At 61.5% G+C, this 55,481-nt stretch carries 49 protein-coding genes and 4 pseudogenes; 24 read left to right on the top strand and 29 right to left on the bottom strand.

Going from position 1 to position 55,481, the window contains the following annotated elements:
- Positions 1-104 precede the first annotated feature (104 nt).
- Complete coding sequence (locus tag GSQ88_RS23260; RefSeq protein WP_159010098.1) at positions 105-395, bottom strand: hypothetical protein; 291 nt, start codon at positions 393-395, stop codon at positions 105-107.
- 117 nt (positions 396-512) lie between these two features.
- Positions 513-1,136, bottom strand: a complete 624-nt coding sequence (locus GSQ88_RS23255) for a S24 family peptidase (protein WP_159010097.1) — start codon at positions 1,134-1,136, stop codon at positions 513-515.
- A 129-nt stretch (positions 1,137-1,265) separates the two neighbouring features.
- On the opposite strand from GSQ88_RS23255, the gene GSQ88_RS23250 reads away from it, so the two are divergent.
- The 4 genes from GSQ88_RS23250 to GSQ88_RS23235 all read left to right on the top strand — a co-directional run bounded on the left by GSQ88_RS23250 (position 1,266) and on the right by GSQ88_RS23235 (position 2,958).
- Positions 1,266-1,796 (top strand): GcrA family cell cycle regulator, encoded by a 531-nt coding sequence (locus GSQ88_RS23250; RefSeq protein WP_159010096.1) that lies wholly within the window; start codon positions 1,266-1,268, stop codon positions 1,794-1,796.
- A gap of 78 nt (positions 1,797-1,874) precedes the next feature.
- On the top strand, positions 1,875-2,429 hold the full coding sequence (locus GSQ88_RS23245) for a hypothetical protein (protein ID WP_159010095.1): 555 nt from the start codon (positions 1,875-1,877) through the stop codon (positions 2,427-2,429).
- A gap of 68 nt (positions 2,430-2,497) precedes the next feature.
- Complete coding sequence (locus GSQ88_RS23240) at positions 2,498-2,638, top strand: hypothetical protein (RefSeq protein WP_159010094.1); 141 nt, start codon at positions 2,498-2,500, stop codon at positions 2,636-2,638.
- A gap of 155 nt (positions 2,639-2,793) precedes the next feature.
- Positions 2,794-2,958, top strand: a complete 165-nt coding sequence (locus GSQ88_RS23235; protein WP_159010093.1) for a Flp family type IVb pilin — start codon at positions 2,794-2,796, stop codon at positions 2,956-2,958.
- A 106-nt stretch (positions 2,959-3,064) separates the two neighbouring features.
- Here the strand turns inward: GSQ88_RS23235 and GSQ88_RS23230 are convergent, their stop codons facing one another.
- The 4 genes from GSQ88_RS23230 to GSQ88_RS23215 form a co-directional block, all read right to left on the bottom strand.
- Entirely contained in the window at positions 3,065-4,120 is a 1,056-nt protein-coding gene (locus GSQ88_RS23230; RefSeq protein ID WP_159010092.1) for a HoxN/HupN/NixA family nickel/cobalt transporter, read from the bottom strand.
- A gap of 172 nt (positions 4,121-4,292) precedes the next feature.
- The gene (locus tag GSQ88_RS23225; RefSeq protein WP_159010091.1) at positions 4,293-5,297 is read right to left on the bottom strand and encodes a DUF3592 domain-containing protein; all 1,005 of its coding nucleotides are present in this window, start codon (positions 5,295-5,297) and stop codon (positions 4,293-4,295) included.
- Between the two features lie 48 nt (positions 5,298-5,345).
- Positions 5,346-5,705 carry a hypothetical protein gene (locus tag GSQ88_RS23220; RefSeq protein WP_159010090.1) on the bottom strand — a complete coding sequence of 120 codons (360 nt, stop codon included), beginning with the start codon at positions 5,703-5,705 and terminating at the stop codon, positions 5,346-5,348.
- A gap of 210 nt (positions 5,706-5,915) precedes the next feature.
- Entirely contained in the window at positions 5,916-6,266 is a 351-nt protein-coding gene (locus GSQ88_RS23215; RefSeq protein ID WP_159010089.1) for a hypothetical protein, read from the bottom strand.
- Positions 6,267-6,810: 544 nt separating this feature from the next.
- Between GSQ88_RS23215 and GSQ88_RS23210 the strand changes: the two genes are divergently transcribed.
- From GSQ88_RS23210 to GSQ88_RS23200, 3 genes are all read left to right on the top strand, one after another.
- Entirely contained in the window at positions 6,811-8,154 is a 1,344-nt protein-coding gene (locus GSQ88_RS23210; protein WP_159010088.1) for a TAXI family TRAP transporter solute-binding subunit, read from the top strand.
- A gap of 12 nt (positions 8,155-8,166) precedes the next feature.
- On the top strand, positions 8,167-8,688 hold the full coding sequence (locus GSQ88_RS23205; protein ID WP_159010087.1) for a hypothetical protein: 522 nt from the start codon (positions 8,167-8,169) through the stop codon (positions 8,686-8,688).
- A gap of 136 nt (positions 8,689-8,824) precedes the next feature.
- Positions 8,825-9,220 (top strand): hypothetical protein, encoded by a 396-nt coding sequence (locus GSQ88_RS23200; RefSeq protein ID WP_159010086.1) that lies wholly within the window; start codon positions 8,825-8,827, stop codon positions 9,218-9,220.
- On the opposite strand, the gene GSQ88_RS23195 is transcribed toward GSQ88_RS23200, so the two are convergent.
- From GSQ88_RS23195 to GSQ88_RS23185, 3 genes are read right to left on the bottom strand one after another with little or no spacing between them, the layout of a single operon-like run.
- Positions 9,217-10,485: an arabinose transporter gene (locus GSQ88_RS23195; protein ID WP_159010085.1), complete on the bottom strand. Its 1,269-nt coding sequence runs from the start codon at positions 10,483-10,485 to the stop codon at positions 9,217-9,219. The genes GSQ88_RS23200 and GSQ88_RS23195 overlap by 4 nt on opposite strands.
- Positions 10,486-10,523: 38 nt before the next feature.
- Positions 10,524-11,240, bottom strand: a complete 717-nt coding sequence (locus GSQ88_RS23190) for a class II aldolase/adducin family protein (RefSeq protein WP_159010084.1) — start codon at positions 11,238-11,240, stop codon at positions 10,524-10,526.
- A 20-nt stretch (positions 11,241-11,260) separates the two neighbouring features.
- On the bottom strand, positions 11,261-11,710 hold the full coding sequence (locus GSQ88_RS23185) for a PadR family transcriptional regulator (RefSeq protein ID WP_159010083.1): 450 nt from the start codon (positions 11,708-11,710) through the stop codon (positions 11,261-11,263).
- Positions 11,711-12,128: 418 nt separating this feature from the next.
- Between GSQ88_RS23185 and GSQ88_RS23180 the strand changes: the two genes are divergently transcribed.
- The 5 genes from GSQ88_RS23180 to GSQ88_RS23160 all read left to right on the top strand — a co-directional run bounded on the left by GSQ88_RS23180 (position 12,129) and on the right by GSQ88_RS23160 (position 17,233).
- Positions 12,129-13,244, top strand: a complete 1,116-nt coding sequence (locus GSQ88_RS23180; RefSeq protein WP_159010082.1) for a Fic family protein — start codon at positions 12,129-12,131, stop codon at positions 13,242-13,244.
- Between the two features lie 110 nt (positions 13,245-13,354).
- Positions 13,355-14,617: a CaiB/BaiF CoA transferase family protein gene (locus tag GSQ88_RS23175; RefSeq protein ID WP_159010081.1), complete on the top strand. Its 1,263-nt coding sequence runs from the start codon at positions 13,355-13,357 to the stop codon at positions 14,615-14,617.
- 128 nt (positions 14,618-14,745) lie between these two features.
- A complete protein-coding gene (locus GSQ88_RS23170; RefSeq protein ID WP_159010080.1) occupies positions 14,746-15,510 on the top strand; it encodes an SPFH domain-containing protein in 765 nt (254 codons plus the stop codon).
- Between the two features lie 305 nt (positions 15,511-15,815).
- Positions 15,816-16,664 carry a metal-dependent phosphohydrolase gene (locus GSQ88_RS23165; protein WP_159010373.1) on the top strand — a complete coding sequence of 283 codons (849 nt, stop codon included), beginning with the start codon at positions 15,816-15,818 and terminating at the stop codon, positions 16,662-16,664.
- Positions 16,665-16,960: 296 nt separating this feature from the next.
- Positions 16,961-17,233, top strand: a complete 273-nt coding sequence (locus tag GSQ88_RS23160; protein ID WP_159010079.1) for a hypothetical protein — start codon at positions 16,961-16,963, stop codon at positions 17,231-17,233.
- A gap of 183 nt (positions 17,234-17,416) precedes the next feature.
- Here GSQ88_RS23160 and GSQ88_RS23155 read toward each other — a convergent pair whose 3' ends face one another.
- The gene (locus tag GSQ88_RS23155) at positions 17,417-19,072 is read right to left on the bottom strand and encodes a tetratricopeptide repeat protein (RefSeq protein WP_159010078.1); all 1,656 of its coding nucleotides are present in this window, start codon (positions 19,070-19,072) and stop codon (positions 17,417-17,419) included.
- A 234-nt stretch (positions 19,073-19,306) separates the two neighbouring features.
- Between GSQ88_RS23155 and GSQ88_RS23150 the strand changes: the two genes are divergently transcribed.
- Positions 19,307-20,797, top strand: coding sequence for a tetratricopeptide repeat protein (locus GSQ88_RS23150; protein ID WP_159010077.1), 1,491 nt, complete (start codon positions 19,307-19,309; stop codon positions 20,795-20,797).
- Between the two features lie 117 nt (positions 20,798-20,914).
- Here GSQ88_RS23150 and GSQ88_RS23145 read toward each other — a convergent pair whose 3' ends face one another.
- From GSQ88_RS23145 to GSQ88_RS23130, 4 genes are all read right to left on the bottom strand, one after another.
- A complete protein-coding gene (locus tag GSQ88_RS23145; RefSeq protein WP_159010076.1) occupies positions 20,915-21,181 on the bottom strand; it encodes a hypothetical protein in 267 nt (88 codons plus the stop codon).
- Between the two features lie 275 nt (positions 21,182-21,456).
- Entirely contained in the window at positions 21,457-23,208 is a 1,752-nt protein-coding gene (locus GSQ88_RS23140) for a SulP family inorganic anion transporter (protein WP_159010075.1), read from the bottom strand.
- Between the two features lie 116 nt (positions 23,209-23,324).
- Positions 23,325-24,740: a TAXI family TRAP transporter solute-binding subunit gene (locus tag GSQ88_RS23135; RefSeq protein WP_159010074.1), complete on the bottom strand. Its 1,416-nt coding sequence runs from the start codon at positions 24,738-24,740 to the stop codon at positions 23,325-23,327.
- A 160-nt stretch (positions 24,741-24,900) separates the two neighbouring features.
- A complete protein-coding gene (locus tag GSQ88_RS23130) occupies positions 24,901-25,716 on the bottom strand; it encodes an RMD1 family protein (RefSeq protein ID WP_159010073.1) in 816 nt (271 codons plus the stop codon).
- Between the two features lie 195 nt (positions 25,717-25,911).
- Between GSQ88_RS23130 and GSQ88_RS23125 the strand changes: the two genes are divergently transcribed.
- Both GSQ88_RS23125 and GSQ88_RS23120 read left to right on the top strand, forming a co-directional pair.
- Complete coding sequence (locus tag GSQ88_RS23125) at positions 25,912-26,265, top strand: phasin (protein WP_159010072.1); 354 nt, start codon at positions 25,912-25,914, stop codon at positions 26,263-26,265.
- Between the two features lie 105 nt (positions 26,266-26,370).
- Positions 26,371-26,580, top strand: coding sequence for a hypothetical protein (locus tag GSQ88_RS23120; protein ID WP_159010071.1), 210 nt, complete (start codon positions 26,371-26,373; stop codon positions 26,578-26,580).
- Between the two features lie 407 nt (positions 26,581-26,987).
- Here the strand turns inward: GSQ88_RS23120 and GSQ88_RS23115 are convergent, their stop codons facing one another.
- Positions 26,988-27,974, bottom strand: coding sequence for a Bug family tripartite tricarboxylate transporter substrate binding protein (locus GSQ88_RS23115; protein ID WP_159010070.1), 987 nt, complete (start codon positions 27,972-27,974; stop codon positions 26,988-26,990).
- A 564-nt stretch (positions 27,975-28,538) separates the two neighbouring features.
- Here GSQ88_RS23115 and GSQ88_RS23110 point away from each other — a divergent pair.
- Positions 28,539-30,245, top strand: a complete 1,707-nt coding sequence (locus tag GSQ88_RS23110; RefSeq protein ID WP_159010069.1) for a methyl-accepting chemotaxis protein — start codon at positions 28,539-28,541, stop codon at positions 30,243-30,245.
- A gap of 18 nt (positions 30,246-30,263) precedes the next feature.
- Here the strand turns inward: GSQ88_RS23110 and GSQ88_RS23105 are convergent, their stop codons facing one another.
- Positions 30,264-31,241 carry a Bug family tripartite tricarboxylate transporter substrate binding protein gene (locus GSQ88_RS23105; RefSeq protein WP_159010068.1) on the bottom strand — a complete coding sequence of 326 codons (978 nt, stop codon included), beginning with the start codon at positions 31,239-31,241 and terminating at the stop codon, positions 30,264-30,266.
- Between the two features lie 105 nt (positions 31,242-31,346).
- Entirely contained in the window at positions 31,347-32,270 is a 924-nt protein-coding gene (locus GSQ88_RS23100) for a glycerophosphodiester phosphodiesterase (RefSeq protein WP_159010067.1), read from the bottom strand.
- Between the two features lie 272 nt (positions 32,271-32,542).
- Here GSQ88_RS23100 and GSQ88_RS23095 point away from each other — a divergent pair, with 272 nt between their 5' ends.
- Together GSQ88_RS23095 and GSQ88_RS23090 are read left to right on the top strand one after the other, a co-directional pair.
- Positions 32,543-33,763, top strand: coding sequence for an MFS transporter (locus GSQ88_RS23095; protein WP_246784989.1), 1,221 nt, complete (start codon positions 32,543-32,545; stop codon positions 33,761-33,763).
- Between the two features lie 187 nt (positions 33,764-33,950).
- Complete coding sequence (locus tag GSQ88_RS23090) at positions 33,951-36,608, top strand: T6SS phospholipase effector Tle1-like catalytic domain-containing protein (protein WP_159010065.1); 2,658 nt, start codon at positions 33,951-33,953, stop codon at positions 36,606-36,608.
- A gap of 91 nt (positions 36,609-36,699) precedes the next feature.
- On the opposite strand, the gene GSQ88_RS23085 is transcribed toward GSQ88_RS23090, so the two are convergent.
- Positions 36,700-39,018, bottom strand: coding sequence for a xanthine dehydrogenase family protein molybdopterin-binding subunit (locus GSQ88_RS23085; RefSeq protein WP_159010064.1), 2,319 nt, complete (start codon positions 39,016-39,018; stop codon positions 36,700-36,702).
- A gap of 2 nt (positions 39,019-39,020) precedes the next feature.
- Positions 39,021-39,473 (bottom strand): (2Fe-2S)-binding protein, encoded by a 453-nt coding sequence (locus tag GSQ88_RS23080; RefSeq protein WP_159010063.1) that lies wholly within the window; start codon positions 39,471-39,473, stop codon positions 39,021-39,023.
- Between the two features lie 452 nt (positions 39,474-39,925).
- On the opposite strand from GSQ88_RS23080, the gene GSQ88_RS23075 reads away from it, so the two are divergent.
- Positions 39,926-41,767 carry a long-chain-acyl-CoA synthetase gene (locus GSQ88_RS23075; protein WP_159010062.1) on the top strand — a complete coding sequence of 614 codons (1,842 nt, stop codon included), beginning with the start codon at positions 39,926-39,928 and terminating at the stop codon, positions 41,765-41,767.
- A gap of 116 nt (positions 41,768-41,883) precedes the next feature.
- Here the strand turns inward: GSQ88_RS23075 and GSQ88_RS23070 are convergent, their stop codons facing one another.
- Complete coding sequence (locus tag GSQ88_RS23070) at positions 41,884-42,270, bottom strand: ester cyclase (protein ID WP_159010061.1); 387 nt, start codon at positions 42,268-42,270, stop codon at positions 41,884-41,886.
- A 433-nt stretch (positions 42,271-42,703) separates the two neighbouring features.
- On the opposite strand from GSQ88_RS23070, the gene GSQ88_RS23065 reads away from it, so the two are divergent.
- Both GSQ88_RS23065 and GSQ88_RS23060 read left to right on the top strand, forming a co-directional pair.
- Entirely contained in the window at positions 42,704-42,877 is a 174-nt protein-coding gene (locus GSQ88_RS23065) for a hypothetical protein (RefSeq protein ID WP_159010060.1), read from the top strand.
- 102 nt (positions 42,878-42,979) lie between these two features.
- Positions 42,980-43,171, top strand: a complete 192-nt coding sequence (locus GSQ88_RS23060; protein ID WP_246784944.1) for a hypothetical protein — start codon at positions 42,980-42,982, stop codon at positions 43,169-43,171.
- Between the two features lie 252 nt (positions 43,172-43,423).
- Here GSQ88_RS23060 and GSQ88_RS23055 read toward each other — a convergent pair whose 3' ends face one another.
- Entirely contained in the window at positions 43,424-44,305 is an 882-nt protein-coding gene (locus GSQ88_RS23055) for an alpha/beta fold hydrolase (RefSeq protein WP_159010058.1), read from the bottom strand.
- A gap of 89 nt (positions 44,306-44,394) precedes the next feature.
- Here GSQ88_RS23055 and GSQ88_RS23050 point away from each other — a divergent pair, with 89 nt between their 5' ends.
- Positions 44,395-44,940: a MarR family winged helix-turn-helix transcriptional regulator gene (locus GSQ88_RS23050; protein ID WP_210253869.1), complete on the top strand. Its 546-nt coding sequence runs from the start codon at positions 44,395-44,397 to the stop codon at positions 44,938-44,940.
- 30 nt (positions 44,941-44,970) lie between these two features.
- Here GSQ88_RS23050 and GSQ88_RS23045 read toward each other — a convergent pair whose 3' ends face one another.
- The gene (locus tag GSQ88_RS23045; protein ID WP_159010057.1) at positions 44,971-45,969 is read right to left on the bottom strand and encodes a quinone oxidoreductase family protein; all 999 of its coding nucleotides are present in this window, start codon (positions 45,967-45,969) and stop codon (positions 44,971-44,973) included.
- Between the two features lie 1,036 nt (positions 45,970-47,005).
- Entirely contained in the window at positions 47,006-47,287 is a 282-nt protein-coding gene (locus tag GSQ88_RS23040; RefSeq protein WP_159010056.1) for a hypothetical protein, read from the bottom strand.
- A 364-nt stretch (positions 47,288-47,651) separates the two neighbouring features.
- On the opposite strand from GSQ88_RS23040, the pseudogene GSQ88_RS23035 reads away from it, so the two are divergent.
- Together GSQ88_RS23035 and GSQ88_RS23030 are read left to right on the top strand one after the other, a co-directional pair.
- Positions 47,652-48,040 (top strand): annotated as a pseudogene (locus GSQ88_RS23035) (DUF1236 domain-containing protein).
- 104 nt (positions 48,041-48,144) lie between these two features.
- Positions 48,145-50,134, top strand: a pseudogene (locus tag GSQ88_RS23030) (AI-2E family transporter).
- Positions 50,135-50,190: 56 nt separating this feature from the next.
- Here GSQ88_RS23030 and GSQ88_RS23025 read toward each other — a convergent pair.
- The 6 genes and pseudogenes from GSQ88_RS23025 to GSQ88_RS23000 form a co-directional block, all read right to left on the bottom strand.
- Positions 50,191-51,069 (bottom strand): MFS transporter, encoded by an 879-nt coding sequence (locus GSQ88_RS23025; protein ID WP_159010055.1) that lies wholly within the window; start codon positions 51,067-51,069, stop codon positions 50,191-50,193.
- 6 nt (positions 51,070-51,075) lie between these two features.
- Positions 51,076-51,939: an IS21-like element helper ATPase IstB gene (gene istB / locus GSQ88_RS23020; protein ID WP_159010054.1), complete on the bottom strand. Its 864-nt coding sequence runs from the start codon at positions 51,937-51,939 to the stop codon at positions 51,076-51,078.
- Positions 51,940-51,947: 8 nt separating this feature from the next.
- Positions 51,948-53,438: pseudogene (gene istA / locus GSQ88_RS23015) on the bottom strand (IS21 family transposase); the annotation flags it as partial.
- A 114-nt stretch (positions 53,439-53,552) separates the two neighbouring features.
- Positions 53,553-54,004 (bottom strand): annotated as a pseudogene (locus tag GSQ88_RS36215) (MFS transporter); the annotation flags it as partial.
- Between the two features lie 77 nt (positions 54,005-54,081).
- Complete coding sequence (locus GSQ88_RS23005) at positions 54,082-54,330, bottom strand: hypothetical protein (protein WP_159010052.1); 249 nt, start codon at positions 54,328-54,330, stop codon at positions 54,082-54,084.
- A 153-nt stretch (positions 54,331-54,483) separates the two neighbouring features.
- Positions 54,484-55,272 carry an EcsC family protein gene (locus GSQ88_RS23000; protein ID WP_159010371.1) on the bottom strand — a complete coding sequence of 263 codons (789 nt, stop codon included), beginning with the start codon at positions 55,270-55,272 and terminating at the stop codon, positions 54,484-54,486.
- Positions 55,273-55,481: the final 209 nt, after the last annotated feature.

The raw sequence follows: 55,481 nt of genomic DNA, 5'->3' as shown, positions 1-55,481 counted from the left end.
TGGACTCTCGTTCAGGTGCGGCATTGCAACGCTATCTTAAAATACTGATGCTAGGGGTTATGGGTCCCGGCGCAAGGCCGGGACGACGAAAGGGTAACCCCCCGTCACACGCTCTCATGCTTCCGCAGATCTCGCTCGTGATCGAACCGGTCGGCCTGCAAATCGGCGCCCGTGGCGGGGATCTCGGCAAGCGGGATCTCCGGTAGCGCGGCCTCGGCCAGGATATCGGCGGTGATGTTCTCGACCGCGCCATCGACGATCTCGTGAATGAAGCTGATGTTCTTGTATTCGCCGGAGGCCACGCGCGAGACCACTTCGCGGCGGGTGACTTCCGGATCGACGATGGCCTCGCGTCCGCGCCGGCCATAATCGATCATCACGACGAAATATTGCATGGCGGCAATATTTCTGAAAATCAGAAGTTTGTCAAGCGTTATTTTCTGAAAAACAGAAATTATCGGTTTTCAGGTTGCTCGCCGCGGCCCGCGCCGCGAATCACCCCCGGCGCGCGGTCATGACGGGCTGCTTTTGGCGGCCTTGCGGCTGCGGGCCGTGGCCTTGCTGCGCAGCCGTTCGATCTGTCCCCTGGGCAGGGTGACGCAGATCTCCCCGATCCATTCCAGCTTGACGCCCGTGATCGGCTTGGCGTTGAAACTCGTCAGGTTGACGACGGTGGCGGACTTGCCCCGCTCGATGGTCTTCAGGTAGCGCTCGCCGGTCTTCAGCCGGACCGCGGCCTCCTCGCCATAGAAGCTCGAGATCGGGTGGCGCTGCTCGCGATAGACCACGATGATGTCGCCATTCTCGTATTTCGGCAGCATCGAGTCGCCGGAGACCTCGAAAGCGATGGTTTCCTCGGCGATCGGGAACGGCAGTTCGACCTCGCCGAGGCCCTCCGGCGGCACCTGCTCGTGTTCCGGCTCGATCGCAGCGCCGGCGCCGACCCGGCCCATGATCGGTACCGAATTCAGGTCGAGATAAGCGATGATCAGGGCGATTTCGGAGGCCTTGATCAGGCGAATCCCGGACAGGATTTCGGACACCGCGCCGGCACGAACGCCCATCGCCGTCGCCAGACCGCCCTTGGTCTTGCCCGATTTCTGCAGCCCCCGCTCGATCAGTTTGATGTCCAGCATGTGCCATCCTTTCCGAATTTCAGAAATTAAATCAATTCCGATTATCAGAAATCGTACTTGACTTTGTTTTCGGAATATCAGAAATTAACCGAGGCGCCAAGGCCGGCGCACAGCAACAGGGATCAATTCATGGAACCGTCCAACTGGGCGCCCGAGCATTCGGGCGCGCTGCGGGAATACCTTGCCCTTGGCATGACATATTCGGCGATCGCGCGCGCCATCAACGCGAAGTTCAACACCCATTATACCCGCAACGCCGCGCTCAGCCGTGCCAGGCGCATCGGTCTGGTGAGCAACGAACGGCCAGCCGATTTGATCCCGCCGGCGCCGCAGTACCAGCCGCCAAGCCTGAGCCAGCTGCGCAAAGCCCAGGCCGCCACCGCGCGATGGTTGGTGCCGAATTTCGAGCGCGAGGAGCTACCAAAACTTCGCTGTGTCGATGTCGAGCCGCGTCATTTGTCGCTGCTTGACCTCGAAGCCTGCGATTGCCGCTATCCGTATGGGGGCGATGAGGAGGGCGAAGCGATCACCTTCTGCGGGCATCCGCGGCGCGAGGACTCCCGCTACTGCACGGCGCATTTTCATCTGACGCGCGGCCCTGGCGCTGCGCCGGATCGCACGGTCAGCGCTGCCTCGCTGCGAATCGTGGAGGCAGCATGAGTGTTCGCGGCACGATGTGAAGCCGCGAACGGCAGGAGGCAAAACATTTTTCTTAACCTTGCAAGGGAGTATTGCAAATTGGTACGGTTAAAACGTCATAAGCCATATAACCCCGCAAAAGTTCATGACCGGCGGTCGCGCGATTTGCCGCGCAACGCCGATGTCGCGGCTGTCGAGGTCGATGATCCGCTCGGGCTCGAGCCGGGCGACAAGATCGTCACGCTGCGCTCGCTGCGCAACGATCCCTTGGGCAAATTGCATTCGCATCGGCAGATCGACGAGGCCCAATTCCAAGGTGGGCGCGCGTTCCAGGACGATTGGGAGAAGGCGGAGCGCGGCCCGCAGGCGGTCGATCCGAGCAGGGAATATGTCGATGGCGGGCAGTTTCGCGAACCGATCACGGAAGGCCAGCGCAAGGCCGTGCTGCGCCTCAACCGCGTCGAGCGCGAACTCGGCGCCGATGGCTCGGCGTTGGTGCACGAGGTGTTGATTCTGGGGGCGACGATGGAGCAGATCAGCCAGCGGCGCGGACTGGGCGGTCAGCGCTGGCTGGATTATTTCGCGCGGCGGCTTCGCGAATGCCTGGACCGGCTGGCGCTGATTTACGGGTTTGCGACGCAGCAGCGGCCGTGATTCGCGCGACCCGTTGGCGTCGAAAACGCGCTAGCCATGATACGCTCGACAGGAAACGGGAGATCGACATGAAGCTACGGCTGGGATTTAGCGTCGCGCTGGTCGCGGTGCTGTTCGGAGTCTGGGTGCTGTTGTCGAAACCGTCTTGCCTCACCGGATACAAGGCCTCGTTTGTGCCGCCTGCCACATGGACTTGCGTTGCCGAATAGGACACCGATTTGGCGAGCAACATGCGCGATGTGGTATCTATAGCTGTATCTTCGGAAAAATCGCTTAAACTTAACATGGCCGCTTCATGCAACCTTAGATAACCCGGTGTATTTACGGGGTGCGACTTAGCCAACACAGAATCCGGAGGATAGGCGTGAAGCGTTTTTTTTTGAAGTTTTTGTCTGATCAATCGGGTGCGACCGCGATCGAATACGGTCTGATTGCAGCCGGGATCGCGCTAGCGATCGTCACAACCGTCAACACACTGGGTACCAATCTTAACGGTCAGTTTACCAGCATCAACACTGGGCTGAAATAGATCATTCGCCAGCGTCGTTTTCAATTCGAAGCGTTACCAGGAATCAACCAAACCGGAGCCCGCGCGAGAACTATCTCGCGCGGGCTTTTCGTGGAGATGCGTTCAATCAGCCGGCGGGCTCCCCGATCTTGTCGTACCCGCGCAGGCGGTAAACGGCGACCGAGACCAGCCAACTCAGGGCGAATATGCCGACGATCAAATAGCCCAGTGCGCCGAAATTATCGTTCAGCGCGGCGATGACATCCCAGAAGGTGCCGGCGAGGCCAAATTTGTCGCCAAGCAGGCCCAGTGCTTCGACGCTGCCGATAAGAAGTGCGACGACAATCGATACCAGCGTGATGGTCAAATTATAATACAGCTTGCGGATCGGCTTGATGAAGGCCCAGCCATAGGCGTTGACCATCAACACCCCATCGGTGGTATCGACCAGGGACATTCCGGCGGTGAACAGCGCCGGAAAAACCAGAATCGACCAAACCGGCAGTCCCGCCGACCCTTGCGCCGCGGAAATGCCGAGCAGCCCGACCTCGCTGGCCGTATCGAAGCCAAGGCCAAACAACAGCCCCAGCGGATACATGTGCCAACTCCTGGTTATGATAGCGAACAGCGATCGCAGCATGCGCCCGAGCAGGCCGCGCTGGGCAAGCATGTCATGCAAATCGTCCTCGATCAGCCGATCGCCGCGCTTGACCGCCGCGAACACCCGATACACCGAAACCAGGATCGCGATGTTCGCAAGCGAGATGCCGAGCAGGAACAGCGCGGACACGCTGGTGCCGATTACGCTGCCGATCTCCTTGAAGCCTTCGAACTTGGCCTGCAGCGCCGCCATCGACAGGGCAACGAAAGCCGATGCGATCACCACCACGGTGGAATGCCCCAGCGCGAAGAAAAAGCCGGCATAGAGCGGTCGCTTTCCCTCCTGCATCAATTTGCGCGTGACATTGTCGATCGCCGCGATGTGATCGGGATCGACGCCATGGCGCAGCCCGAATGTGTAGGCCAACGACGCGGTGCCGAGCAGAACCGGATAATCCCGGAATTCGACCAGCGCCCAGATCCACGCCAGCACATTGATTGCGATCAGGACGGCGTAGATGGCGACGGTCTTGCCGCGCAGGCCGACCGGTTCGTCGTCAAGGAAATCGGCGATGCCGCTCATGTGGCCTGTCTTCGTGGGGGCGTCGCGCGCCGATGTCATGCGTTGGCGTGCGGCCAGACTCCCACGGTGAGTATGATGCTGTCAATAATATATCATACCAGGAGGGCGTAGACGCCTCGGCTGGCGATCACGATCCATGAAGATCGCAACAGGAGCGGTTGTGCGTCACGCCCTAATGGTCGAAGCCGACCTTGACCAGGAACGCCAGTATGCCGCCGCCGGCGACGGCGAAAATGGCGCTGAAGATCAGCGGCGCGAACGAAACTTGCCGGTTGTCCGGCTCCAGCACCGCGGTCGCCGGGTGATCCGGATCATAATAGACGGGCACGCTGTCGCCCGGCGCGTACCGGCCCGCGGCCGTCTCGGCCTGCTCGCGTGTACCGTAGATCGCCGTCCAGCCGAAGCCGGCTGATGTGCCGACATAATCGCGCGCGTTGATCCGGTAGGCGTAGCGCAGATCGACCTGATAACGATAGACCATCCGCCGCACCGAACTGTCGTTGTCGCCGTCGTCCTCGATCTGCTCCTCGACCACGGAAGATGTCGTGATGGTGCCGGAAACGCTCGGCCATCGCCTGCTGGCGTTGGCGAGCCACCGTGTCCGCGCAAAGGAAACGACACCCAGGATCGCGACGAGAATGGCCGCACCCGGCAGCGCGAATGCGAACATCGGCACGCCATTATCAACGTAAAGCACGTGGCCCGCGATCGAATGCGCGGTCAGGACCAGCGCGATCACGCCGAAAACGACGGCGAAAACGATTGTCCCCGCGATATCGTTCTGCGCCCGGGGCTCGAGCAAGGCGCGCTTGGGATTGTTCGGGTTTACATAGACATCGACATGGGCGCCGAGCGGATATCGGGCGGCCTGCTGCATCGCCAGCATGCGCGTCGTCATCGGCACCTCGCCGATCCCGATACGATCGCCTTCGAGATCGTTGCCGTCGATGCGGTAGCGATAGCGAATGACGGGCGTGGCATCGGTCTCATCATCCGACAAATGCGATTGCGGCTGATCAACCTCGGAGGCGACGATGACGCCGTCGACCTTGCTCCATTTGCTGGCGGAACGTGTCTCACCGCGCAGCCGAACAAGCCTGAACAGCAGGCAAGCGAAATTCAGCAGGCATACGCCCGCGGCGATTTGCGTCCACAGCAATTGATGGGCGTCGAGCATGGGATCCAATGATTTTCAAGAAGCAGATCTTTAAGCGGAAAGCCGCGTCTATTGATGCGGCACGATGGTGTAGGGCGTCGAATAGGGTTCCACGCGCAGCGACGCATTGGCGAGCAAGCCGATTTTCGCGGTCGGGGCTTGCTGCAATTCGCCGTTCGGGCCGCGATGCACGTTATATTGCCACACCGTCATGTCGCCCTTTTGCGCCAGCGTGTGCGCGACCGCGCTGGCGTCGGACCCGCCAAGCGCCTTCATCTCATCGTCGGAGAGCCCAATCACGATTTCGTCCTTGACGGTCACGACCTTGAACAGGCTGACCTTGTTGTCCTGCGCTTGCGAAGCCGAGGCGCCGGCCACAAGGCAAGCCGCCAGAGCGGCGCGTTTCAAGTTGCCGGCACGATGAGGCATTGCATTGTCCCTTGATCCGGATGATGTGAAAGGCGCCTTCGGCGGGGCGCCGAAAGCGTGGAAAGCAACGCGGACCTGGTCGGTAGCGTCGATCCCGCCGGTATTTGGTCGCGGCGTAAAGCATCCGGGTTCACGCCGACCCGAGCCGCAACGGATAAAAAGAAAGGGGCCGAAGCCCCTTTCTCCATATCCCTTCTCTCTCGTGTTCGATCACCACTGATTCCACGCGTGCCAATGATGCCAGTGGTGCCAGCCGCCGTACCCCCAGCCGCCGTAGTACTGCGGGTGCCAGTGGTGCCAGCCGCCATATCCCCAGCCGCCGTAATAACGCGGATGCCAGTGATGCCAACCGCCATAATAAGACGATTGGTAGGTGCCGCCGCGATAATAGTGCTGGTGCCAGCAATGGCCCCATTCGTTGCAGACGTAATTGACCTGTTCAACGTTTGAAGCTTGCGACATTTGACCGGGAACGGCGATGGGCATCGCGGCTGCCGGAGCGGTAGCGAGAGCTATGCCGCCAAGTGCAGTAAGACCCACAAGTGCAGAAATAAGTTTCATGATGTTCTCCTCCTAACATCGGTTGGAGGCGGCCAACTGGAATTTGGTTCGGCGCATTACTGAGGTTTAATGCCGATGAACATTCGTGAACTTCCGGCAATGAATCGGGCACGTGCGTTTACGCCCATCGCGCGTGCGGCCGCACTTTCCAATTTGTAATCGGGCCGTTTCGAACGGCGATCGCGTTGCCTCTTACCAATCATCGCAAGGACGATCGAGAGGATGATGGAGGCTTCAATGAAGACGATGTCATGGTCGCGGTATCACGCTTTGTCGTGGGCGCGAATCCGCCCCCATCTGCGTGGCCGCCGTGCCAAGCGGGTACGGCGCATGGCCAAGGCCGCCGCTATCGCCGCCTCCACGGCCCCCGCAACCCCGGCGGTTCGGCCGGGCGCAGAAGACCCGCCACGCCGGGGCCGAGCGGATTTCGGATTCCTGGCCGGAGTTTCTCGTGCCTTAAGCCGGATTTTTCGAACCAAGGCGCTGCCAGGCGAGACCGATATCTGACACACTCCCCCTCGGAATCGATCGCATAACGGATGCCATGACAAACCTGCAGATCACGCTGCCATTCTGGGTTCGTGCCATTCTTCTCGCCGGCGTGTTTTGCATCGTCGCGGGTGCGGGGCTGATCTCGTACCGCTACTACATGCAGCCGAAGACGCTGACCATCGCGGTCGGATCGCTCGACGGCCAGGCCAAGCTGCTCGCATCGGCGATCGCCGGCCGGCTTGCCACCACCGACTCGCCGATCAGGCTCAAGGTCGAGAATGCCGGCAGCGTGCTCGATGCGGCCAAGGCGTTCGACGCCGGCACCGCCGATCTCGCCGTGGTCCGGGCCGATGTCGGCGATCTCCAACAGGCCCGCGCCGTGGCGCTGACCGGGCACGGCGTGGTGATGATCGTGGCGCCGCCGGGCTCGCCGATCACCAGCATTGCGAAATTGCGCGACCACACCGTTGGCGTGGTGGGCGGCGAAATCAACCACGGCGTCGTCGAGGTCTTGAAGAAGGAATATGACCTCGGCCATGCCAACGTCACCTTCAAGGACGTCGTGCCTTCGGATGCGCGCCGCGCGATCCAGGCCAAGGAGGTCAGCGTATTGCTGATGGTGCTACCGCTGACCGAGCGATACCTGACGCTGGTCAAGAGCCTGTTTCGTGAAAGCCCCAATTCGGCGCCGGTCTTGATCCCGATCGATTCCGCCGGCGCCATCACCGACGTCAAGGGTCCCTATGAGAGTTTCGACATTCCAAAAGGCACGCTGCGCGGTGCGCCGCCGGTGCCGGACGACGACGTCACCACCTTGCGGGTTGGCTTTTACCTGATTGCCAACCGCCATTTGAGCGCCAGTTTGGTCGGCGAACTCGCCAAGAAGCTGATGAGTGTCCGCCGCGACCTGATCGGCGAGCAACCGCTGCTGGCAGGGATTGCCGCGCCCGACACCGATTCCGATGCTTTCCTCGCGGTGCATCCGGGTGCGGCAGCCTTCTACAACGGCACCCAGGAAAGTTTCATGGATCGCTACGGCAACGCGATCTATCTGACGCCGATGGTGCTCGGCGCGATGGCCTCGGTGTTCGCCGCCGCCTGGCGTTTTCTCGGGGTGCGTCCGCTAGACCCTTCGCAAACGACGCTGGGCGCGCTGTGCAGCCTGCCGGGGCGGGTGCGGAAAACCGACGATGAGGCCGAGCTTGCCGCGATCGAAGAGGAAATCGATCATATCCTTCACGCCCAGCTGGCGAGATCGGCCGACAGCGACGCGAGCGCGTCGGAAACCCACGCCTTGATCGCGGCGGCGCATCGGCTGGATAATCTGATCCATCGCCGCCGCATGGCGCTGGCGGCGCAGGCGCAGCCGCGCGCCGAGCCCAGTTCGCCGAGCTGAGGAAACATCGCGATGACGAGTCGTTTTTGCCGAAGATGGCTATGCGCTGGGCTGCTGACGGCAACCGTCGCCATGCTTGCTCCGGCTTCCGCCGAGCAAGGCTATCGTCCGTATCGCAATTGGCGTTTTGGCGTCAGCGCGGAGGTGCCGTCGGACTGGAAAGCCGGCCGGGAGCCGGACAACAACGATGGATTGGCGTTCACTTCACCCGATGGCGCCGCGACCATCACGGTATCCGGGATACTCAATGCGGACGACGCGCCGGCGGCGGAGCTGATCGCGGACGAGCAGCGCGCGCGCGACGGCGAGACCGTGACGTATCGAAAGGCGAGCGCGCGCCAAGTGGTGATTTCCGGCACAAGCGGCGACATGATTTTCTATCGGAAAGCCATTCTGTCGTGCAACGACCAGATCGTGAATCACCTGTTGATCATATATCCGGCGGCGCAAAAGCAGGCCTTTGACGCTCTGGTGTCCCATGTCGCGGCTTCGATGCGAAGCTCGCCGGGAGAGCAGATACCGAAATGCAAATAACGCCGCACGGTCGCGATAGCGAACCGCTTTACCTGCTTCAGGGCGCGACGAGGGCATGACGGGTCGAGGAAAAATCTGGCTAACGGCAATCCGCACCCCATATTCCTTCTGGAACCTCCAGCCTGGGAAAAATTCGATGCCCCGCAATTCGGCGCTTGTGCTCATCCCGCTGCTGGCCAGCCTGTTCGCACCCGTGAACGCCTACGCGCAGCTTACGCCGCCGGCGGGATCGGCAGGCGCGGGCAATTCGCCGATCAACGGCATCCCGTTCGGTCCCGCCAATCCCCGCGTGCTCAGTGATCCCAGCGGCATCGGCAACGCGTCGAGTCTCCCACCGCTCGGTAGAAACACGCCACCGCCGCCGGTTGTCTACGGACCGATCGGCTCACCCCCGTCACGCGTGGTCGCGCCCACCGTGGGCGCGTCACAGCGCATATTCAGCGCGGATGAAGTTGTCCCAAGAGGGCCGCCAACGCGTCGCCGCGGCCGGCCCCAAATCAGCAAGTTCACGGGCATTTGCCGGGGCTGTTAGCGCTGCTGATTCATCGGTGAGGCGGCGCGCGGCGGGTTGACGATCAATAGCACCGCAACGATGGCCGAGAGCGCGACGGCGCCCGCGCCCGCGAGGTAGACCGTACCGACGCTGCTGGCGCCGGCAATCGCGCCTGCGGCCGGGCCGGTAATCCCTAAGGAGATGTCGAGGAAGGCGATGAAGGCGCCCATCGCCGCGCCGCGGCTGTGCGGCGGGGCGCGTCGCACGGCTTCGACGCCGAAGCCGGGGAACGCCAGCGAAAAGCCAAATCCGGTCAGCGCGGCACCGGCGTAGGCCATCAGCACGTGGTCGGCCTGCCAGATCATCAATTGGCCCGCGGCCTCGATCAGCACACAAACCAGCGCCACCTTGCCGCCGCCGATCTTGTCGGGCAGGTGCGCGAACATCAGACGCGCGCCGATGAAGGCGACACCGAAAGCGGTAAAGGCGAGCGAAGCGCTGCCCCAGTTCCTGGCGACGAACAACAATGCGGCGAAGGTTGTGATAACGCCGAGGCCGACACCGCACAGCAGCAGCCCCAATCCCGGCATCCACACCGTTCCCAATACCTTGTAGAATGGCATGCGACGCGCCGAGGATGCCGGTGGCGCGCGCGCGGGCAGCACCACGGCCAACCCTAGCAGTGGAATGATCGTAGTTCCGATGGCGATGCCGACAAAGCCATAGGGGTCATAAATCAGCGTACCGAGCGGTGCGCCGATGGCATAGGCGGCGTACATCGCGATTCCGACCCACGCCATGACCTTGCCGGCATGTTGCGGGCCGACCAGGCCAAGGCCCCAGCTCAGGGCCCCCGTGATGATCAGGCTCTCGCCGCAGCCGAGCAGGACGCGGCCGATCAGGAGTACGCCGAGCGAGATCACCGGGCTCGCGATGAAAGCCAGCGATGCGAGATAGGCCAAGCCGGAGATCGCCGCGATCACAAGGCCGATCATCATGGCGCGCTTGGCGCCGCTGACATCGGCGAAGCCGCCCGCCCATGCCCGCGACAGCAACGCCGCGGCGAATTGCGCGCCAACCACAACGCCGACGATCACGGGGCTCAGGCCGAGCGTGAAGTGCAGGTGCAACGGCAACACCGGCAACGGCAGCCCGATGGTGAGGAAGCCGACAAACACCGCCGACGCGATCGGCAGCATCTTGAGGAACACGTTGTGTTCCGTGGGAGGAGGCGCGGGTGAGGGCGCAGGAGTGGGAGCAAGCGAAGGCGCTGGTGAGCGCGCGGAGGCAGCGGAGTTTGTCATCTGTCTTGTTGTTTCTTTTTGATAATGCGGGTTTCCGATCAGTGCAAATTATGTACCCGATCGGCCCGTCGTTTGAAAAAGGCCCAGAAGGTTTCGATCAATCCGGGGTCGAAGATTTCATCATGCTTTTGCGCAAGCTCCCCGGGCGCCGTCGCGGTGTAGGCGAGCCCGGTCGCGAGCAATGCGAGTTGCGACCGGCAGGCCCGCTCCAGGAACAGGCCCATCATGACAGCGGAAGCGATATCCCGCCCGACAAAGCAAATGCCGTGATTTTGCATCAGCACGGTCGACGCGCCGCCCAGCGCATCGGCGAGGCTTTCGCCAAGCGAGGGCGTATCGATCAGGCCGGTGGTTTCGCTGAAGCGGGAAGGCACGCCGCCGAGATACACCGCCTCGTTGGTGACGGCGGCCAATTCGACCTCGATCGCCGAGAACGCGGTGGCGTGGAATGGATGGCTGTGGCCTGCGACGATGACGTCCGGCCGCCGCCGCATGATCTCGGTATGAATGGGCCACTCCTTGTGCAGCCGTCCGTCACCGGACAGCCGTTTACCGGAAAAGTCGATCAATACGAAATCTCCGCCGTCGCGCACCTCGCCGAGCCCGATGCCGGAGCGCTTGAGCCACACCCCGCGTCCATCGGGATCGCGCAGCGACAGATGGCCCAGCGTCATGTCGGCGTGGCCTTCCATGTGGAGGATGCGGCAGCCATAAGCCAGTTCGGTGAGTGCCGTCGTCAGGTCGTGGTCTGCCATGGGATTGTTCCGGCTAGCGGTCAGCTGCGTTCGATCGCGATCGCGGCGGCGTCGAGCGCTGCGGCGATATCGCGGATCTGCTGCTCGGTGAGGGGACCGCGGGCTTCACGCAGCCGAAGCGCCATCTTCAGGTTTTCCCGCGCACGTGTGATCTCCGGCGCCGGGCCGCCACCATGCGCGGTGTTGACCGATTGCATGCGCTGCAATGCGTTGTCCACGGTGCTCTTGTTGGCGGCGAGGTAGGCGGTGCCGTCTGCGGTGATGGCGTAAAGCCTCTTGCCGGCGTTCTCGCTCACGGTGGCGTGGCCGAGTTCTTCAAGCATGGTCAGGGTCGGATAGATCACGCCGGGGCTCGGCGTGTAGGTGCCGGCGACGCGGTCCTCGATCTCCTTGATGATCTCGTAGCCGTGACGGGGGCGTTCGGAAATCAGGGCAAGCACCACCAGGCGAAGTTCGCCATGGTCGAACATGCGCCCCGGTCGGCGCACAAACCGGTGCCGGCCACGCCCATGATGTTCATGATCGCGGTCGCGACCGCGGTGCTCGTGGCGAAAATCGCCGTCTTCGAATGATCCCCGCCGATGCGGTCCGCCGCGGGTGTCGTGATCTGAATGTCTGTGTCTCATTGTTTGGTTCTCTCTTTCGATGCAGTTTCGATATATCTGAAACTTAGATATATCTAGACTGGATCGATATCGATTTCAAGACCTCGATTTTGCTTGAATCAGGAGGTCGGACGTCGTTTGACCTGTCCTGGAAGACTCTGTTTAACCTTGGATATTTAGCCATGCGGCGAATAGCAGTCTCAATCTCCGCATGATATGCGGTGAATATTCTTGCTTCGAGCGCGACGCTCCCTATTATCTCCGCAAGTGGGGCGGAGAATAGATGTCCGAGTATGTTCACCAATTGCCCGACTGGCCGCAGTTTACCTGGGACCAGCACCGCCTTGCCGGGCTGCTCGCCGCCGTGCGGCACCGTCAGGGGCGTCTGATTGGGCGCATGCAGGCGCTTGGATTTGCGCTGCGCCAAGAGGCGGTTCTGCAAACGCTCACCGAGGAGGTGCTCAAGTCCAGCGAGATCGAGGGCGAAGTCTTCGACAAGGAGGAGGTCCGATCCTCGATAGCGCACCGTCTCGGAATCGAGGCCGCTGGCCTGCCGTCCGTCGACCGCAATGTCGAAGGCGTGGTCGAAATGATGCTCGATGCCACCCAGAAATTCGGCGAGCCGTTGACCTCCGAACGATTGCTGGCCTGGCATGCGTCTCTGTTTCCCACCGGACGAAGCGGCATGCGAAAAATCCTCGTTGGCACGTGGCGGGATGATCGATCGGGTCCGATGCAAGTGGTGTCGGGCGCTGAAGGGCGCGAGCGCGTTCATTATGAAGCGCCCGCCGCTGCACGGCTGGATGTGGACATCAAAGCCTTCCTCGACTGGTTTAACGGCGAGGGCGATATCGATCCGGTTCTGAAGGCAGCCCTGGCGCATCTGTGGTTTGTGACGGTCCATCCGTTCGACGACGGCAACGGTCGCATCGCGCGTGCAATCGCCGACATGTCGCTCGCCCGGTCGGAAGACAGCCCGCAACGCTTCTACAGCATGTCGGCGCAAATCCGGGTCGAGCGGAAGGACTATTACGACATGCTTGAAGCGACGCAGAAAGCCACGCTCGACGTCACATCATGGATCGAGTGGTTTCTCGGGTGCCTCGATCGCGCTTTCGAAGGCGCGGAGAAGACGCTTTCGTCTGTTTTCCGAAGGGCAGAATTCTGGAGGACGCATGCCACCGTGCCGCTCAACGATCGTCAGCGCGACATGATCAACCGCTTGCTGGACGGTTTCGACGGCAAGCTCAGCTCTTCGAAATGGGCCACCATCGAGAAATGCTCGCCGGATACGGCACTGCGCGATATCGTCGATCTGGTTGAGCGTCGGATTCTTCGAAAAGATGAAGGCGGCGGCCGCAGCACGAGCTATTCACTGGCCAAAGATGCAGCCGAATAACATCCATGTCGAACCAGCCCTTGTAGGCATCAGCCAATAGACCGTAAAATCAGCCGGCGCAGGGCCAACCTGCGGCTTCAAGACCCGTATCAGAAGAGGAAATGCCGATCATGACCGCCATACCGCAATTGCCGGAACGCACGCCGCGCGCAAAGGGCCAGCCCACGGCGCTCGACGGCCTGCTGGTGGTGGACTTCACCCGGGTGGTCGCCGGTCCTGCCTGCACCCAAACGCTGGCCGATTTCGGCGCCGAGGTGATCAAGATCGAAAATCCGGAAGGCGGCGACGACAGCCGGGCCTATGAACATGCGGAAATCGGTGGCGAGAGCGCGGCCTTTCTCAGCCTCAATCGCAACAAGCGCGGCATCGCGCTCGACTTCACCAAGCCCGAGGCGCTTGCGGTCGCGCGCGACCTGATCGCGAAGGCCGACGTGGTGGTGGAGAATTTCTCCGGCGGCGTGATGAAGAAGTTCGGGCTCGACTATGCGTCGGTGGCGCCGACCAATCCGCGGCTGGTCTATTGCTCGATCTCGGCCTATGGCCGCAAGGGGGAGTTCGCGTTGCGCCCGGGCTTCGATCCGATCACCCAGGCCGAAAGCGGCTTCATGTCGCTGAACGGTTTTGCCGATGGGGAAGCGGTGCGCACCGGGCCGCCGATCGTCGATCTCGCGACCGGCATGTCGGCCTGCAACGCCATCCTGCTGGCGCTCTTGGCCCGCGACCGGCTCGGGCGCGGCCAGCATGTCGAGGTCGCCCTGATCGACATCGCGGTGGCGATGACCGCGTTTTACGGCATGGCCTATCTGATCAGCGGCAAGAATCCCGGTCGTTTCGGCAACTCGCCGAACGGTTCGCCCAGCGTCGGCGTCTATCATGCCGCCGATGGCCCGTTCTATATCGCCTGCGCCAATGACCGGCTCTATCGGCGTCTTGTCGTCGACGTGCTGGAGCGCCCCGATCTGATGACCGACGAGCGCTTTGCCAATCGAAGGGCGCGTTCGGCCAACAAGGAAGCGCTGCGCCGCATCATTGGCGAGGTATTTGCCACCGACGTGCGCGAGAACTGGATGGCGAAGATGAAGAAGGTCAACGTGCCTGTCGGCTATCTGCGTACCGTCGAGGAGGGGTTCAATGCGCCCGAAGTACGCGACCGCCATCGCCTCAGCCGGATCGAGCATCCAACCGCGGGTTCGGTCCCCAATATCGAATCCCCGCTCAGCCTGAGCCTGACCCCGATCATCGATCCGGTGGCAGCACCCTTGCTCGGCCAACACACCAACGAGGTCCTGCGCCAGAAACTCGGCTATGATGACGACCAAATCGCAAAGCTTGCCGCCGCGGGCGCGTTCGGCGCCCCCTCGCGCGATGTCTGAGATCGCCGCAACCGCGTGTGCGTCATATCACATTTTAATGAGGTGCTTGTTGCTAGACTGAGCCGTGACCACCTGATGGCGCCACAGACAAGAGCGCCGGAAACGAGGACGACATAAACGAGGAAGCTATGGGCCTGATTGCATTTATTGTCATCGCCGCCATTTTCTATGTCCTGGTGTCGCTCCGGGTGCTGAAGCAATATGAGCGCGGGGTGGTGTTCCTGCTCGGCAAATTCGAAGGCGTGCGCGGGCCCGGACTGACGCTGATCTTCGTGCCGTTCCAGCAGATGGTGCGGACGTCGCTGCGCACCGTCACTATGCAAATTCCGTCGCAGAAGATCATCACCAAGGACAACGTCTCGATCGATATCGCGGCGGTGGCTTACTATCATGTCACCAATCCGGAAAGGGCCGTGATTGCGATCGAAAACGTCTACAACGCGATCAGCCAGATCAGCCAGACCACGGTGCGTAACGTGGTCGGGCGCTTCAGCCTCGATGAGTTGTTGTCGAATACCGCCGGTATCAACGAGCAGATCAAGGATGTCATCGACCTCCATACCGAGCCGTGGGGTACCCAGGTTACGGCGGTCGAAATCAAGGACATCGAGCTGCCCGACAACATGCAGCGCGCGATGGCGCGGGAAGCCGAGGCCGAGCGCGAGCGTCGCGCCAAGATCGTTGCCGCCGAAGGCGAATACCAGGCCGCCGTCAAGCTTGGCGAGGCCGCCGATATCATCACGGCGCATCCGGTTGCGTTGCAGCTCCGCACCCTGCAGACCATGGCGGAAATCTCGGTCGAGAAGAATTCCACCATCATTTTCCCGGCGCAGTTCATGACGACCGTGCAGGAAGCGATCGCGGCGCTATCGAAGGTCTCGGCGCCGAAATAGTTCGATGCCGGTCGACGGCCGCGGCGGGTGACCAGGTTGCAGCGGGCTGCGTTCGCGGCCCGCGCAACCGCATTGCAACAACATTCGCGCTTGACTTCGCGAGGGCCCAAGCCGGCGACCGCCGCCAAGCTGTAGAACCCAACATCCGGTAACCGCGCGTTCAGGCCGGCCTATAACCTGAAGTTGATATTTGCATTTGGCCCGCCCGCCGAAGATGGGCTATGCTCGTCAACGACGATCGACGCCATAAGAAAAGAAACAGGAGCCACGCGGGAAGAGCGTCACGTTATTCGGGGGCAACGTCCATGCTGACTTTACCTGAACTGGCGGTAAATGCCTTGGAAAAATTCCTTGGTACCTATATGCGCCAACGCTTCGGCTCGTCGAAGACGGATCTGATAGACATCGTGCCGAGCGCCGCCCGCATTGCGCTGGAATGCATCGGAAACAGCGACGCCCTCTACCATAACGTCGAGCACACGATGCTCGTGACACTGGCAGGTCATGATATCTTCCGCGGCCGGGCACTGTATACCCAGGTGACCGCCGACGATTATGCCCATGTCATCATTGCCTGCCTCGCCCACGACATCGGCTATGTGCGCGGCCTGCTGAAGGGCGACGACGCCGACGGCTTCGTGATTGATGCGGCGGGCAGCAAGGTGAGCTTGCCGCGCGGCTCATCCGATGCGGCGCTGATGTCCTACCACGTCGATCGTTCGAAGCTCTATGTCATGGACAGGATTTCAAGTATTCCCGGGCTCGACAGCGAGCGCATCGCTCGGGCGATCGAAGGCACCAGATTTCCGTCGAGTGCGGCCAGCGTTGCCGAGGGGCCCGAGGGGGAGGAGGCTTTGATCGTGCGCGCGGCCGATTTCATCGGGCAGCTCGGCGATCCGAATTACATCCGAAAGGCAAATGCGCTCTATTACGAGTTTGAAGAAACCGGTATGAACCGCCAGCTCGGCTATGACTCGCCCGCCGACATCGTCAATCGCTACCCACAATTCTACTGGAACAGTGTAGCTCCCCATGTCCAGACCGCGATCCGCTATCTCAACATGACATCGAGCGGGCGGCAGTGGATCGGCAATCTCTACGGCAATGTGTTCCGTGCCGAGCGCGAGATCAGCCTATCGGGCCCGCAAACCTAGAGCGTTTTCGAGCCAACGGGTCGCGCGAATGCGCGCCCGATGACAGGCTCCGTGGGTACCGGTTCGCGTGAAGAAAACGCGTCAAAATAAAAGAGTAGAGCCCCGTTTCGATTCCATCGGGTTCTAGAGCGGCGCGTTCCCGGTGGTCGCGAAATTCCCGGCAAATTTTGCCGCCGCGTGCGGCATCCCGTGCAAAGTGTATTGATTTTCAACGGGAATTTCCTGGCTCGGGATTTGCTCTGAAAAATGCGGGCTAAAGTTTGTATGCGTGCGGGCAATCATCACGGGGATTGATCATGTCACACCATATGCTGATGCCGGTCGTGTATACGCCGGAAGTCAAGCCGAAGAAGCTCGAGCCGAAAAAGAGCCGCATCCAGATGCGCGGCGCCGGCTCGGTCGACGGGGCCGATGATTCCGGGGAAACCTTCGAACCAGGCGGCATCCAGCTTCCGTTGCAGAACTTCGCGCCGATCGAAGGCGCCGACCAAAAGCCGCAGCATCCGAAGGGACGCCTCAGCGAAGGCACCCTCAAGGCGATGTTGCAGGCGCAGGAATTAGAGTTCTAGCGCGGGATGAGATCGGGTTGAATCGTCATTGCGAGCGAAGCGAAGCAATCCATAGCGTCAAACGAAGAATGGATTGCTTCGTCGCTGTCGCTCCTCGCAATGACGGCTTAGTCGGTGATCGAACCTCATCTCATCGCGCTTTAGCGGCGGCCATCGATCAGACACCGACGGCTCCGGCCCTCTTCAGACGCCGGTGGCCGCGAACCGGGCCAGCATCGCGTCGAATGCTGCCTTGATGCGACGGACGGCCGGATCCTTGTAGGGAAATTCCGCATTGTCGTCGTGCACCAGCATCGAGGCGTTGACTTCGAACACCAAGAGATCGCCGTTGGTATCGAGCGCGCAGTCGATGCCGAAATATTCCAGCCCCATGCGCTGCTGAATCTCGCCGAGCGCCCGATAGTGCCGTTGGTTGAAAACCAGCGTGGGATCGTTGAGGAACGCGGCTTCTTCCTGCTGCATCCAGACTTGGTTGGCCATGTCGGTGTTGACGTGATGCACCTTCCAGTCGTCCGCGATCGCCAGATGATAGGGCAGCACTTGACCGTCGACGAAGATGAAGCGGTATTTCCGGAAGAAACCGTCGGCGGAGCGATAGTCGGCATATTCGATGAAATAGCGATCGGTGTCCGCGGGCTTCGCGAGATAGGCCGCGAGTTCGTCGACGCCGTCGATCTTGTCGAAATCGTCGCCGCCATGGGTGCCGACCGGCCGGGCCAGAATGGCGGCCGCCCGCGGGAACGCTGCCAGCAAGCCTACAACGGAACACGCCGTGCCGGCCTGCTGGCGCAGGATTTTGGGAATACGGCAATCGTCAATTCCGCTCAGCAGCTCCGCGACCATGTCGCGCGTCGTGCGCAGGATTTTCCGGGGATCGTTGATCGTCGGCTTGCCGAGCCCTTCGACCAGATCGGCGGCCAACGGCAGCATCGCGCCGGCCTGGTCGACATCGGAGATCAAATTGACGACGACGTTGACACCTTGTCCGAAGGCCTGCGCATCGTAGGAATTGTTCTCGAACAGCGCGAGGGTGTCGGTGTCGTAGGCCGCATGCTTGAACAGATATTCGGTCGGCGTGTTGCCGCCGAACGGGGCGTACAGCGCCAGCACGCGAAAATCGGCAGGCGATTTGATCGCCGGCCGCCGGATCAATGGCTTGATCTGGGCCGCGCGCGCATAGGCGGCCTGGGCCGCCGCGTCGTCGCCGAGCCGCTGCTTGATGCCGCCGATCCAGTACAGGCTGTCGGAATCGCGCGGATTGAGTGCGATGGCCTGTTCGAAACATTCGATCGCGGCCGGTACTTCCTCCAGCTCGTAGTGAACCTTGCCGAGTTGGTGACGCAGTGCCGCGTCCTGCGGCTGTTCGCCGAGCAGTTCAAGCAGCAGCGCCTTGGCGATGATATATTGTTTGGTGGCGGTCAGGGCCTGAACCAGGTTGGTGCGCGTCGGCCAATGGCGCGGATTGAGTTTCAGCGCTTCGAGATAATAGGCAATGGCGTCCTGCGCCTTCCCGGTCTGGACGTGAATATTGCCGAGATTGCACCAGCACGGCACCAATGTCGGCACCAGCCGCAGCGCCGCCTTGTAGTTCGCGGCGGCCAATTCGAGATCGCCGCGGACCATGCAGGTATTGCCGAGCCTGGAATGCAGCTCCGAGATGGTCTCGGCCGCCGTGCTGCCGGCCGGCTGGGCTTCGGCCGCGGCCAGGCCAAGCCGGAAGGCGGCAAAGGCGTCGTCGTTCCGGCCGGCGGCGTAATGCTCTTCGCCGATCCGCAGCCACTGCGCGGCAGACGAGCCGGTGGGCACGGCGCCCAGGGTAGGAGCGGCGGTTGCAGTCATGGATGTGCGCCTTGCGTCGGTGGAAGTAACCGAACCATGAAGATTCTTGGTAAACAAAGTGTTGTCGTGGCTTGGTTTCGGGTTTGCGCGCAGGATTCTGGAAACATTCGGAAATGCCAACAAGAACGGCCAATCACCCCGATTTTGCCGGTACGCGCTCGTTGCGAATCAGCCGATAGTGCGGCCCCTTGCGCGGATCAGATCGTGACCGGACCAAAGCCAAACAGAGCTATCTTGCCCGAGACATCCGAAAAGCACGGCTGGGCGCCCCGGCAGGCGCAGGAAGTGCGGCTGCGTCAGCTGGAGGATTGGCTGGCGAGCCGCCCCGAGGGTGGTGCCATCGCAAGCGAGATCGAGCGCGCGGTTTTGCTGGGGGCGCTGAACCGGCGACAGGAGTCGCAGCAAGCCTTCATCGATATCCTGCGCCGTTCGCCGGAAAATTTCAGCGCTTTGAACGAATTCGGCACGCTGTTGACGAATATGGGCGCGATCGATGCCGCCTGCCGCGTCTATGCCGAAGCGATCCTGCACCACCCCGATAATCCGATGGCGCGCGTCAACCTCGCCAACCTGCTGCTGCGTGCCAACCGGCACACCGAGGCGCGCGCGCATTACGAAGCGGTGCTGCGCATCCATCCGGACCATGCGGAAGCGCATCAGGGGCTCGGCGCGGTGCTGTCCGATCTCGGTGACCGCATCGCGGCCCGCCGGCATTTCCAGCAGGGCTTTCGCGACCACGCGGTGTCGACCTTGCCCTATCGCGGCACCAAGCCGCCGGTGACATTGCTGCAACTGGTCTCATCGGGCGGCGGCAACATCCCGACGTCGGCGGTGCTGGACGATCGCACGTTTCTGACTTCGGTGATCGTCACCGATTATCTCGACCCGCGGACAGCCTTGCCGCCACATCAGCTGATTTTCAACGCCATCGGCGATGCTGATCTTTGCGCCCCCGCGCTTGAGGCGGCCGCGGCTCTGGTCGCGCGGACCACCGCGCCCCTGATCAACGACCCTCGCGCCGTGATGAAGACCGGCCGGATCGACAACGCCGCGCGGCTTGCCGCTGTGCCCGGCGTGGTGACCCCGAAGACATCGGCGGTCGATCGCGCGATGCTCGCAGGCCCCGGCGGCGCCAACGCGATTGCCGATCTCGGCTATGTCTTTCCGCTGCTGCTGCGTTCGCCCGGCTATCACACCGGACGCAATTTTATCTTCGTAGAGAAGGCTGCCGATCTATCCGCGGCCGCGGCCGGTCTGCCCGGAGACGACCTGCTGGTGATCGAATATCTCGACGCCAGAGGCCGCGACGGCAGCGCACGAAAATATCGCGTGATGATGATCGGCGGCGAGATTTATCCGTTGCATCTGGCGATATCGCGGAACTGGAAGGTGCATTATTTCACCTCCGACATGGCCGACAAGCCGGACCACCGGTCGGAAGAAGCGATTTTTCTAAGGGACATGCGGGCAGCGCTTGGCGACAAGGCCATGACGGCGCTCGAGGGCATCCGCGACACGCTCGGCCTCGATTATGCCGGAGTGGATTTCGCCACGGCGCCAAATGGCGATCTCTTGCTGTTCGAAGCCAACGCCACCATGGTGATCGCGGTGCCGGATTCAGACCCGCGCTGGGCCTATCGGCGCGACGCGATCGGACGCATCATCGATGCCGTCGTCGCCATGATCATGCATAAATCGACCGCGCCGCATCGAAGCCGGATGTGAGCCGCGCGGGACGAAAAAAATCAGGAAAGAGGGCCCCGGATTGCTCCGGGGTCCTCTTTCTTTTTAAGCTTCTGACTGTTGGTTCGCAGCCGACGGCCTACGTATAGATTGCCCGGATTACTTGCTCATGCCGCCGCCAGTGTCGGCGCCGGAATCCGCACCGCCCTGGCCGGTCGACTTGCTCTTGCTCATGCCGGTCGTGCTGCTCGATTTCTTGGACGATACCTTCTTGGATTTCGTCATCTTGGTGGTGTCGGTGGCGCCCGCTCCGGCACTGCCATCGCTCGAAGCGCCCGCTGCCGGCTGCGTTTGCGCCGATGCCATGGTGGTGACGCCGACAAATGAGGCTGCGACGAGGGCAGCGAGTGCAAGTTTAGATCGCATCAGGAAGTTCTCCTTGACTGAGTGTTTGCGCGACGAAGAACCCGCAACATCTCATTGCGTTCCCGCAGCTGCGCGCGGAATTTTCTTAAATATCGGTAATCGTGTTGCGGGCACGCCACGCGTGCGCTCGTTCACGTGTTTTTTGCAAGGCGGTGATAGTGGCGCAGGGAATTCGTACAAACACATCGTCGTCGAAATTCAGCCGCGATCGGGAGACAAGCTTGTCGCGCAAACGCAAGTAGGAGGAAACCGAACGTATCCGGTTGGAGCAGGCGTTACGCTTTCGCGCCCGTTTTGGTCTCGCCGCAGCAGGTCCGAATAGCTTCTTCGACGCTGTGGAACTGGCGCTTGGTTTCGAGCAGCTCATCGATGCCGAATTTTGCGATCGCTTGTTGCGCCCGGTCCGATTCCAGCCGCGCAATCGCAAAGCTGACGCCTTGCGCGCGGCAGGCGTTGATGGTGTCGCTCAGGATCTGCGCGGCAGTGAAGTCGATCTCGACGATACCGGTCGCTTCGAGCACGATCAGGCGTAGCGGCTGCGCGGATGAATGCAGCAGCGCCGTCACGTCGCGCCGGAAATGATAGGCGTTGAGAAACGACAACGGCGCCTGGAAGCCCGCGACCACGACATTGGGTTCGGTCTCACCGGGAATGTGTGCGTTGGATGGCCACCAGATCGAGGTGCCCGGTACGCGCTCGTAAACCGTGACGCGGGCGCGGGTCGTGCTCCAGATGCCGTGCAGCAGCGACAGCGTGATTCCGATTGCCACCCCCTGTTCGATCGGCAGCACGATAATGGCGGCGGCGGTCGCTGCCACCAGCAGTAATTCGCCAAGCGATTGCCGGGAAATCGCCATGATCTGGCCGACCCGGATGATGCGCATCGCAACGAACAGCAGGACGCCGCCGAGCGCTGCCTGCGGCACGTGATGCAGCAGCGAGCCGCCGAAGGCGAGCAATCCGAGGATGATGGCGGCTGCGACCAGAACGGCGAGCTGCGATTTGCCGCCGGTCTCCGCCACGATCGCGGTGCGCGGCGGGCTGGCATTGACCGGAAAGCCGCCGATCAGGCCCGAGAAGATGCTGCCGACGCCGACGCCGACGAAATCCCGGTTCACATCCGGCGGCTGGTTCTTGTCCGACAGGAACGAGCGTGTCGTCGCCGCGGTCTGCACCATCACGATGATGGCGATGATCAGCGCCAGCGGCACCAGTTGCAGCCATCGGCCGATCGGGATGTCGGGGACCACGAGTTTCGGCAGCGTGCCCGGGATATCGCCGAGCACGGCGACGCCGCGGCCCTCAAGGTTCAGGAATATGACGGCTGTGGCGGCAGCGATCAGTCCGATCAGCGCGCCGGGAATACGCACGTCGATCCGTTCGGAAACCGTAACCACCGCCAGCACGGCGACGCCGATGCCGAGCGTAAACAGATTGGCATGCGGCAATTGTCCGGCCAAGGTCGCCAACCGCTGCAGCATCGGGCCCGATGGCGTCGGCAGTCCGAGGATGGCGGGCAGTTGCGAGATCAGGATGTGGATCGAGATGCCGGCCAGAAAGCCCACGGTCACGGGTATTGAGAGCAGGTCGGCGATCCAGCCCAGCCGAAAGATACCGCCGACCACCAGCACGACGCCAACCATCAGCGCCAGCACGCCGGCGAGCGCCATATAATCCGGCGAACCTGATGCGGCCAGCAAAGCGAGGCTGCCGGCGAAAATCGGCGTGATGGTCGAGTCGGCGCCGCTGGAAAGGAAGCGGTTGCTGCCGAACAACGCGAAAGCCAGCGAGCCCGCCAAAAATGCAAAGAAACCGATCTGCGGTGAAAACCCGCCAAGCCGCGCCGTCGCCAGTTGCTCCGGGATGGCGATGGCGACAAGGGTCAGTCCGGCGACGAGATCGTGCGAAATATACGCCGGCTGATAGCCTCGCAGCGAAGCCAGTACCGGCCAGCGATGAGTCTTCGCGACGGATCTCTCGGCGACAGGGTCAGGACCGGTTGCCGGAGAATGGGATGGATCGATCATGTGCGCCCCCTCGGCAAGCCTTGAAAAGCCAGCGACTTTACCGGGAACTTTGCCGGAAGTCGTCGGGCAAACGCAAGCCTGAAGCGGGGATGCGGGTAGGCTGAGGCACGGCCTCTCTATTGCCGGCTGCGCAGGCGCGGAGGGTCGGCGCTGACATCCTCCAGCACCGCGCCGCGGTCGGCGACCGAGCGGTGGAATTGTTCGAGCGCCAGATTGAAGGCCGACAGGTCGCCTTCTTCGATCGCGCCGTCATCGTAGCTATTCAGGGTCTCGCGGATGATGTTATCGACCTCACCCTGCATGGCGCGCAGCTCTTCGATGGATTTGCCGTCCCGCGCCAGCGCGGCGAGCGCCAGCACCCGGTCGCGCAGTGCGACGCTCTGAACTTTTTCATCCCGCTTCAGGTAGCTGCGGAACCAGGCGCCAGCGGAGCCGAGGCCCGACAGCAGCAGGATCGTGCCCCAGAGATAGTCGCTGTATTTCTCCAGGAACGTCCGCTCGGTGCCGTCGATATAGGCCGCGGCGCCGCGATGCGCGGTCAGGGCGGCGTCCTTGTCGGTATCGGGCGGTGCAATGTTGGCTGCGCCCGGCAACTCTCGCGCCAAGGCCTGCCGAACGCTGAATAGCTGCCGCGTGAACCCGCCCACCGCTGTCTCGGATACCTCCCGTCGCGCGACGATGAGATGGTTGACGCCGACGGTTTCGATCTTGTCGTCGGGCCTCGCCGGTGACGAACTAAAGATGCTTCCGGGAATCTCCTCGGATTCATACAGCGGATGCTTCTCCGCAATCGCCTCGGAAACATCGATCGGCAGGAATTTCGGTTCACCGCGCTCGCGGGCGGTCGCGGCGATCGCCTCGGAGGTGATCTTGCTGGCCAGCGGTCCGACCGACATGTAGGCATCGATACTGGCGTCGTGCGCCATATCGCTGATCTTATGGGTCGCGAACTGAACTATGGTGACCTTGCTGGCATCGATGCCGGACTCGCTCAGGATGACACGCAGCAGCGTCACATTGACTTGCGTCGTTCCGATCACGCCGATGCGATGTCCCGGCAGGTCGTCGAGGCTCTTGATCTTGGGTATCGGCGTCTTTTTCGATCCCTTGGCCGGCAGCCCCGACGGCGACCACAGCACGACGACATTCTTGCGCAGGATCGCCACCGATTGGGCGTCGGCCGGCATATCGAGATCGCCACGCGCCACGGCGAGGTCGGCTTTACCCGCGCCCAGCAGCGCCAGGCTCTCGGTCGGTCCATTGGTCGGGATCGGAGCGAGCCTGACCGCGCTGCGTTGTCGGGCGAAGCTTTGCGCCAGTGCCTGAATGAGCTTCTGATCGTCGCTGTCCGATGGGCCAACCGCGATCCGCAAGGTCTCCGGCCGCAACGCATAATAAAGCGCGCCCGCCGCGGCCGCGAACACAAAAATTCCGATAAGCAGGATCAGAAACGCAGACCGCTGTCGCTTCTGGCGCAGCAGCGGCGCTGCGTTCAAGGCTCCGTTCAAGTCCTGGGTCAGGCGTGAATCCATCGGTTGTTCCGGCTATCACGGCTTTATGTCGTATAGGTGGTCATGTCGGTGGTTACGGCCTGTTGCCGTATGGCACCCTGCATCTAGGCCCGGGGACGGATTTGATCAAGGTAAATACGCGATAGGTGATATTAGCGTAACTAAAGGCCTTCCGGCTCGGTCAGTGGCCTTTGGCGGCGACAATCTGGTAGAAGGTCGCGACGATCTCGAGCGCGATCAGCACCACGACAATAAGTTCGAGCCGAAGCGACCGACGCGTATCGATGATGTCGGCAAGCGTGTTGGCGGTTTCCGCCACTACGGCAAGTTTCCGGTTCAGCGTATCGACGCGTTCCTTCAGTTCATATTCGTCTTCGAGCCGGGCGTAGAGCCGTTCCAGGTCGGGGCGGTCCCACAGCGCATCCGGCTTTTCACCGATCGCAACGCGACCTGATACCCTGTGCTGGACCAGCAGGGCATTTCCGATCAATTGCAAAACCCCTTTGCGATCCCGCTTTGTGTAGCCGTGATCCGCCAGTTCCTTTGCAAACGGCTCGATGATCTCGAACACTTTCGCCACGTCGCGTTCGTCGCGGGCCAGCACCACGCTCTTGGCCAGCACGTCGGCGATGACGAGAAGCCGTCCCGGCGACATGTCCCGCAACTGCACCGGGCCTCCCGCCTGAACCTGATCCTCTTTTTCATCGGATAGCGTCACGATCGCTGTTTCTTCTTCAAAACGCGCGAACTGACCGCCGATCCTGGGCGTCAACTTCTCCAGAAAAGCCCGCTCATCCTCGGCTGAAAGGCCGATCAGCACCGCGACGCCATAGCGAAAAAGCACGGCAATGCCGGTCTTGCCGACCCGGATCGCGAGCGGGACCGCCGAAAGAGCCTCGCCTTCGAAGCCCATGGTATTGATGCGGTCGCCGACATGCAGCGCGTGGGCGGTCAGCCGCGTTCCCATGTCGATGGCAACGGGTTCGGGTTTGGTCATCGGGCCGGCTCCCAGCATGCGCGCTCGCCGGGCCAACCTATCATCGCACCTGGCCGTGGCCAAAGCCGCCGGCGAAAGAAACACTGGTATGCGGTTCGCCCGGCGTCTTAAAATTGATATCAGGGACGCTAAATACCTAAGCAGGCGTTTCCGGAAATGTGCTAACCCTCAACTTAGATCAGGGAGGATCACGACATGATTGAACCGAAAATCGAGGTGCCGGCGGAACTGCGCGATCTGGTCGAGAAAACCATCGATCAGACGGAAAAGGCGTTCGGGATGTTTTTCGATGCTGCGAATAAATCGGCCGCATCGATTCCCGGTCCGGGAACGGACATGTCCCGGCAAGCGCTTACCTTCACCGAACAGAACATGAAGGCGGCATTCGAACACGCGCGAAAGCTGGTTCACGCCACCGACCTCCAGCAAGCCATGCAAATTCAATCGGAATTTCTAAGGAGCCAATTTACGACCGCGGGCGATCACATGCGACAGATCGCAGGAGGGGTGATGTCGGCAGCCAAGGATGCGACAAAACGTCAATCATGATTTTTGGCAGATGAATTACTTTTAATTTAGCTCGCGGCGCGCTTCGTCGCGTTGCTAATTCTTTTTGGTGTGATAAAAGCTCGCTTCGTAAAAAGAGGAGCCGTTATGGCCAAGAAGAAAAAGTCCGTGAAGAAAGAGTCCGTGAAGAAAAAGTCCGTTCGGCGCGCGTGGACCCCTTCCGATGTGCGTGAATTGAAAACGCTGGCGAAAAAGAAAGCCGGTGTTGCCAAAATTTCCAAGGCGTTGAAGCGAACCGTTGGTGCAACCGCGGTCAAGGCGCATCAACTCGGAGTGTCCCTCGATACCAGGGGATGAAAATTCCATCAAAGTTCCCTGGAGTTGCTTGAATAGTCGCTTGAACGGGCCCTTGCTCACAAAATAGTCTTGCCTGGCTTTCTGTGGCGGACTTTAATCGTTGTGCAGGTCCTTGATGGGCCACCGGGTGATGCCACTCGCCGTTCGTCATCTTTCCTGCTGATCCCTGTCGGCTCCAACCGGCAGGGATTTGCATGAATAACTTGGCTCATGAATCATCTGGTTCATGAATCGCATGGCTCATGACGTGAACATGCAGACATAAAAGTGTCACGCACCTGACAAAACGGCCGGTGGCCCGCCAAGTGACGACAAAGCTGCGATAACAAAATTGTGACGACACGGCTGCAATGACAGCGCCCAGCCGGCCAGAGCCTTTTCCCGTTCAGATGGAATCGAAAGGCGCGCTATTCTTTCTTTTGACCCGATAGTTCCACGACCTTGCGCCAGCGTTCGGTTTCGAGCTGGAGCATGGCCGCGAATTGCCTGGCATCGCCGGTGATGGCGATGGCGCCGAGTTCGCTGAGCCGGCTCTTGATCACGGGATCGGCGATGGCTGCGTTGATTTCCTTGTTGAGGAGATCGACGATCGGCTGTGGCGTGTCGTGGGGCGCGCCGACGCCGTAGAACGAACTGGTTTCAAATCCCGGCAACGTATCGCTGATCGGTGGCACCTCGGGCATGGTCTCCGATCGTTCCGTGGTGGTGACGCCGAGCGCGCGCAGCCTACCGCTCTTCACGAATTCGAACGACGAGGTCACGTTGTCGAACATGCCCTGGATGTGACCCGACATCACGTCGGCAAGGCCCGGTGCCGAACCGCGATAGGGAATGTGGGTGAACTGGATTCCCGCCATGGCCTTGAACAGCTCACCGGAAAGATGCAGCGAGGTGCCGATCCCGGATGAGGCGATGCTCATCCGGCCCGGATTGGCCTTGGCGTAGGCGATGAATTCCGCGATGCTGTGGATCGGCAGCTCGTTGTTGATCACCAGCACCAGGGGAATTCGCGCGAGGCCTGCGACCGGCACGATTCCCTTGGCGAAATCGTAAGGCAGCGTCGGATCGAACGATGCATTGATGGCGTTGGCCGTGCTGGTGAGGAGCAGCGTATAGCCGTCGGCCGGCGCATTGATCACGTCCTGGGTGCCGATGTTGCTGCCGGCCCCGGGCTTGTTCTCGACAATGAAGGGCTGGCCCAGCCGGTCCTGCAGATACTGGCAGATCAAACGCGACAACACGTCGGTCGCGCCGCCGGCGCTGTAAGGCACGATCCATCGCACCGACTGGCTGGGATAGGATGCCGCGGCGTTGGCGGAGGTCGTCCGTTGCGGCCCGAACAGCGCCAATCCGGCGCCCGCTGTCGAACGGAATAAGGTTCTTCTACTGATCATCGCCGCCTCGCACCGGCAGATCGGGCAACTATTGCAGAAATCCGACCGCGCCGTAGGATGTTCTAGCCGTCATTGGTAAACGTTGGTTGCGCAAAGATTGCCGCTTGCCTGCCGATATTCCCGCCAGCGCAAAAGCTTGTGAAGCTAACTCGGACGTCATCCTGAGGTGCGAGCCCTTGCGAGCCTCGAAGGATGTTGTTCCGCGCAGTGCGTGCAGCCATCCTTCGAGACGCGGCCAAGTGGCCGCTCCTCAGGATGACGGTTCCGGTGGGTCCCCGCGTAAGCAGGTCGATGACGCAAAAGCAATTGGACACTTTTCGAGGTCGTCATTCGCCGGAGCCGTGGCCGCGCGTTCAACGCCGTGTGGCGCGCTAAAATGCCGCGCATGAGCCGTAATTTTACGGAACCGTAAGTTAACGGGGGCTAATGACCTCATGGGGTATTTATTGCTTGTAAGCCTGGAATGTGACCTGTCGGACGCCCGAACCAGATCGCCTGCGGCGAACTGCTGTTTCGCGGTCGACGACGTCGGCTGACCGCTTGGGCAAAATTGAGGGGCTTGTGATGTCATTGCTGGCGCGCGTCAAGATTATCACCAAAATTCTGGCGGTTATCCTGCTGCTTGGAGCGGTCGCGGTCGGCACCAGTTGGCTCGGCATCCGTGCCATGAGCTCGATGAACGACGATGCGGAAACCATGACTTCCTCGGCGAAGCGGGCGCTCGAAGCCGCGCGTGCCAGCACCAGCGTCATGTCGCTGAGCAGCGCGGAATTCCAGGTGGCGCTCGATCCACGACCGGAAAACCGTGCGACCGTGCGCAAGATCGTCGACGAGCAGATGAAATTGTTCAAGGAGCGATTTGAGGATTTCGGAAAAACCCGCGACGAGAAAACGCGCGCGATGTTGCCTGCCATCGGGGACACGATGGCCGCCTACGAGAAGAGCCTGCAAAACACGCTGCGTCTGGCCGATGAAGCCAGCGGCGTCGAGTTGGCCGAGCATGTCGAGCGCCTGCGCGCTTCGGCCGTCAACAGTCAGATATCGGCGAATGAGCTCCGCGCGCATATGAGGACGGTCGTTGAATCGCTCGACGATCGCGTCGATGCGTTTGCCAGGCACGCCTCGGAGGAATACCGGGCGACGTCACGCCAGCTGACGATCGTCGCGACCATCGGCATTTTGTTCGGGATACTGGCCGGCTACCTGATCGGCCAGTTTGGCATCGTCAGGCCGATCAACCTGCTCAAGGCGGTGATGGAGGCGTTTGCCCGCAACGATCTGAAGGCTGATGTTCCAGGCCTCGAACGCCGTGACGAACTCGGCGACATGGCGCGCACCGTGGAGGTCTTCAAGAAGAACGGGCTCGAAGTGGCGCGGCTGCGCACCGAGCAGGAGGCTTCCGAGAAGCGGCTCGCCGAACAGCGCAAGGCAGATATGAACAAGCTCGCCAATGATTTTGAGGGCGCGGTCGGCGAAATCATCGAGACCGTGTCCCAGGCCTCGACCGAACTCGAGGCTTCCGCGACCGCATTGACCGCGACCGCCGTGCACGCCACCGAAGTCACCACCGCGGTTGCCGCGGCCTCGGAAGAGGCTTCGACCAACGTGCAGGCAGTCGCGTCGGCGACCGAGGAAATGGCGTCGTCGGTCAACGAGATCAGCCGGCAGGTGCAGGAATCGGCACGGATGGCCAGTGAGGCCGTGGACCAGGCACGCAAGACCAACGATCGCGTCGGCGAATTGTCGAAGGCGGCGGCCCGCATCGGTGATGTGGTCGAACTCATCAACACCATTGCCGGGCAGACCAATCTGCTGGCGCTGAACGCCACCATCGAGGCGGCGCGCGCCGGCGAGGCCGGCCGCGGCTTCGCCGTGGTCGCTTCCGAAGTGAAGGCGCTGGCCGAGCAGACCGCGAAGGCGACCGGTGAGATCGGCCAGCAGATCGCGGGTATTCAGTCCGCGACGCAGGATTCGGTGAATGCGATCAGGGAAATCAGCGGCACCATCGAAAAACTGTCCGAGATTTCCTCGACCATCGCAGCCGCCGTGGAACAGCAGGGTGCGGCAACCCAGGAAATTTCCCGCAACGTGCAGCAGGCAGCCCAAGGCACCCAGCAGGTCTCGTCCAACATCACCGACGTGCAGCGCGGCGCCGGCGAGACCGGTTCGGCATCCTCGCAGGTTCTCTCCGCGGCACAGTCGCTGTCCCGCGACAGCAACCGTCTCAAGCTCGAGGTCGGCGAGTTCCTCACCACGGTGCGCGCCGCCTAAGGCGGAGCGCAAGATCACTCAATTCGCCTTGATGCCGGCAGCGCGGATCACCTTGCTCCATTTACCGGTCTCCTCGGCAACGAAGCTGCCGAGCGCTGCGGCCGAACTTGCAAACGGCGAATAACCGAGGGCCTCGATCCTTGCCCTCAGATTGGCATCGGCGAGGCCGGCGTTGATTTCCCGGTTGAGCGTATCGATGATCCCACTGGGCGTGCCAGCCGGTGCGCCGACGCCCTGCCAGCTGGTCGCCTCATAGCCGGGCACGAATTCGCCCACGGTCGGAATGTCCGGCAACAGATCCGATCGCGCCGCGGATGTCACGGCCAGCGCGCGCAGTCGACCCGCTTTGACGTGTTCGATGGAGGTGGACAGCGTGTTGAACATCACCTCGATCTCGCCGGCGAACAGCGCGGTCAGCGATTGCGGCGGCCCGCGATACGGGACATGAACGAGATTGACGCCCGTCATCATCTTGAACAGCTCGCCGTAAAGATGTTGCGGGCTTCCGACGCCGGACGATCCCATATTGATCTTGCCGGGATTGGCCTTGGCGTAGGCGATGAATTCGGGAACGCTTTTGGCCGGAAACGACGGACCGACCTCCATCACGCCCAAGCCGCGGACCACGCCCGCGACCGGCACGATATCGCGCTGGAAGTCGAAGCTGAGATTGTCGTAGAGGCTTGCATTCCAGACGTTGGCGGATGTCGTCAGCAGCAGCGTGTAGCCGTCGGGTGTCGCGCGCACGACCTGCTCGGTGCCGATATTGCTGCCGGCGCCTGGCCGGTTCTCGACGATGAAAGGCTGACCGAGCCGCTGCGACAGCCATTGCGCCATCAACCGCGTAAAAATGTCCGGCGAGCTTCCCGCGCTGAAACCGATCACCCATCGCACCGGCCTCGCCGGATAGGTCTCGGCCCGGGCGATCCGCGGCGACATCGGCAGCAGCACTACGCCCCCGGTCAAATTGAGCAATTGGCGCCGCGAAAGTGCCATGACTATTCCCCCTGCGAGCAGCCTTTGTTTGCAGCAACGCTAGCGCAACCATCGTGCAGCTGAAAAGGTGCGCCGGCGCGCGGGAGATGTGAATACGGCGGCGCTTCAGGGCGTGACGGGGTGTCCGAGCGGCAGGGCAATGCCCTTTTCGCCGGCGACCTTGCGCAACACGTCCGGATGGTCGGAAATGATGCCGTCGACGCCGATGTCGATCATGGCGGCGATATCGTCCGGTTTGTTGACGGTCCAGACCACGACTTTGAGCCCGAGGCGGTGGGATTCGGCGATCAGGTCGGCATCGACATCGCGGAAATAAGGCGACCAGATTGCGCCACCCGCAGCCTTGATGGTGCGCGGAAGCGAATGGCCGTAATCGCCGGGGTTAAAACCCGCCGTCCATTCGGTCGCCTTGTCCAGCGCGATGGTGGAGCCGGCGCCTTTTTGCTGGGTGAGATAAACCGTCGGGATGAGGGCTGCCTGTTTCTGCACCAGTTGCAGCGTTCGCCAGTCGAACGACTGCACCATGATCCGGTCGCTCATGCGCTCGGTCTGCGCCAGATCGAGCAGGGCGGAAACGAACCGTTGCGGATCGGGTGATTCCTCGGGATGGTTGGGGTCGATCTTGGTCTCGATGTTGAACCGCACAGCTCCATCGCCTGATCGGCGCACCAGGTCGAACACCTCGGTCAGCGTGGGAATCCGCGTTCCTGGCACCGCATGCTGGTCGGGAAATTGCGCCGCATAGAGGCTACCCGGCCGGATCTGGCCGACGTCGTATTGCTTGACGTCCTCAAGCCGCAACTGGACGAACGGCGTGCCGGGCGGCGTGACATAGACGCCATCGGGGCCGCGGGCCAAATCAGGGTTGAGCTTGCGTTCATGGGAGACCACGACCGCGCCATCCCGGGTGACGCCGATATCCAGCTCCAGCGTGTTGACGCCCATCGAGAGCGCGTTGGCAAACGAGGGCAGGGTATTTTCCGGAAACAGCGCCCGCCCGCCGCGATGCGCCTCGATATCGAAAGCCATGACCTCTCCGCCGGCGCAAAGCCAGAGGGCAGCGGCGGCGATCGCGCAGCAACGAAGGATCGCCATACCCGGTTTGCCCTGACCCAATTGATCCCGCATGCTATCAGCATACGACCGGCATGCGGAACGATTCCGCGCGCCGGGATGTATTATAGCGCTGACGACGCAAACGAGCAGGACAAATGGCCAATCCATCCGCAGAAGCTGCCGCCCTCAAACCGGAATCCCCTGCGATCTTCGGCCGTGGAACGCTTGCCGTCACCATCGGCAACATGCTCGAATTCTACGATTTCATCACCTACAGTTTTTTCGCGGTCCAGATCGGCCACACCTTCTTTCCCTCCACGAGCCAGTTCGGCAGCCTGATGCTGTCGCTGGCGACGTTCGGCGTCGGCTTCGTGACCCGGCCGATCGGCGGCATCGTGATCGGGCATTATTCCGACAGGGCCGGCCGGCGTCCGGCGATGATGCTGAGCTTTGCCATGATGGGCTCCGCCATCATCGTGCTGGCGCTGACGCCGTCTTACGCTACCATCGGCGTCACGGCGCCTGTCATCGCGATTCTCGCGCGCATGGTGCAGGGCTTCTCGCTCGGCGGCGAAGTCGGACCCACCACGGCCTATCTGATGGAGGCCGCGCCGCCGAACCGGCGTGGGCTCGCCGTCTCATGGCAGCCGGCAAGCCAGGAGATCGCCGCCACCGCGGGCGCGCTGGTCGGTGTGGTGCTGTCGCGGACCATGAGCGATGCGGCGCTGGAATCCTATGGCTGGCGCATCGCCTTCCTGCTCGGCGCGGTTTGCCTGCCGTTCGGGCTGTGGCTGCGCTCGAACCTGCCGGAGACGGTCGATCTCGGCGCGGCGGCGGTAGCGGCCAAACAAGCGGCCGGCAAACGTCTGGCGGTGATCCGCGACAACGCGCGCATTATCGTGCTCGGCCTGCTCATTCTGGCCTCCGGCACCATCTCGACCTATGTCGGCCAGTACATGACGACTTACGCGGAAAGCACCCTGCATGTGTCGACCGATCTGGCGTTCGGCACCTCCGTCGTCAGCAACGGGCTCAGTATCGCCGGCGCGCTGTTTGGCGGATGGCTGGCGGACCGGGTCGGGCGATGGCACGTGATGGTGTGGCCGCAATTGGTGACATTGCTGCTGACCTACCCGACCTTCCTGTGGATCGTGGACACGCAGAGCGCATGGGCGCTGCTCGGCGGCTTCGGGTTGCTGACGCTGATCGGCAGCATCCCCTACAGCGCCTTCTATGTCGCGCTGGCGGAGGGGCTGCCGCAGCACATTCGCGGCGGCACGTTTGCGACCATCTATGCGGTTGCGATTGCGACCTTCGGCGGCACCGCGCAACCGGTGGTCACCGCGCTCATTCACGTCACCGGCAATGCGCTGGCGCCGGCCTGGTACCTGCTGTTTGCCACCGCGGTCGGCTTTGTCGCCATGACGATGATGCGTGAAACCGCGCCCGGCAAGGCGGCGGCCTGACGGGGGTCCGGCTCCGTCCGGGCGATCAAGAATCCTGCCACAAGAATCTTGCCACAAGAATCCTGCCAAATGTGATGTAGCAGACACTTGATGTGCTGCCTTCCGATCTATCAATGGAAAACCGGCCAAACGCGGGTGAAGTCGCCATGGCGACCTGACCCCGGCGATTTCGTTCAAGGGGGCGCGCGTGGGCAAGCGAATTATCTTGCTTTCCGACGGGACTGGCAATTCGGCCAGCAAGGTCTGGCGATCCAATGTCTGGCGCGTGTTCGAAAGCCTCGATCTCACGGGCAAGAAACAGGTCGCGTTCTACGACGACGGTGTGGGAACGTCTTCCTTCAAGCCGCTGGCGATACTCGGCGGTGTGTTCGGCTATGGCCTGAAGCGGAACGTCCTCGATATCTATAAATTCCTGTGCGCCAATTACGAATCCCCGGACGACGAAATCTACGGGTTCGGGTTCAGCCGCGGCGCGTTCACGATCCGCGTCGTGATCGGGCTGGTTCTCGATCAGGGCCTGGTGCGCGGCAACACCGATGCCGAACTATACGAGAATGCCAAGCTGGCCTATCGGGCCTACCGCGCCAATTTGTTTCACACCGTGTTCCACCTGGAGGCGCCGTTCCGCTGGGCGCGCGATGCGGGCTTGCGATTGTTCGGGCAGCGATACGATCAAACCCGCAACCGCACGGTCGAGAAGATCAGGTTCCTGGGTCTGTGGGATACGGTTGCGGCTTACGGTCTGCCGATCGACGAAATGGCGCGGGGCGTGAGCAAATGGCTGTTCCCGCTCGAATTGCCCGATCGCAATTTCAATCACGGCATCGAACAGGCGTGTCATGCGCTGGCGTTGGACGATGAGCGCACCACGTTTCATCCGGTGCTATGGAGCGAGAACGGCGTTCCGCCCGGGCAACTGCATCAGGTCTGGTTTCCCGGCGTTCATTCCAATGTCGGCGGTGGTTATCCCGACGATTCACTAGCCCATATCCCGCTCTACTGGATCATGAAGAGCGCCGAGGCCACCGGCCTGAAATTCAAGACCGGCACCAGCGCCGATCCGGAGCAGCGGGCCGACCCCGATATGGTGGTGCTGGCGAAATGGCTTCGCGACAAGGATGGCCGGCTTTACGACTCGCGCAATGGTCTTGGCGGCTACTACCGCTATGGTCCGCGCCGGATCGACGACCTCAACCACATGAAGCTCTCGCGGCGCTCCGGCGACGAAGTGTCGATCGAGAAGGCAAAGATCCACGAGACCGCGATCAATCGTGCCAAAGCCGGCGCGCATCGCTATGCGCCGATCGGCATTCCCTGCCATTACGACCTGCTGACCGACAATGGCCTGGCGGACCAATCGACGGTCGAGCCGGCGGAGGCTGCCGCGCTGCGCTGCGTCAAGCAGGAAGATATCTGGAATGTGGTCTGGCGCCGTCGCGTGATCTATTTCGCGACCGTGTTTGCCTCGTTCTATCTGGCGCTCTATCCATTTTTTCGCGTCGCGCCCGCGGAAGACGAATTCACCACGCCGCTCAGTTTCGTCTCGCAGGCGATCCGGCTGCTCGGCCAGGTGCTGCCGGGTTTTGCGGCGTCGTGGATCGATGCCTATGCGCGCGCACCCGGCCAATTCCTGTTCGTCGGCGGCTTGGCGGCCGGATTGATCCTGGTGGGGTCGCGGCTCGGCGGTGTGATCGAAAGCCGCATGGAACTGATATGGCGCCCGGCCGCGACGGCTGAGGCGCCGTCGACGCCGGCTTCGGTCTGGCTGCGCCGGCTCGCGGCGCTGGTCGGCATCTATCTGTTGTTTTATTCGGTGCTGCCGCGCGAGCTGCAACTGCCGAGGCCGGTGCATGGCTGGATCGTTCACTACGTCACCTTCTCGATCCGGGCGACGCTGGTGCTGATCCTGCTATCGATGTTGCCGGCCTTTGCCGTATTGCACTTGCGAACCGCGCCGCCTTACCGGTCGTTGATCCGCAACCTGAAGCTCAAATGGCTGCCGATGGTGTTCGCGGTGTCGTTTGTCGGCATCGGACTGCTGTTCGCCAGCCACATCGTTTTCGATCTGGAAGATAGCTTCGGTTACGTCTGCCATGCCGATCCAAAGATAGCGGCCGACCGCTCGGCAACGATCAATTACGGCATCAGCCGCTGCGTCGGCCCGGCCGTTGCGACCTGTTCGGCCAGCGGCGCGGTGAGCTGCGGTTTGGGAGGGCCGGTCTATTGCGGAGAGGGCACCACGCCCGCTTGCGAATTCGCGCCGAAGGAAAAATGCGGCGGCGCTGACAAGAACTCCGACAAATGCTTTGCGAATGCCGTATGCCGGACGCCGCAGGCCTCGATCGCGGGTCCCGCGACCTGCGCGGCGAAGTGCGAGATCCAGCCGCAGAAAACACAGTACAAGAAGCTCGACGTCGGCAAGATCTGCAATTCGACCCATATCATGGTCGAGCAGGGGCAGCGCTACATCATCAAGGTGACGCCCGACGACATCTGGACCAGCGATGGACGCGAGGTCTCCGTGCGCGGCGTGCATCGCGGCGAGCTGAGCTCGCGCTGGGACAAGATCCTGTCGGCCTTGAGCTGGCCGCTGACGCGAAACCTGATGCAGTCGCGCTTCGTGGTGTTGGCGCGGGTCGGCGCTACCGGCAACGACGAGTACCTGCTTGAGCCGGATCCCTATCAAAGAGACCAGATTATCGAGGTGCCGATCGTTCCGCGGCGCAATGGCGAGTTGTTCCTGTACGTCAACGACAGGGTCCTCGCATGGCCGTTACCGCGGAATTTTTTCTATCAGGAAAACAAGGGCACGGCGACCGTCGAGGTGCGTAACGTCAAGTCGTAACGCAACGATGCGGGCGATCTCCTTGCGCGGCGAATGACGCTCGACAGCAGAGATACCGCGAGCGTCATTCGTGTGGGCGCTTTGTTCCGCCTTACGTCTCCAGTTGCTTGCCGATCGGCAGCGCCCGGATGCGTTTGCCGGTGGCGGCGAAGATCGCGTTGATCAGCGCCGGTGCAAACGGAGGCACGCCGGGCTCGCCGACGCCGCTGGGCGGGGTATCGGCGCCGGGCGGCACGATGTGGACGTTGGTGATGAGCGGCGCCTCGTCGATCCGGACCACCGGGAAGTCATCGAAATTGCCCTGCTGCACCTTGCCGGCCTTGAAGCTGATCTCGCCATGCTTGGCGAGGCTAAGCCCCATGATCGCGGCGCCCTCGATCTGCGACTGGATCCGCTCCGGATTGACATAGGTTCCGCAATCGATCGCGGTATCGACCTGATGCACCGTGAGCTTACCCTTGTCGCCAACCGAGACCTCGACGATGGTCGCGATGTAGCTGACGAAGCTGCGATGCACCGCGATGCCGAGCCCGTGTCCTTTGGGCACGGTCCGGCCCCAGCCGCCCTTGTCGGCGACGACCTCGACCACCTTGCGCAGCCGTGCGGTATCGATCGGATAGCTGTCATAGGGCTCGCCGTAGTTCCAGGGGTCTTTCACCGAGGCGAGATTGACGATCCGCGGCGAACCGATCAGTTCCAGCAGCATATCCTTCTGATCGCGGCCGGTGGCGTGCGCGAGTTCGCCCACCATCGACTGCACCGCGAACGCACGCGGGATATTGGACACCGAGCGGAACCAGCCGATGCGGGTATGGGCGGCGGCTTCCGGATTTTCGCATTGGATATTGGCGATCTCGAACGGCATGTCGATCAGTCCCATGCCGAGTTCGAACGCCGCCTCATGCACCGCACCGGCCGCGAAGGTCGAGGCGATGGTGGGCGCGACACTGCGGTGCCGCCAGGCGATCACCTTGTTGCTGGCGTCGAGGCCGGCTTCGATGCGCTCCACCGAGACCGTATGCAGGAAGTCGTGGCGAACGTCGTCTTCGCGCGTCCATTGCACCTTGACCGGTGCGCCGAGCGCCTTGGAAAGCAGCGCCGCCTCGATCGCGAAATCGCATTTCGATTTGCGCCCGAACCCGCCGCCAAGCAGCGTGACGTTGACGGTGACGTTGTCCTCGGGGATTCCGAGGGTCTTGGCGACGTCTTCGCGGGTGCCGCCGGGGCTTTGCACCGGCGCCCAGATCTCGGCTTTGTCACCCTTCACATCCGCCACCGCGACCGGCGGCTCCATGCTGACATGGGCCAGATGAGGCAGATAATATTCACCCACGATCACCTTGGCCGCGCCTTTCAGGGCGGCATCCACATCGCCTTCCTTGCGCACGACGAGGCCGGGTTTGCGTGCGGCTTCCTCGAGTTCGGTCCGATAGGCGACGGAATCGTATGTGGCGTTGGCGCCGTCGTCCCACACCACCTTGAGCGCGTCGCGTCCCTTGATCGCCGCACCGGTGTTGCGCGCGATCACAGCCACGCCGCCGAGCGGCTGGAATTTGGACGGCCACGGCCAGCCCTGGACTTCCATGACCTTCTCGACGCCGGAGACCTTCATCGCATCGGCTGAATCGAACGATACCAGTTTGCCGCCGGTCACCGGCGGCCGCGCGATCACGGCGTATTTCATGCCGGGCAACCGCGTATCGATGCCGTAATGGGCGGTGCCGACGGTGATGTCGCGCAGGTCGACGATGCCGACTTCGCCTTTGCCCAGATAGCGGAAGTCCTTTGCGTCCTTCAGCTTCAGGCCATCGACGCTTGGCACCGGTTGTTTGGCGGCATCGGCGGCGAGATCGCCGAACCCCAAACGCTTACCGCTGGCGGCATGAACCACCTCGTGGTTGACGGCCTTGACCTCGGTCACCGGCACGTTCCAGCGCTGGGCGGCAGCGGCTTCCAGCATCACCCGCGCCGATGCTCCGATCTGGCGCATCGGGATCAGATAATGCCGCGTGCTACGTGAACCGTCGGTATCCTGATTGCCGAATTTGACTTCGTCGCCATGCGCCTGCTTGACTTTGACGCGCGACCAATCGGCCTCCATTTCTTCGGCCACGATCAGGGGCAGGCTGGTCCGAACCCCGGTTCCCATTTCGGAGCGGTGCGCCACGATGGTCACAATGCCATCCGGCGCGATCGCGACGAACACGCGTGGATCGACCACCGTGCCATGCGGCATCTTTCCGGCGCCGGTCTGATAGGCCGCGAACGCCTGACGCGACGTCACCGGTGCGGCAAGCACCAGCCCGCCGGTGATACCAAGACTCTTCAGGATGGTGCGGCGAGAAACCTTCTGCACCTTGACGCGCTTTTCGATGCCGCGAAGTTTGTCCGGGTTTGTGAAGATGTTCATGATCAGACCCCCGTCGAGGCGAGATGAATCGCGTTTTCGATGCGCTGGTAACAGCCGCAGCGGCAGATGTTGCCCGCCATCGCTTCACGTATCTGATCGTGCGAGGGTTTTGGATTTTCCGTCAGCAGAGCCGCGGCCTGCATGATCTGGCCGGACTGGCAATAGCCGCATTGCGGCACATTGACCTGGCGCCAGGCCTTCTGAACCGCGTGATCGCCGGTGGGATGAAGACCTTCAATGGTGACGACTTCGCGGTCGACGACGTCGGAGACCGACGTAATGCAGGCGCGCACCGCCTGCTTGTCGACCATCACGGTGCAGGCGCCGCACAAGGCCTGGCCGCAACCAAATTTGGTGCCGGTCAATCCGGCTTCGTCACGGAGAAACCAGAGTAGCGGAAGATCCGGGTCGCCGTCCCAGTTACGCGCTTCGCCATTAATCTTCAATTTGATCATGATCGTTCCTCGCTCTTCATAAGCCAATGATGTTTCTTTGACGCGAGCGAGAACATGTTTCTCGGCTGCTCGCATCGTTGCCTGCGTGCCGGTCCCGCCGGCCCCCTTCCGGGTGATCGGTGTGACGCGCAACTACAGACCTTCGTGGGTTTCCGTGTCCGGCGCGGTCCTCCTGTTTTGGTTATTATTTGGCGTGCGGAGATGGACGTTCTCAAGAGGCTATCAGAAAACCCGGAAAGACCAGCTTCACAACGAATTGTTTGGCATCTCCATTTGGCGAAAGCAGGGCCTTGTAACAGGGGCTCGGTTGGTCAACAGCCCTTACGCGGTATGATGAGGTTGGTTGGCGCTGCTTTCTGCGCTGCAACAACAAGCCGCTCTTAACTCTGCTGGTTAACCCCTGATCCAGCCAACACAGCTATATGTGGCCTGGGATTCACGGGTATTCGGCCATGAGCGTAGGCGCAATCGAGCTGCCACAACAGACCCTGCCGCCGCAGGGCAAGCCGTCGGCCGCCAAGAGCTGGCTGAAGGCGATCGAGCTGACCTCGCGTATCGAGGCCAACCCGGAAAAATTATTCGCCGATATTGTCGAGGAACACGCCGCGCGGCAGCCAAACCGGCCCGCTTTGCTGTCGGACACCGAGACCTTCAGCTATGGCGCCTTGGTTGCCCGGATCAACCGCTATGCGCGCTGGGCGCGCTCGGCCGGAATCAAGCGCGGCGATACCGTCTGCCTGTTCATGCCGAACCGGCCGGATTACGTCGCCGCCTGGCTCGGCATCAGCAAGGTCGGCGGCGTCGTGGCGCTGATCAATACCAAGCTGATCGGGCCATCGCTGTCGCATTGCATCAATGTCGCGGCGGCCGATCATGTCGTCCTGGCCGCGGAACTCGCCGATGTCTTCGAGACCGCGGTGCCCTATCTGGATAAGGTTCCGAAAATCTGGACCCATGGCGGCGATGCCGACGCCACCGGCTTCGAACTCGGCGATGGCGGTTCCGCGCTGGACGACATTCTGGAGCGGATGGATGGCAGTCCGCTGACCGCCGCTGAGCGTCCCGCGGTCACCATCAACGATCGCGCGCTGTTGATCTACACCTCCGGCACCACTGGCCTGCCGAAGGCCGCCAGCATCAGCCATCGCCGCATCCGCAATTGGGGCGGCTGGTTTGCCGGATTGACCGGCGCCACGCCCGAGGATCGCCTGTACGATTGCCTGCCGCTGTTCCACAGCGTCGGCGGTATCGTCGCGCCATGCAGCATGCTGAGCGCGGGGGCCTCGGTGGTCGTGTCCGACAAATTCTCGGTCGGAAATTTCTGGAGCGAGGTCGCGCGCTGGGACTGCACGCTGTTCCAGTATATCGGCGAGCTCTGCCGCTATCTGCTGAAGGCGCCCGCATCCGAATTCGAAACCAGCCATCGGCTGCGGCTGGCCTGTGGCAACGGCCTGCGCGGCGATATCTGGCAGGCCTTTCAGGCGCGCTTTGCGATCTCCCGCATCCTGGAATTCTACGCCGCGACCGAAGGCAATTTCTCGCTCTACAATGTCGAGGGAAAGCCCGGCGCGATTGGCCGGATTCCGCCACTGTTGGCGCATCGCTTTCCGGCGGCGATCGTGCGGGTCGACGAGCTCGGTATGCCGGTTCGCGATGCCGAGGGCCTGTGTATCGCGTGCGCGCGCGATGAGGTCGGCGAAGCCGTGGGGCGGATCGGCACCGCCGATCAAGGCGGCGGCCGCTTCGAGGGTTATACCGACCAGGCCCAGACCGACAAGAAGATCTTGCACGACGTGCAGGCGAAAGGCGATGCTTGGTTTCGCACCGGCGATCTGATGCGGCTCGACCAGCAAGGTTATTTTCATTTCGTCGACCGGATCGGCGATACGTTTCGATGGAAGGGCGAGAACGTCGCGACGTCGGAGGTCAATGAGGCCGTGGCCGATGGCCCGGGCGTTGCCGAGGCCACCACCTATGGCGTGGAAATCCCCGGCGCCGACGGCCGCGCCGGCATGACAGCGATCGTGATCGATAGCCGCTTCGACCTCCAGGAATTCGCCGCGCATCTTGCGCGCCGGCTACCGGCCTATGCCTGCCCGGTCATGATCCGGATCTGCGCGGCGCTGGACAGCACCGAAACCTTCAAGCAGAAAAAGCACGAACTGGTGCGCGACGGATTCGATCCGCACCACGTGATCGACCCGCTGTTTTTCCGCGAACCGAAATCGGGCGAGTATCGCCCGATCGATGCGCAAGCCTATGCGCGGATTCTCGATGGTTCGATTCGGCTGTAGGGCCAAGTACGTCGTCATTGCCGGGCTTGACCCGGCAATCCATCTCTTTCACGAAAAATTCCTTGGACGGATGGATGCCCGGGTCAAGCCCGGGCATGACGGCGGATACAGCGTCGCTAAAGCTGAGCTTGGATCGCGGCCTTGTCGACAATCGACCACACCTGCCAAATTTTCTCGCCGCGAAATTCATAAAATACATTCTCGGCAAAGGAAACTCGCTTTCCCATCACATCGAGTCCAAGGAATTTACCCTTGGGCGTACAGTCGAATTGCAGCCGGCTCGCAATATGAGGCGGATCTGAAATCAACAGCCCAATGTTGAAATGAAGATCCGGGATTTCGAGGAAGTCGTTCTCCAGCATCTTGCGATAGCCTGATAGCCCAAGCCGCTCGCCGTTGCGGGATGCTTCATCGTGGACGAACTGTCCCAGCGTCGGCCAGTCCTGTCGATTGAGGCAGGCAATGTAGCCTCGGTAGATGTCGGCGAGGTCGCTCCTGGTCATGGCTTCCGTGCTCCGTACTTCTTTCCCCTCTCCCCTTGTGGGAGCGAGACGAGCGAAGCTCGCTCTTGGGGTGGCTCGCATCGAAGATGCGAGACGGGTGAGGGGTAGTGCATGTGGCGACCCCTCATCCGGCACGGACTTCGTCCGCGCCACCTTCTCCCACAAGGGGAGAAGATTGTACTTTAAACCACTTCGCTGCACTCTGGCGAACTTCGTAACTTATTGATTTGGCTTTTAAACTCTCTATATCGGTGTAATCGTTGAGACACCCCGTTTCAGCCCTGCCGTGACCCGGCCATTACCCGTGGAGAGATTCGATGGCATCGCTTGATCGGAAACCCCGCCTCAAATTACCGCCCCCGCACCGTCCTTATTTTCACGAGATCAGAACGGGACTCGCGTTGGGCTTCCGACGAAACCAAGGCGCGGGAATATGGCTCGTGCGTGTTGCGAAAGGCGATGGCTCGAACTGGCAGAAGAAGTTTGCGCTGGCGGCGACATCGAACCGGCCAACGGCGTCACCATCATGAGCTATGAACAGGCGCTGGCGCGGGCACCAATCTTCGCTGGCGTCGACAATGGCATCGCCCTCGACAAGACTTCGTGACCTAGCGCACAGATCAGCGACTGGGGGGCCGTTTGGCGAAACACCGATTTCTAACGGCTTGATTCGCGTTCTGGTGTCGTTCACGGTGGGCGGATGCGAACTTTGGATTTCCTTCGAAACGAAATCGAGAACAGGCGGCGGCAGCTTTCCCGCCAACGGAAAGAAATTCAATCGTTGCAACGGGCCGGGATAAACACGGCCTCGGCGGAAGAGCTGTTCAGCCGCATGATGGCCAAGATAATTGAGCTTTACGGCGAACGTGACCGTCAGGTTGAGGAACAGCGGATCAAGTAGCGCAAACGGACCGTTGACGGGCTTCGGGGAATTCGGTCGGGTTTCCGGCTCTGGAACGGATGTCGATCAAGGTGCTTTATCGATCGGAGCTTCTGTCCCCTAAAGCTCCTGACTTCAAAGCCCGCCCAGCGTTCGCCCACTGGGCGGGCTTTGCTTCAGGAGGACGTCCAAATGGCAAAACCTGCTCAATAAGACCGTTAGTAAAAAATTCAAAATGCAGGATTTCAGATGACAATTGGGAGCTCGCCAATTTCACGTGCTCGACAGGGGCGATGATCCGAAAAAATCAAGTAATTCGGCAGTCATTGCGGCAGGATTCTCCTCCGCGATGAAATGAGCCGTGCCCGGCACACGCACGCTCGTGACGTGGTCGGCTACTTCCGTCATCATCTCACCCATCACCGGCCCCAGCGTACTGATCTCACCGCCGACCGTAAGCACAGGCATCGTCAGCTTTCCGGACTGTTTGATAACCGCCCTGTTGTCATCGACATCGCGATCGAACGCGCGATAGACCTCAAGCCCGGCGCGCATCGCGCCCGGCATCGCATAGGCCGACGCATAAATATCGAGATCAGCTTCGGATATCGCCGAAGGATCGTAGATTCTCGCCGAAATCATTGCCTGTATGTAAAGCCGCTCGCGCCCGGCGATGAGCATTTCGGGAATATCCCGAACGCTGTGAAAGGCGAACTGCCATACCCGCGGATCAACCCGCATGCGATCGAAAATTTGGGTGCCCGGAAGCGGTGCATCGGCCACCACGAGATGGGTGACAAGATCGCGATAGGCCTGGGCATAAGCGTAGGCGACCATCAGGCCGATATCATGCCCCACCATCGCAACTGCTTCTTTGATGCCGAGATGCGCGTGCAACAGTCGGTGGATGTCCGCTGCCATCGTGCGCTTGTCGTAGCCGGATGGAGGGTGCGAGGAGTGACCGGCCCCGCGGTAGTCTGGCGCAACAACGCGAAAGCCAGCCTCCGCCAGTCTCGGAATGATGTGGCGCCAGGCCCACCACGTCTGTGGAAATCCGTGCAGCAGCACCACGGTACGCTGTCCCTCACCAGCGGTCACATAATGGATACGGGTACCCGGCTCTATGTCCGCGGTGCCGTGTTTTATGTTTGTCATCAGCCTATTTCCCGGGTTGTGGGTGCACGTTATCGGCCGCGATCGAGCAGATTCTCTTGCGACTGTTTGTATTAGTTGAGGGTCATTCCGTGCGCGACTATATTCTGCACCGGGAGAAGCTGATGAAAGTGGACCACGGAGACCTGACCCAGTGCAGCGCCACAGCGCTGCGCAAGGCGATGCGTCGCGTCACCCAACTGTACGATGACGCGCTGCGACCGGCCGGTCTCACGGTGACGCAATACGCACTCATGACGGAGATCCTTCGGCGCGGGTCGAATGCTCCGACAGTAACCGAGCTTGCCGATGCCATGGTGATGGATCGTTCGGGGCTGGGGCACACGCTGCGCCCGCTTGAGCGCGATGGCTACGTCGCGCTGGTTCAGCACAAAGAAGATGGCCGCCAGCGCGGCGTAGTGTTGACCAAATCTGGCCGAGCGATGCACAGGAAGGCGACGCCACTTTGGCAAAACGCGCAGCAGCGCGTTGTCGAGGTGGTCGGCCGGGATGAAAGAGCCGAATTGCAGATGAAACTGCTTGCCATTGCCCATGACGACCGCCTGACAAACTCGGCCAATTCACTGCGACATCCCGCGCGGCCTCAAGCCGCACGCAAGGCGCAGACAAGATCCTGACGGCTGCAAAGCTCACCGCGCCGGCTCGGCTCATGTTGCCGGGTCCAGAATTATGGCGCCCTGAACCTGTCTGGCCTGGAGCATGCGATGTGCTTCAGCGGCCCGGCTGAGGGGAAGCACCGTCGCCACATTGGCCTTGATGCTGCCACCCGTTACCCGGTCGGCGAGGAATGCGAGTGCGCGCGAGATCAGCTCTGGCGTCTCGAAGAAAATTGGCAAGTAAAACCCCGTCAGAGACTGTGCCTTCGTCATCAGGCGTCGCGGCGCGATCGGATTGCCGGGTCCTCGAGTCGAACCGAACACGATGTGACGGCCAAATCTGGCGAGGCATTCGAAATTCTGTTCGAACACGTCGCCGCCGATCGACTCCAGGATGACGTCAACGCCCCGGCCCTGGGTGTGGTCCAATACCGTTCGAGGCCAATTGGGGTCTTCATAGCCGATGGCGAGATCGGCACCGATGTCTCGAACGAAGGCGCGGCGCTCGTCCGAGCTTGCAGTTCCAATAACAGTCCCAGCACCGAGCGCCTTAGCGATTTGAACCGCAAGACTACCGACGCCGCCGGCAGCACCATGAACCAGAACACTCTCGCCGGCGCGCAACAGGGTCGAAGCCTGCAAAGTCAGGTACGCCGTCGCCCCCTGGCAAGGCAGGCTTGCCATCGCGACATCATCAGCGTCCGGCCGCAAGGTTACCGTTGTCGCGGCCGATGCCAGCGCGAATTGGGCGTAGGCTCCCTTCTTCATCAGAGCCATCACCTTGCGGCCGATCATCGCACGGGCAACGCCATCGCCGGCTGCGACGACGTGTCCAACCACCTGGAGACCAGTAACGTGCGGAAGCTCAACGCCACCAACGCGTGTTTCCTTCTGGTTATAGACGCCCATTCGTTCGCGAACGTCGGGAAAGTTCACTCCGATTGCCGTCGTCTCGATCAAAATCTCGCCTTGCGCCGGCGACGGCTTTGGAAGGTCAATGTAACTGAGTACTTCGGGGCCGCCAAAAGAAGTAAATTGAATGGCTTTCATCAGGTTCTCACCTTCGTGACTGGAGGTGCTCCGGGTCGGCCTCAAGCCAACGCTTCCAAGACTCTCGATGTGGCATTATAGGCATATGCCTACAATAGGTCTGATCCACCCTAACTGATTTGTGATCAACCAGTCGAAGCTCGCCAAAGGCGGACGTAGAATTCCTCGATGCCGATCGGAAAGGCGAGGGGGCAGGCTGAGGAGCTCGCGGGCTTGAAGACCATAGGCTTGTCGAAGGTGCGCCGAAGGCAGGCACCGCTTGCTTACGCGTGGAACGATCAGCGATAACGAGACGTTGAGGCTCGCAACAGGAGCCTGATGATGTCCAAAAAATTCGATCCCGCGCCGACCGACAAACATGCTGCCGATCCCAAGCAGGCTAAAAGGCCGACAAGGATACGAATGACAAGCTCGAGAAGGGGCTGGAGGGCACTTTCCCGGCGTCGGATCCGCCGAGCAGCACCCAGCCCGCAAAATCAAAACGGGGTGCGTGATGAGGCCCCGGTGCGCTTTCACCCGGCAGCGTCGCTGTAGGGGGAAGCGGCGCGCTCGACTCCCGAGCGCTTGATTTGACGGCCGCATAATCGGAGCACGGTACTGACGAAGAAGCCGCCGGGGGCGGCCTGACGCATGTGTATTTGGTATCGGCTTTCTTCATCTTGGTCGATTTGGTCATCTTTTTCTTGCTTATGCTGTCGCCCTTGGACGTATGGTCTCTAATTTGAACGGCAATCCGTCACAAAGCGACTTGTTAAGGCGGCGAAGTCTGCCGCGAAAAAGGCCAAGAAAGCCGTCAAGAAAATGTTGCCGAAAAAGAAAAAGGCTAGGAAAAAATCGAAGCGGTAGGCATTCTTGCAAAGGTGGAGTGAACCGAACAGGATCCGGGCCGTTCACCCTGTTTGAACCTTGCCTAGTTCATCCGCTCTTCAACACGAAGGATATTCGTGACGGTTCGATCTTTAGAGATCGTCTCCTTGATGGCACCGCTCAACTGGATAACAATAAACAATAAAAGCCGGTCGGGATGAGCGTAGGCTTATTTTCGGTTGGTCTGGGGCGGTGCAAAACCAGACCATTTTTCCAGCTGTTCAACTAGGCCTTCGAGATACAGCACGCTTTCGTCCTTCTGCTTCATTACATCGATCTGCACGTTCAGCCGCGCTATCGCCACGAGTTTACGTTCGGGTGTCGTGACAGCCGCGCGGTATAGCTCGGCGATAGCAACCGACATGCCCGCGATAGCGTCGTCCCATTTTTTCAAAAGCAACAGCAGGTTTCGTGCGGTGTCTTCGAGTAGCTGTCGTTCTTCATTGGTCATGACTGAGCAACGCAATCTCGCCGCTCGGGTTCACAGGGGATACCCGAAAAGAAATTGCCTCAACCCGGGATTTGGGCCGAGGCCAAACTGTTTCGAGAATGCGCGGTTACAGTCGGCAGCATGGCAAGCCGCAGCCAATGCCCGCCAAACAGGCAAAGCCTTAGCGGGAGTCGAAGCCAAGCACGAATGCCGCGGGAACTCTCCACTCACCGCATAGCGCACGGGGCGTCGTGGCGATTGCCCTTAACGACGGCGACACTGCGCGCCAGCGCCGGGTCAAGGCTGTTTTGCGCAGCGGCCGGCGCGCTAATGGAACCAACGATGGTCGGTCGGCTTGTCAGTACGTTATTTAAAAAGTGAGGATGTGATGAAACAGACTGTTTCGGCGGCGATGATTGCTGCCGCGCTAATTATTCCCACCGTGGCTATTGCCCAAGGCGTACCTGGTGGCATTGAGCAGGGGTCCCGCGAAGGCGAACGCGCTGCAGGCCCGATCGGCGGTATCGTGGGTGGTGCGATTGGCGGAGTCGTAGGTGGTGTCAACGGAGTGCTCGGCGTAGATCAACGGCCGCGTTTTCATAGTTACGTCGCTGAGCGGCATGTTCCATTGTATACCTACGATGGGGATGTGGAGTGACCTACTACGATGTGCCGCCGGAATACGGCACTCATGATTATCGCTACACGGTCGTCAACGGTCGGACGGTTCTCGTCGACCCTCGGACACATCGAATTGTGGAAATTGTCGATTAGCGAGTTGGGGCCAGTCACCATAGACTGGCGCTTCTTTGCTGTCCGGAGCGTTCCGATCCTCGAGAGTAACCCGCGCTTCTTCTGGGAAGAGCAGGACCGGCAGCATGAACCCGAAACTCGTCGTTCCTCAGAGTTCTGAAGACGTGGCATCACTGGTCAGCGCCGTTGCGCTGGCGGTACTTGCTGTGATCATCGTGACCGCTCTCTACGTCGGTAGGGAGGTCTTCGTACCGGTTGCGTTGGCGATCCTTCTGAGCTTCGTTTTGGCTTCGCCCGTGACCGCGCTGCAGCGCGTGCGGGTGCCTCGGGGAATCGCTGTCGTCGGCGTCGTGCTATTTGCGTTCGCGATCATTTTCGCACTTGGCAGTCTCATCGCTACTCAGTTGAACAGGCTTGCCGGGGATCTTCCCCATTATCAAACCACGATCCAATCTAAGATACAGTCGGTCCGGGGCATCAGCGGCGGAAGCTCCACACTCGAGCGCGCAGCCGGGATGCTGCAGGACCTCGGGAAGGAGCTCGATAAGCCCAAAGGAGTTTCGACGGAGCAACCGGCCGTTTCGTCTCCCGAAAATCCGCTCGGACCGCGGACGGTCAGGCCGGTCCCAGTCGAAGTGCTTCAGCCGGATCCGGGGGCTCTCGAAAGTCTTCGATCGCTGATCGCACCACTGGTATCGCCGCTCGCAACGACCGGGATCATCGTCATCTTCGTCATCTTCATCCTGATTCAACGCGAAGATCTGAGAAACCGGCTTATCCGCCTGGCCGGCTCACGGGATCTGCAGCGGACGACGGCGGCGCTGGATGACGCCGCCGGTCGGCTAAGCCGCTTGTTTCTCAATCAGCTTTTGATCAACACAGGGTTCGGAATTCTCATTGGAGCGGGGTTGTGGCTGATCGGCATTCCCAGCCCTGTCCTCTGGGGTATCTTGGCCGCGGTGTTGAGGTTCGTACCCTTACATCGGCTCCGTCATCTCAGCGGCGTTTCCGCTCGTCCTGGCAGTGGCTGTCGATCCCGGCTGGTCCATGCTGGCTTGGACCGCTGCGCTATTTTTCGTGATCGAACCGATGGTAGGACAGGTCGTCGAGCCCATGGTCTACGGTCGAAGTACGGGCCTCTCTCCAGTCGCGGTGGTCGTTTCCGCCACGTTCTGGACGGCCTTGTGGGGCCCGATCGGACTGGTGCTCGCGACGCCGCTCACGGTTTGCCTCGTCGTCCTTGGGCGGCACGTCGAGCGTCTCGCGTTCCTGGACGTGATGTTTGGCGATCGACCGGCGCTTTCGCCTGCAGAGATATTCTATCAGCGCATGCTCGCCGGCGATCCGACGGAAGCAGCCGAAAAAGCCGAGGAATTCCTCAAAGAACGTTCGCTTTCCTCATACTATGATGACGTGGCAATCAAGGGATTGCAGCTCGCGCAGGCCGACCTCGATCGGGACGCGCTCGACCAATCCCGGCTGATCAGGATTCGCGATACGGTTCTGGAATTCGCGAATGACCTCTCCGAACAGGCTGATCGCGAACCGACGGGCGAACAATCGACGGCTGACGCGGAAGCCGCTGCGGCCGTCGAGGCTGCCGCCGCTAAGCCGGTTTATGCCGATTTGCCGGTGCTTGAACGCGCCGAACTTCCTGTCGAATGGCAGGGAGAAAATCCGATTTTGTGTATCGCGGGTCGAACCGCGCTCGACGAAGCGGCTGGGATAATGCTCGCCCAACTCTGCGACGCGCACGGACTCCATGCGCGCGTCGAAGGACCGGGGGCATTGGCGACGAATAATATCTTTCGATTGGAAACCGACGGCGTGGCCATTGTTTGTCTCTCGTACCTCAATGCGACGAATCCCGCTCAAATCCGATATGCGGTCCGCCGCATTCGCCGGAAACTTCCGAAGGCGCGTGTCTTGGTCGGGCTTTGGAACGGTTCGGAAGCCGTCGAAGGGATCGAAACGCTGCGCAACGGCTCGGGCGCCGACTTGTTCGCCGATACTTTGCGGGATGCAACCCGCCTTTGCATCGAAAGCGTGCGGCCGGATATCGAGGCGCGCCCGGCAGGGCTCGATATTCGGCCGGTTGCCAACCCGGCCTTATAGCCCGGCGGATTCCGATTTTGCGCCGGCGCCATCGGAAGATTAGCCGCGGCGCGAAGCTACGGCGCGTCGGCCACGACCGCTGCCTTTGGCGGCAGGGCGCCCCTGGATGATAGAGCCGAGCGGCGCTGGCGACCGCTGCGACCCCGGCCAGCGTTGCGGCCGCCGACAGTGCCACGATCTCTGAATGTGCAGCAGCCCGGAATGTGGCGGCGAGAATCGCCCCGATGGTCTGGCCCGTGAGGCGGGCCGTGGCGAGCATTCCCCCAGCAGCCCCGCTGCGCGAAAGCGGCGCGGCCGACAACATCGAGCGATTGTTCGGCGCCTGGAAGAAGCCGAATCCCAGTCCGCATAGGGTCATACGCCATGCGATCTCGCCCCAGGACGGGTTCGCGGGGAGGCCTGCCAAGAGAGCCAGACCCGCAAAGTACGAGCAGTCCCGCCGCGCCCAGCACCGCGGCCGAAACCTTGTCGGCCAGGCGGCCCGCAATGGGAGCTCCGATCCCGACCGCCAGCGGCCACGGCGTCATCATCAGACCGCTTTCCACCTGACCGCGATGGAGCGCGCTTTCGAAAAAGAACGGCAGGGACACGAAGGCCAGCATCTGGGCGGCGAATGAAGCGATCGACGTTGCGACTGACAGGCTGAATACCGGGTTTCTCAATAGATCGAACGGGACGATGGGCTCCGCCTGGGAACGCGAATGGAAGAACAGACGGGCAGCCGCTGCCGTTCCTATCGTCAACGCTCCCATCCCGATCCAGATGTTGCCGCCGCGGGTCAGAAGATCGATGCCGATGAATCCAAAGCCGAACATCGATGCATTCAACAAGGTGCCCATGAAGTCGAATTCGCCGGACTTCGGATTATCAGGAGGGATTTCCTGCCCAAAAGATACGCCCCGATTCCGATGGGGACGTTGACGGCGAAAAGCCATTGCCTGTCAATCGGCGTTCAAATTTGACCCCGGATCGGCGTCCAATTTTGACCCCTTTGAGCGACGAGTCTTGACGGTAGCGCTCGCCTCGTCGGAGCTGGCCGGGGTTGCGGAGACGAGGCGAGCGCGGGCTGCGTGATCGTCGTCGCGGCTTTTGAAGCGCCAGCTGTCGTTGCCGGTTTCCACGATGTCGCAATGATGGGTTAAGCGGTCGAGCAGCGCCGTTGTCATCTTGGCATCACCGAACACGCTGGGCCATTCGCCGAACGCGAGGTTGGTGGTGACGACGATGGACGTGCGCTCATAGAGCCGGCTGACGAGGTGGAACAGCAGCTGGCCGCCGGACTGGGCGAACGGCAGGTAGCCAAGTTCGTCGAGGACGATGAAGTCCATCCGGGTCAGATGCTCGGCGATACGACCTTGCCGTCCGTTGCGGGTCTCGATCTCCAAACGGTTGACGAGGTCGACGACGTTGTAGAACCGGCCACGGGCGCCAGACCGGATGCAGCTTCTGGCGATTGCGATGGCCATATGTGTTTTGCCGGTGCCGGTACCGCCGACCAGGACGGCGTTACGTTGCTGGGCGATGAAGCCGCCGCCGGCGAGATCATTGACCAGCGTCTGGTTGATCGGTGTGCCTTCGAACTGGAAGTCCTCAAGGTCCTTGGCCAGCGGTAGCTTGGCGATGGTGAGCTGGTACCTGATCGAGCGGGCCTGCTTCTCGTTGATCTCGGCGTTGAGCAGGTCGCCAACAATGCGTTGAGGTTCGTGCTGGCGCTTGATGGCGGTCGCCATGATCTCGTCGAATGCGGCCTTCATGCCGTAGAGCTTGAGCTCTCCCATGAGGTCGAACAGTTGAGTACGCTCCATTAGTTGGTTCTCCTGAGGTTGTCGTAACGGGCACAGTCGGCGATCGGGGCATGGCGCAAGGTCAGTGCAGCCGGCGTCATGATGTTGGCTGGTGGGGCGGGCTCACGTTGCCGAGCCAGGATGTTGAGAACGACATCGGCGGAATGGACGCCGTGGGCGATCGCCTCGGCACAGGCAGCCTCGACGGCCGGCAGACCGTCGGTCAGAACCGCGTTGAGGATATCGACCATCTGCCGATTGCCGTCGTCGGCGTTGGCGAGCTTGCGCCGTACACGTTCGATCGCAGCCGGTAGCACCCAGTCCTTGAAGGGGGCGCCGTTGCGCAAGGCACCGGGTTTGCGAGCCAGCACCGGCACGTAATGCCAGGGATCGTAGACGGTATCGCCGCGGCCGAACGAGCGAGCATGCTCGGCAACGATGCGTCCGTCCTGGCGGATCACAATGCGGTCGGCGTAGGCGTGAACCTCGACAGGCCGCCCGACAGCGCTCGCCGTGACCGAGTATTTATTGTTGTCGAACCGCACCAGACAGGTCTTCGAGACCGATGCCGGCACCGCGTGGAATCCGTCGAACCGGCCGGCATAGGGAACGAGCTTTGGCCGCTCGGCTTCGAACACCTCCCAGACCGTTTGCTCGGTCAGTTCTGGATGCCGGTGCGCCTTGGCGTAGGCGATGCACTTGTCCAACAGCCAGGCATTCAGCTCGTCCAGGGTTTTGAACCGCAGCCGCGGCGTAAAGAAGCGTTCACGGACAAGCCCAACCTGGTTCTCTACCTGGCCCTTCTCCCAGCCCGACGCTGGCGTGCAGGCGACTGGATCAACCAGATAATGGCTGCACATCTGCATGAAGCGGCGATTGTAGAGACGCCCTTTGCCGACGAAGATCGTCTCCACGGCCGTCTTCATGTTGTCGTAGATGCCGCGCACGCAGGTGCCCTTGAACAGAGCGAACGCCCGGTCGTGGGCGTCGAACACCATCTCCTGCGTCTCGCGCGGATAGCACCGCACGAACAGCATCCGGCTGTGGCAGAGCCGGACGTGGGCGGCCTTCACGATCACCGTCACGCCATTGAGCAGGACGACTTCATGGCTCCAGTCAAACTGATAGGCCTCTCCCGGCGCAAAGCTCAGCGGGACGTAGGCCGCAGCCGTGGATTCCCCGCGCTCCTTGCTCCATCGCCTGGCGTAACGGCGCACGGCGTCATAACCGCCGTCATAGCCGCGGCCACGGAGCTCCTCGAAGATCCGGATCAATGTCAGTTGCTCGCGAGCGGACTTGGCCGCGTTCCCTGACAACAATCCGTCGAGTTCTGCTGCCCATCGTCCCAGCTTCGGCCGCGGCTGGACGACACGCTCGTACTCGAACGAGGTCTCTCCCGACCTCAGCACCTTCCGGACCGTGTTCCGCGACACCTTCAGGTCGCGGGCGATCTCCTTGATCGTCTTGCCCTTGATGAAGTGCTCACGCCGTATCCGGGCAATTGTCTCCACGATCAGCATCCCCGACCACCTGCTTTATTACAAAGCAGGCAGCGCAACAGACCAACCTGTAGGGGGTCAATTTTGGACGCCGATCCCCCGGCTTAGGGGGTCAATATTGCAGGCCGAATGACACCATTGCCACGAGGCCATTGCTAAAATCCCGGAGGCCAACGTGGGACCGAGCGCGGCTCCGGCCGAGGCGACAAGCGCGTTCAAGCCGAGACCACGCCCCAGCATCTTTGAAGGGTAGGTGAAGCGAACCAAAGCTCCGTTCTGGCTCATGATGCCGGCGGCGCCAAGGCCTTGGATAGCGCGGGCGAATGCCAAATTCGGCAGCGAATGCGCAAGGGTGCATCCGAGCGACCCGAGGGGTTAAACGATGATGCCAAGCTGGAACACGCGGCGAAAGCCAATCATCTCGCCGATCGCGGCCATCGGAAGGAGCGAGACAACGATGGCGAGTTGATAGGCGTTGACCACCCATATTGAGTCCGCAGGGGGGCGTTGAGGTCCGCAGCGATCGTCGGAAGCGCGACGTTGGCGATCGAGCCGTCGAGGACCGAGAGCGTGAGCGCAAGCCAGATGGTGGTCGCGGCCCAATATCGTTGCGGAGTGGGTAACCCGTCCTGCTAAGTCGTTCCTTGCGTGGACGTCCCTACGGTCACCGGCGCCTTGCGACCGCGACGCCCAGCAAGAACGCGATCAGGAGCGATCCGAGCGGTGCTTCTCGAGCGATATTGCTCAATATGCTGAGCGGCATTCCCGGCCGACGGCCGGAATCGACGGCGTCGCCGATGCGCCGCGCGGTCCCCTTCACGGCGTCCGCCACCTCGCCAATTATCGTTTTTTCTTCGAGAACAGGGTCGAGGCCGTCGTAAACGAAGGGAGGCGGCGGGGCATCATCAGCCATGATCTGCATCCTTGGATCATCTTTAATAGACGGGCGGATCGCCGTCTGCGCACGTCGTGCCAATGTTCCCGGCTTCGTTTGGTTCCATGTCAGCTTCGGCGAGGCTGCTAGTGAGGAGAGTGAACGAGATCTGAGGCAAAGCATGATCGAAGATTAAAGTTCGCCTGCGATCAGATCGTATTCGGACCGGATATTTTCCTTGCCGTAGATGCGCTCCAGACGGCGCACCGTGAAATGGCTCCGGGCTACTTCCTGAAAGTGTTCGATGAACGCGTAGTTCACGGCGGCGCCGCCGACGGCGCCCACCACCGGCAGGGCCTGCGCGGCGACCTTCTGCGTGACTACCAATCCGAATCGTGCGGCGACCTGTGTGACGAACTTCAGAAGGATCGGCGCGCCTTCCTTGATGACGCCGCGTTCGGCGACAAAGCGCGCGGCCTCCGTCACAGTCTTGGCGAGCATGCTTCGGACGGCGAAATAGCCGCTCTCCGATGCGTCGGCCGATCCGGCGCGGCCGCCCAACGCGAACACCTCGACGCAGGAAAGCGCGGCTTCCGGATCGGAGAGGTCCTCGCCCTCGCTCCGTGCGATGTCCGCGATCGACCTCAGCATGATCACGGTTGACACCGGCAGTTCGACAGGAAGCGCCGCCAACCCGAACGTTCCTCCGGCGGCGCCCGATGCGGTCGCAAGCACCCGGTGCAGAAGCTGCGAATGGGTCCGCGGGGAGGCAGGAAGCGTTCGCAATGCGACCTTGAGTGCTGCTTCGAGTCCTTTTGAGGTCGCAGAAGTGATTGCCTTCGAAGCGAAGGATGGCAGAGCGTACCCGATCAGTTCGACGGGTTTCCCGATGATATTGGTGAGACGCGCCGCGAGGCCGGGATGCTCCAGCGACTTGACGGCCCTGCGCAGGGCATCTCGGTCCTCGCTGGTGATTTCTATGGTTTCCTGCAGCGACAAGATCGAACCGCTTCCTTTGGGTGCCTACCGCGGCACATCGGGATAGAGCTTGTCAGAGAGCCGCGACCTCCGCCAGCGTCTCGTGCGCCGCGCGAATGACCGCTTCGGCGTTGATGTCGAATTTCTTGTACACATCGGCGATCTTTCCGGAAGCGCCGAAGGCGTGCATCCCGACGAAGCGGCCTTCGAGA

This window comes from Bradyrhizobium sp. S69 (assembly GCF_009766005.1).
Taxonomy (GTDB): Bacteria; Pseudomonadota; Alphaproteobacteria; order Rhizobiales; family Xanthobacteraceae; genus Bradyrhizobium.
This window is presented reverse-complemented; position numbering and strand designations above follow the sequence as displayed.

Excerpts from the sequence above, each read along its gene's own strand:
- GSQ88_RS23260 (WP_159010098.1), bottom strand. The coding sequence starts at position 395 with ATGCAATATTTCGTCGTGATGATCGATTATGGCCGGCGCGGACGCGAG.
- GSQ88_RS23255 (WP_159010097.1), bottom strand. The coding sequence starts at position 1,136 with ATGCTGGACATCAAACTGATCGAGCGGGGGCTGCAGAAATCGGGCAAG.
- GSQ88_RS23250 (WP_159010096.1), top strand. The coding sequence starts at position 1,266 with ATGGAACCGTCCAACTGGGCGCCCGAGCATTCGGGCGCGCTGCGGGAA.
- GSQ88_RS23240 (WP_159010094.1), top strand. The coding sequence starts at position 2,498 with ATGAAGCTACGGCTGGGATTTAGCGTCGCGCTGGTCGCGGTGCTGTTC.
- GSQ88_RS23230 (WP_159010092.1), bottom strand. The coding sequence starts at position 4,120 with ATGAGCGGCATCGCCGATTTCCTTGACGACGAACCGGTCGGCCTGCGC.
- GSQ88_RS23225 (WP_159010091.1), bottom strand. The coding sequence starts at position 5,297 with ATGCTCGACGCCCATCAATTGCTGTGGACGCAAATCGCCGCGGGCGTA.
- GSQ88_RS23220 (WP_159010090.1), bottom strand. The coding sequence starts at position 5,705 with ATGCCTCATCGTGCCGGCAACTTGAAACGCGCCGCTCTGGCGGCTTGC.
- GSQ88_RS23215 (WP_159010089.1), bottom strand. The coding sequence starts at position 6,266 with ATGAAACTTATTTCTGCACTTGTGGGTCTTACTGCACTTGGCGGCATA.
- GSQ88_RS23210 (WP_159010088.1), top strand. The coding sequence starts at position 6,811 with ATGACAAACCTGCAGATCACGCTGCCATTCTGGGTTCGTGCCATTCTT.
- GSQ88_RS23205 (WP_159010087.1), top strand. The coding sequence starts at position 8,167 with ATGACGAGTCGTTTTTGCCGAAGATGGCTATGCGCTGGGCTGCTGACG.
- GSQ88_RS23200 (WP_159010086.1), top strand. The coding sequence starts at position 8,825 with ATGCCCCGCAATTCGGCGCTTGTGCTCATCCCGCTGCTGGCCAGCCTG.
- GSQ88_RS23195 (WP_159010085.1), bottom strand. The coding sequence starts at position 10,485 with ATGACAAACTCCGCTGCCTCCGCGCGCTCACCAGCGCCTTCGCTTGCT.
- GSQ88_RS23190 (WP_159010084.1), bottom strand. The coding sequence starts at position 11,240 with ATGGCAGACCACGACCTGACGACGGCACTCACCGAACTGGCTTATGGC.
- GSQ88_RS23185 (WP_159010083.1), bottom strand. The coding sequence starts at position 11,710 with ATGTTCGACCATGGCGAACTTCGCCTGGTGGTGCTTGCCCTGATTTCC.
- GSQ88_RS23180 (WP_159010082.1), top strand. The coding sequence starts at position 12,129 with ATGTCCGAGTATGTTCACCAATTGCCCGACTGGCCGCAGTTTACCTGG.
- GSQ88_RS23175 (WP_159010081.1), top strand. The coding sequence starts at position 13,355 with ATGACCGCCATACCGCAATTGCCGGAACGCACGCCGCGCGCAAAGGGC.
- GSQ88_RS23170 (WP_159010080.1), top strand. The coding sequence starts at position 14,746 with ATGGGCCTGATTGCATTTATTGTCATCGCCGCCATTTTCTATGTCCTG.
- GSQ88_RS23165 (WP_159010373.1), top strand. The coding sequence starts at position 15,816 with ATGCTGACTTTACCTGAACTGGCGGTAAATGCCTTGGAAAAATTCCTT.
- GSQ88_RS23160 (WP_159010079.1), top strand. The coding sequence starts at position 16,961 with ATGTCACACCATATGCTGATGCCGGTCGTGTATACGCCGGAAGTCAAG.
- GSQ88_RS23155 (WP_159010078.1), bottom strand. The coding sequence starts at position 19,072 with ATGACTGCAACCGCCGCTCCTACCCTGGGCGCCGTGCCCACCGGCTCG.
- GSQ88_RS23145 (WP_159010076.1), bottom strand. The coding sequence starts at position 21,181 with ATGCGATCTAAACTTGCACTCGCTGCCCTCGTCGCAGCCTCATTTGTC.
- GSQ88_RS23140 (WP_159010075.1), bottom strand. The coding sequence starts at position 23,208 with ATGATCGATCCATCCCATTCTCCGGCAACCGGTCCTGACCCTGTCGCC.
- GSQ88_RS23135 (WP_159010074.1), bottom strand. The coding sequence starts at position 24,740 with ATGGATTCACGCCTGACCCAGGACTTGAACGGAGCCTTGAACGCAGCG.
- GSQ88_RS23130 (WP_159010073.1), bottom strand. The coding sequence starts at position 25,716 with ATGACCAAACCCGAACCCGTTGCCATCGACATGGGAACGCGGCTGACC.
- GSQ88_RS23125 (WP_159010072.1), top strand. The coding sequence starts at position 25,912 with ATGATTGAACCGAAAATCGAGGTGCCGGCGGAACTGCGCGATCTGGTC.
- GSQ88_RS23120 (WP_159010071.1), top strand. The coding sequence starts at position 26,371 with ATGGCCAAGAAGAAAAAGTCCGTGAAGAAAGAGTCCGTGAAGAAAAAG.
- GSQ88_RS23115 (WP_159010070.1), bottom strand. The coding sequence starts at position 27,974 with ATGATCAGTAGAAGAACCTTATTCCGTTCGACAGCGGGCGCCGGATTG.
- GSQ88_RS23110 (WP_159010069.1), top strand. The coding sequence starts at position 28,539 with ATGTCATTGCTGGCGCGCGTCAAGATTATCACCAAAATTCTGGCGGTT.
- GSQ88_RS23105 (WP_159010068.1), bottom strand. The coding sequence starts at position 31,241 with ATGGCACTTTCGCGGCGCCAATTGCTCAATTTGACCGGGGGCGTAGTG.
- GSQ88_RS23100 (WP_159010067.1), bottom strand. The coding sequence starts at position 32,270 with ATGGCTTTCGATATCGAGGCGCATCGCGGCGGGCGGGCGCTGTTTCCG.
- GSQ88_RS23095 (WP_246784989.1), top strand. The coding sequence starts at position 32,543 with ATGCTCGAATTCTACGATTTCATCACCTACAGTTTTTTCGCGGTCCAG.
- GSQ88_RS23085 (WP_159010064.1), bottom strand. The coding sequence starts at position 39,018 with ATGAACATCTTCACAAACCCGGACAAACTTCGCGGCATCGAAAAGCGC.
- GSQ88_RS23080 (WP_159010063.1), bottom strand. The coding sequence starts at position 39,473 with ATGATCAAATTGAAGATTAATGGCGAAGCGCGTAACTGGGACGGCGAC.
- GSQ88_RS23075 (WP_159010062.1), top strand. The coding sequence starts at position 39,926 with ATGAGCGTAGGCGCAATCGAGCTGCCACAACAGACCCTGCCGCCGCAG.
- GSQ88_RS23070 (WP_159010061.1), bottom strand. The coding sequence starts at position 42,270 with ATGACCAGGAGCGACCTCGCCGACATCTACCGAGGCTACATTGCCTGC.
- GSQ88_RS23065 (WP_159010060.1), top strand. The coding sequence starts at position 42,704 with ATGGCTCGTGCGTGTTGCGAAAGGCGATGGCTCGAACTGGCAGAAGAA.
- GSQ88_RS23055 (WP_159010058.1), bottom strand. The coding sequence starts at position 44,305 with ATGACAAACATAAAACACGGCACCGCGGACATAGAGCCGGGTACCCGT.
- GSQ88_RS23045 (WP_159010057.1), bottom strand. The coding sequence starts at position 45,969 with ATGAAAGCCATTCAATTTACTTCTTTTGGCGGCCCCGAAGTACTCAGT.
- GSQ88_RS23040 (WP_159010056.1), bottom strand. The coding sequence starts at position 47,287 with ATGACCAATGAAGAACGACAGCTACTCGAAGACACCGCACGAAACCTG.
- GSQ88_RS23025 (WP_159010055.1), bottom strand. The coding sequence starts at position 51,069 with ATGGCTTTTCGCCGTCAACGTCCCCATCGGAATCGGGGCGTATCTTTT.
- istB (WP_159010054.1), bottom strand. The coding sequence starts at position 51,939 with ATGGAGCGTACTCAACTGTTCGACCTCATGGGAGAGCTCAAGCTCTAC.
- GSQ88_RS23005 (WP_159010052.1), bottom strand. The coding sequence starts at position 54,330 with ATGGCTGATGATGCCCCGCCGCCTCCCTTCGTTTACGACGGCCTCGAC.